We start from the raw sequence: 55,300 nt of genomic DNA on the forward strand, positions 1-55,300 counted from the left end.
TGGACCAGCGAAGCGGCACAGTTACCCACGCCGACGATAGCTACACGAATCGGATTTGAAGACACGGAACTCCTTTGAGAACAAACTTCATGTGCCCTGCGCGTCTGTACCTTGTTGTACGACGGCGTCTGACGGGCACCGCGCCACGCGGCGCGCTTATCAGTCTAACCAAACGCCGCCGGGGCCGGCTTTGTTCCCGCCGGCCCCGGCAGCTTGATTACGTGCCGCTTTGTTGACGTGCGGAATCAGACCCGCTGCGCCCAGAGGTTAATGTCGGATTCGACGGCGAACTCGTCGATCGCGGTCAGCTCCTCGCCGCTGAACTCAAGGTTGGTGATCGCGGCCAGGCTGTCCTCGAGCTGCCTGACGCTGGAGGCACCGATGAGCGCTGAGGTCACCGGGGAACCCTTGGGCTGGTCGCGCAGGATCCAGGCGATGGCCATCTGCGCCAGCGACTGTCCGCGGCCGGCGGCGATGGCGTTCAGCCCCCGGACCCTGTCCAGCTTGTCCTCGGTCAACGAGGATCCGGACAGGAACCTGGCCTTGGCGGCGCGGGAGTCGGCCGGGACGCCGTTGAGGTAGCGGTCGGTCAGCAGGCCCTGGGCCAGCGGGGAGAACGCGATGGAACCGGCGCCCACCTGGTCCAGCGCCTCGTAAAGGTTCGGCGCGCCGTTCTCGGTCCATCGGTTGAGCATCGAGTAGCTGGGCTGGTGGATGAGGAGCGGGGTGCCGAGCTCCTTCAGGATGCGGGCAGCCTCAAGCGTCTGCTCCGGGGTGTAGGAGGAGATGCCCGCGTACAGCGCTTTGCCCGAACGGACGGCGTAATCCAGCGCGCCCATGGTCTCCTCCAGCGGCGTCTCCGGGTCCGGGCGGTGGCTGTAGAAGATGTCCACGTAGTCCAGCCCCATCCGCTGCAGCGACTGGTCCAGGCTGGAGATCAGGTACTTCCGGGAGCCCCACTCGCCGTACGGGCCGGGCCACATGTAGTAACCGGCCTTGGTGGAGATGACCAGCTCGTCACGGTAAGGCTTGAAGTCGTCCTGCAGGTGCCGGCCGAAGTTGGTCTCCGCGGAGCCGTCCGGCGGGCCGTAGTTGTTGGCGAGATCGAAGTGGTTGACGCCGAGGTCGAAGGCGCGGCGCAGGATGGCGCGCTGTTCGTCGAAGCGCTTGTCGTCGCCGAAGTTGTGCCACAGGCCCAGCGAGATGGCCGGCAGTTTCAGGCCGCTGCGTCCGACGCGGCGGTACGGCATGGTGTCATAGCGGGTGTCCGAGGCCACATAAGTCATACGTTCCATCCTGCCAGCCGCACCGAGGCTGCGGGGCTGGCGTCCACCATCCGGTCACCGGCGGTGGACGCCGCCCCAGCAGTTCACTCAGTCACTGACGACGGCGGCGCTCAGCGGGCCGAGCACCGCGCGCTCACCTTCCAGCCGGACAGCGTCGTCGGTGGCCAGCAGCAGGGCCGTCCCCGCACCCTCCAGGCTCAACGGCTGCTCCGAGAAGTTGAGCAGCACCTGTACGCCACCGCGCCGGAACCGCAGCCAGCGGGCGTCGTCGTCGAACTCCACCTGCGTGTCTTCAAAGCCCAGCTTGGTGAGGTCCGGCGTGGAGCGGCGCAGCGCGGTGAGCGAACGGTACAGCTCCAGCAGCCGGGCGTGGTCGCCTTCGCCGGCTTCCGCCCAGTCCAGCTTGGACCGGCGGAACGTCTCGGGATCCTGGGGATCGGGCACGACGGCGGGATCCCACCCCATGCGCTCGAACTCCTTGATCCGCCCTTCCGCGGTGGCCTTGCCGAGCTCCGGCTCCGGGTGGGAGGTGAAGAACTGCCACGGCGTGCTGGCCCCGTATTCCTCGCCCATGAACAGCATGGGCGTGAAGGGTCCCGTCAGGGTCAGCACGGCGGCGAGCGCCAGGCTCCCGTACGGCAGGGTCTGCGAGAGCCTGTCGCCGGTGGCGCGGTTGCCGATCTGGTCGTGGTTCTGCGAGCAAACCACCAGGGCGGCCGGGTGGACGGCGCCGAAATTGATCGGCCTGCCGTGGTGCCGTTCACGGAAGCTGGAGTAGCTGCCGTCGTGGAAGAAACCGTCCCGGAGCACCTTGGCGAGGGCACCCAGGGAGTCGAAGTCGCTGTAGTAGCCCGTGGTCTCACCGGTGACGTTGACGTGGACGGCATGGTGGAAGTCGTCGCTCCACTGCCCTTCCAGCCCGTACCCGTTGGCGTCCCGCGAATACAGCAACCGCGGGTTGTTGAGGTCGGATTCGGCAATAAGCGTCAGCGGCCGTCCCACCTCGGCGGAGATCTGGCTGGCCAGCGCCCCGAAGTCCTCAAGGATGTGGACTGCCCGTTCGTCCTTCAGGGCGTGGACGGCGTCGAGCCGCAGGCCGTCAACGCGGTAGTCGCGCAGCCACATGGCCAGGTTGTCCAGGATGAACCGGCGCACATGGTCGGAGCCGGACCCGTCCAGGTTGACGGAGTCGCCCCACGTGTTGCCCTCGCCCTGCTTGAGGTAGGGCCCGAACCGCGGCAGGTAGTTCCCGCTGGGGCCGAGGTGGTTGTAGACCACGTCCTGAATCACGCCGAGGCCCGCCGCGTGGGCCGCGTCGACGAACCGCTGGTACGCCTCCGGTCCGCCATAGGCCTCGTGGACGGCGAACCACTGCACGCCGTCATAGCCCCAGTTGTGCGTGCCATTGAACGCGTTCACGGGCAGCAGCTCGATGAAGTCCACGCCCAGGCCGGCGAGGTAGTCCAGCTTGCCGGCGGCCGCATCCAGCGTCCCTTCGGGCGTGAACGTCCCGAGGTGGAGCTCGTAGATGACCGCACCTTGCAGTTCCCGGCCCTGCCAGCCGTCCTCCTGCCAGGTGTGCTCCCCTGGGTCGAAAGTACGGGACAGTGCGTGGACGCCGTCTGGCTGGCGCCGGGTCCTGGGGTCCGGCAGCGGGGTTTCGTCGCCGTCCAGGAGGTACCCGTAGTCGACGTCACCGCCAGCGGGTGCGTCGGCGGCGGTCCACCAGCCCTCGTCCTCGGGTCCGGTGCCGGGCCGGCGCTGCATGGCGTAGCGCTCTCCGCCGGCCAGCAGCGTCACGGATCCGGCCTCAGGGGCCCAGACGTCGAAGCGCCCGGGACCCTGCACGGGCTTTGCGGCTTCGCGAGGGTAGGTTGCCTGGCCTGTCTGCGTCACGACTTTCCTCCTGTCTGCGTCACTTCTGTATCGGGCACCAGCAGAGCCACGGGGTAGGTCCGGAAGATGTCAGCGATCTTCACGGTCCCCGGTCCGAAGCCGGCGCCGGTCAGTTCGTCCTGCATGGCGGTCTCAAGTTCGACGGCGGTGTCCCGCCAGCCGCCGTCACGTTCCAGTCCGTAGGGCAGCCGGGTAGCGAGGGTCAATGCACCCGGCGCTCCCGGGGTGCCACGCTGGAACGCGAGCAGGTGCCCGGCGGCCGCCCCGTTCGCCTGCACCGGGCGGTAGCCGGTGAACAGCTCCGGCCGGTCCCGGCGCAGCCGCAGTGCACGCGAGGTCACCAGCAGCTTGGTCCGCTCATCTGTGAATGACGGGGGCAGGTCGCCGGCATCAAGCTGCTCCAGTGCGGCACGCCGGTCATCGAAGCTGAACGGACGCCGGTTGTCCGGGTCCGTCAGCGACCGGTCCCAGAACTCCGTGCCCTGGTACACGTCCGGGACGCCGGGCATGGTGAGCTGCACGAGCTTGGCCGAGAGGGAATTCGAGGCACCATGCGGCGCCAGGAGTTCCACGAGCGACTCAACATCCGCCCGGACCGCAGGATTGTCGAACGCGGCATCGACGGCGGCGGCCAGCTTCTCCTCGAACGCAGGATCCGGATCGGTCCAGTTGGTCGAGTTTCCGGCTTCGCGCGCGGCCTTCAGCGCGTAGGACTGCAGGCGCTCCCGGCTGGCGGGCCAGGCGCCGGCGATGGCCTGCCACAGCAGCGCGGACAGCGGGCCGTCAGGCAGCGGAGCCAGCTCGCGCAGCCGGTTCAGGGCCTTCTCCCATTCGCCGGCAACCTCGGAGATGACCGAGATCCGCGCCCGGGTGTCCTCGCTGCGTTTGGTGTCGTGCGTGCTGAGTGTGGTCATGGACAGCGGCAGCTCGGCCTGCCGGCGGGCCATTCTGGTGTGGAACTCGTCGGGCTCAACGGCGAACTCAGTGGGGTCGGCGCCCACTTCCGTGAGCGTGCCCAGGCGGTTGTAGCGGAAGAACGCGGTGTCCTCCACGCCCTTGGCCATGACCATTCCCGAGGTCTGCTGGAAGCGCCGGGCCAGTTCCAGGTCGGTGTCCAGCAGCAGCGGCTGCAAAGCCTGGATGGTCTGGTCGAGTTCCGGCCGCCGGCGCGCGGCAAGTTCGCACGCCTCCTTCAGGACCTCCGCACCCTCGGGCAGGTAGGTGCGGTAGACCGGAAACGCCGCGATGATTTCGGCGATCGCGTCGGCCGCGGCGTCGGCGGCAAGTCCGGCGTCGCTGGGAACGAGCCGGGCCAGCCGCAGGATCTCGGAGTGGAGGATGCCGTCGGTGATCCGGCGCTTGGTCCCCCGGATCATGTCCTCGTAGTCGGCAGGCTCGCCGCCGCGCAGCGAGGCATCCAGCCGGTCCAGAGCTTCCTGGCCGCTAGGGTCCACGAGAACCCGGTCGACGTCGGCGAGGGCGTCGTAGCCCGTGGTGCCCTCGCATTCGAAGCTGGCAGGCAGCTGCTCCCCCGGCTCGAGGATCTTTTCGACCAGCAGGTACGCGCCGCCGGTGGCTTCCCGGAGCCGCTTCAGGTACCCCTCGGGGTCGGCAAGGCCGTCCGGGTGGTCGATCCGGAGTCCGTCCGCGAGCCCCTCACGGAACCAGCGCACCACCTCCTGGTGCGCCTCGTCGAAGACGGCGGGGATCTCCACACGGACACCGGCGAGCGTGTTCACCGCGAAGAAGCGGCGGTAGTTCAGCTCGTTGTCCGCGCGCCTCCAGCCCATCAGTTCGTAGTGCTGCCGGGCGTGGACGTCACGCGGAGAGTCACCTTCGGTGTAGCTGCCGTCGGCCAGCGGGAAGCGGTGGTCGTAGTACCGGAGCTCCCCGTCCTTGATTTCCAGCTGGTCCAAGTCATCTTCGCTGCCGAGGATCGGGACGCGAATGCGTCCTCCGCCAAGGTCCCAGTCGACGTCGAACGCTTCCGCGTACGGGGACTGGCGCCCCTCCTTGAGCAGCGACCACCACCAGGGGTTTTGCACCGGCGTGGCGACGCCGACGTGGTTGGGCACGATGTCGATCAGCACGCCCATGCCGGCGGCGCGGGCCGCCTTGGAAACGGCCGCCAGCCCCTCCGGGCCGCCCCGTTCGGGGTCGACGGCGGAGGGGTCGGTGACGTCGTACCCGTGGTCGGAGCCCTGTTCGGCGGTCAGGACGGGAGAGAGGTAGACCCAGTCGACGCCGAGCGAGTGCAGGTACGGCACGGTTTCGGCGGCGTCGAACAGTGTGAATCCCTGCCGGATCTGCAGCCGGTACGTGGAGACTGGCGTTCTCATGCGTCCTCCCCTGCGGGCTTGACCGCCTTCAGGTGGCCGTCCCGCCGGCCGGCAGGCTTCCGCGCCGGCTTCTCCCCCGGCTGTTCCTCCGCGGCCTTCGCAGGCTCAGCAGCCGGCTCGGCGGCCGGTGCAACCGCAGGCTCCGCTACAGGCTCGGCAGCCGGCTCGGCGGCCGGTTCGGCCGCAGACTCTGCCGCAGGCTCAGCAGCCTGATCAGCGGGCTGCTTCGTCTTGGCCGGATCCGGGACCGCAGGCGCGGTGAGCGCCGCGGTCTCTGCGGTGGCGGTCTGCGTCAGTGCTGCCAGCGAGGCCGCCACGGAGTGGTCGGGTTCCTCTTCAGGCGCACTGTGGGCGCGGAGTACCACCAGGGACTTGGCGGCCACGGACAGCAGGCTGCCGGCGTTGGCCGGCTCAGAATCCGCGCCTTCACCCGCGGTGTCAATGATGACGTCCCAGGCCGGTGCGTATTCGTCCGGCGGCAGCTTGAACTCAACGTCGCCGTCGTGGGCGTTGAAGTACAGCAGGAAGTTCACGTCCGTGATCCGGCGGCCGCGGTCATCGTGGCCCTGGATGCCGTCGCCGTTGAGGAACATGCCCACCGAACGGCCGAAGCCGCTGTCCCAGTCCTCCGGGGACATGACGTTGCCGTCCGGATCGAGCCATACGATGTCCGGCAACCGCTCGCCTTCGCCGCGCCGGACGGGCCGGCCGTCGAAGAAGCGGCTGCGCCGGAATGTGGGGTGCTTGGCGCGCAGCGAGTTGACCGCCGCGGTGAACTCGATGAGGGGCTGGTCCACGCTGTCCCAGTTGACCCAGGTCAGCTCCGAGTCCTGGCAGTACCCGTTGTTGTTGCCCTGCTGGGTGCGGCCCATCTCGTCGCCGTGCAGGATCATGGGCACGCCCTGTGAGAGCAGCATGGTGGCGATGAAGTTGCGCTGCTGCCGCGCCCTCAGTGCCAGGACCTTGGGATCGTCTGACGGGCCCTCGGCTCCGCAGTTCCAGGAGCGGTTGTGCGACTCGCCGTCCTTGTTGTCCTCGCCGTTGGCGTCGTTGTGCTTCTCGTTGTACGACACCAGGTCCCGCAGCGTGAAGCCGTCGTGCGCGGTGACGAAGTTGATGGACGCCACCGGGCGGCGGCCGGAGTGCTCGTAGAGGTCGGCCGAGCCGGTGATGCGCGAGGCGAACTCGCCGAGCGTGGCAGGTTCGCCGCGCCAGAAGTCGCGCACGGTGTCGCGGTACTTGCCGTTCCACTCCGTCCACTGCGGAGGGAAGTTGCCCACCTGGTAGCCGCCGGGCCCGACGTCCCACGGCTCGGCGATGAGCTTGACCTGGGACACCACCGGGTCCTGCTGGATGAGTTCGAAGAACGTGGAGAGCCGGTCGACGTCGTAAAATTCACGGGCCAAAGCGGCGGCGAGGTCAAAGCGGAACCCGTCCACGTGCATTTCGGTGACCCAGTAACGCAGCGAGTCCATCAGCAGCTGCAGGGAGTGCGGCTGGCGGACGTTCAGGGTGTTGCCGGTGCCCGTGTAGTCCATGTAGTACTGCTTGTCGTCCTCCACCAGGCGGTAGTAGGCCTCGTTGTCGATACCCTTGAAGCTCAGGGTGGGCCCGAGGTGGTTGCCTTCGGCGGTGTGGTTGTAGACGACGTCGAGGATGACCTCAATGCCTGCCCGGTGCAGCGAACGGACCATCGCCTTGAAGTCCTGCACCTGCTGGCCGGTGTCCCCGGTGGAGCTGTAGGTGTTCTGCGGCGCGAAGAAGCCAATGGTGTTGTAGCCCCAGTAGTTGCTCAGGCCCTTCTCCTGCAGCGTCCCGTCATTGACGAACTGATGCACGGGCATGAGCTCGATCGCGGTGACGCCCAGCTTCTGCAGGTGGGAGATCACGGCGGGGTGTGCCACGCCGGCATACGTGCCGCGCTGCTCCTCCGGAATCTCCGGGTGCAGCTCGGTGAGCCCCCGGACGTGCGCCTCGTAGATCACCGACTTGTGGTACGGGATGCGCAGGTTCTGGTCGTTGTCCCAGTCGAAGAACGGGTTGATGACCACGCCCATCATCATGTGCGGCGCGGAATCGGCGTCGTTCTTGGATGCGGGGTCGCCCAAGTTGTACGAGAACAGGGCCGGGTCCCAGTCGATCTGGCCGGCGACTGCCTTGGCGTACGGGTCAAGGAGCAGCTTGTTGGCGTTGAAGCGCTGGCCGTTGTCGGGGTCGTAAGGACCGTGGACGCGGTAGCCGTACTTCTGCCCGGGCTGGATCTGCGGCAAGTAGCAGTGCCACACATAGCCGTCGACTTCGCGGAGGGTGACGCGGGTTTCGGTCCCCTCCTCGTCGAAGAGGCAGAGCTCAACCTTCTCCGCGTGCTCGCTGAACAATGCGAAGTTGGTTCCGGTGCCGTCAAACGTGGCTCCCAGCGGGTAAGCCGATCCGGGCCAGATTTCCATTCGTGCTCCTATACCTCGTCCAACACTGCGTCCGGCAGGTCTTCACGCACGACCTGCACGGAACTTGGTCTTACCGTAACTGGTGGGTATGACTATTACGTGACCCACCGTTAATTACTAAGCGTGCTGACTTTACCCCATATTTCGGGTAGGGCGTCGCAAATCCGCCCCGCCGTCAGCGGGCCGCCGGCTGCAGCCGCCGCTCCGGCCAGGCCGTGCAGGCTCGCCCCCATGGCGGCAATGGCCGCCCAGCGTTCGTCCGGATCGATGCCCATGCCCCGGAAGCGCCCGACGTCGGACCCCACCTGGGCGAGCAGCGCACCGATGATTCCAGCCAGCACGTCACCGCTTCCGGCGGTGGCCAGCCAGGGCGTCCCTTCGGACTGGCTGTAGAAATCCTGGTACGGCGACGCCACGAGCGTGCTGGCGCCCTTCAGGAGAACGGTGGCCTCGGTCAGGCCTGCGGCGCGGCGCACGGCAGAGAGGGTGGAGGCCTCGACGGCCTCGCGGTCCAGTTCGGCGCCGAGGCGCTGCAGCAGGGTGGCCAGTTCCCCGGCGTGCGGCGTCAGCACCACCTGCGGGGCCAGCACGTCAGGCAGCACGGGCAGGGCGCCCGCGTCGGCCACGGTGGGCAGGCCGGAGTCGACGGCGTCACGGACGCGCTGCAGCTCTTCCTCGTCCTTGCCGTCCATCCCGGACCCGACGAGCCACGCCTGGACGTGCGTCTCCGCCACGGTGCCGGTACTGCAGACCACCTCGGGGCAGCTGTGGCGGACGAGGTCCGCGACCTCCGGCGGCCCGATGTAGCGGACCATCCCGACGCCGGCGGCAAGCGCCCCGCGGCAGGCGAGCACGGCGGCGCCGGGGTAGGCCGGGGATCCCGCCACCACGCCGAGGACTCCGCGCGAATACTTGTGGGCGCGCCTCGCGGGGCGAGGGAGCAGGACGGCCAGGTCTGCGGCCTCAAGGCGGCGCAGGGCGGGCCACGGGAGCGAATCCTCGATGCCGATCGGGACCACCACCACCCGGCCGGCGAAGTCCGCCCCGGGGTCCGACAGCAAACCGGCTTTGGCCCCGCCGAAGGTGACGGTGATGTCAGCGGCCAGCACGGGGCCGGCGGCCTCGCCTGTGTCCGCATCCACGCCGCTGGGCACGTCACAGGCCACAACGAGGCCTCGGGTGCCGCCGGAAAGCTGGGACACGAGTTCCGCCGTTGCTCCCCGGAGTCCGCCCTGGGCACCGGTTCCGAGCAGCGCGTCAATAACGACGTCGGCCCTGCCGGCCAGCGCTGCCATCTCGCCGGCGTTCCCGTCAGTCAGCGCCAGCACCCGGCCGCCGGCGCGCCGAAAGGCCGCCAGGCCGTCGGGGTGGGCCGTGGCGGAGGCGAGCACCGCCGTCGTCCGCATTCCCCGTCCGGCGAGGTGCGCGGCGGCGAACAGTCCGTCGCCGCCGTTGTTGCCCTTGCCGGCCAGGACAACAATGCTGGACCCGTACAGGCGGCGTCCGCGGCTGCGCAGCTCCTCGATGGCAGCATTGGCCATGCCGCGGGCTGCCCGCTGCATGAGAACAGCGCCCATACCTGAATCCAGCAGGGGCTTTTCAGCCTCCCTGATCTGGGTTCCGGTATAGGCGCTGATCATCTTGGTAAGTCGGTCCGGGGTCAGCCCTCGGCCAGGACGGTGGCCGTGGCGATGCCGCCGTCGTGGCTCATGGACAGGTGCCACCGCTTGACGCCCTTGGCCTCGGCCACGGCGAGCACCGTTCCCTTGACCTGGACGGTGGGGCCGTTCTGGTCCAGCCCGATCCAACAGTCCTGCCAGTTCATGCCGGCCGGCGCGCCCAGGACCTTGGCCACGGCCTCCTTGGCGGCAAATCGCGCCGCCAAGGACCGGGTGTTCAGTTCCCGTTCGGCTGGCACGAACAGCCGGTCCCGAAGCCCGGGGGTGCGCTCCAGCTGCCGTCCGAAGCGCTCGATGTCCACTACGTCTACGCCGATGCCAACAATCATGGGCTTACTCTACTGTGACGCTCTTGGCCAGGTTGCGCGGCTGGTCCACGTCGTATCCCTTGCCGGCGGCAAGTTCGCACGCGAAGATCTGCAGCGGAACGGTGGTCAGCAGCGGCATCAGCAGGGTCGGGGTTTCCGGGACGTAGAAAACGTGCTCGGCGTAATCCCGGACCGCTTCGTCGCCTTCCTCGGCGATCACCAGGGTGCGGGCACCGCGGGCCCGGATCTCCTGGATGTTGGAGACCACCTTCGCATGGAGCGAGTTGCGCCCGCGCGGGGACGGGACCACCACGAACACCGGCTGGCCCTCGTCGATCAGCGCGATCGGGCCGTGCTTGAGCTCACCGGCGGCGAAGCCCTCGGCGTGGATGTACGCGATTTCCTTCAGCTTCAAAGCACCCTCCAAAGCGACCGGGTAGCCCACGTGGCGGCCCAGGAACAGCACGGACTTCTCGTCCTTCATGCTCCGGGCCAGCTCGCGCAGTTCCTCGGCGGAGTCCAGGATCTGCTGGATCTTCGCCGGGATCTTGCCCAGGTCAGCCAGCACATCCTTGACCTGCCCGGAGAAGATGTTCCCGCGCAGCTGCGCCAGGTACAGGCCTAGCAGGTACGCCGCGGTGATCTGGGCCAGGAACGCCTTGGTGGAGGCCACCGCGATCTCCGGACCGGCGTGCGTGTACAGCACCGCGTCGGATTCCCGCGGAATGGTCGAGCCGTTGGTGTTGCAGATCGACACCGTCTTGGCGCCCTGCTCCCGGGCGTAGCGGACGGCCATCAGCGTGTCCATCGTCTCGCCGGACTGGCTGATGGAGACCACCAGGGTGTTCTCGGTGACGATCGGGTCCCGGTAACGGAACTCGTGCGCGAGCTCCACCTCGGTGGGGATCCGGCACCAGTTCTCGATCGCGTACTTGGCCACCAGGCCCGCGTACGCGGCCGTGCCGCAGGCCAGCACGATGATCTTGTCGACCTTCTTCAACAGCTCCGGATCAATCCGCAGCTCATCCAGGGTCAGCCGGCCGTTCGCATCCGAGCGTCCCAGCAGCGTCTGGGCCACGGCGTCGGGCTGGTCATGGATTTCCTTCTCCATGAACGAGGCGAAGCCGCCCTTCTCAGCAGAGGCCGGGTCCCAGTCAACGTGGTACTCCTTGCCCTCTGCCGGGGCGCCGAAGAAGTCGGTGATCTCCACCGTGTCAGCGGTGATCGTCACGATCTGGTCCTGGCCCAGCTCCACCGCACGCCGGGTGTAATCAATGAACCCGGACACGTCCGAACCCAGGAAGTTCTCACCCTCGCCCAGGCCCACCACCAGCGGGGAGTTCCGCCGCGCAGCCACGACGACCTCAGGCTGGTCGGCGTGCACCGCAAGGAGCGTGAACGCACCCTCGAGCCGCTGGCAGGCCAGCTCCATCGCCCGGGTCAGGCCGCCATCGGAGACGTCCCCGCCCAGCTTGTTCCGGAAAATGTCGCCCAGCAACGCCGCGGCCACCTCGGTGTCCGTCTCCGACGCGAAGACAACACCCTTGGCCAGCAGCTCCTGCTTCAGCTCAGCAAAGTTTTCAATGATGCCGTTGTGGATCACCGCGAGCTTCCCGCCATCAGACAGATGCGGGTGCGCGTTCTGATCCGTCGGGCCACCATGCGTGGCCCACCGCGTGTGCCCGATGCCGGTCAGCGACCCCGGCAACGGCCGCTCCTCCAGCTCAGCCAGCAGGTTGCTCAGCTTCCCGGACTTCTTCCGCGAGGAAATCTCCCCGTCAGCCACGACAGCGACACCGGCCGAGTCATAGCCCCGGTACTCCAGGCGGCGCAGCCCCTCAAGAACAACATCCAACGCACCGTGCCCGGCATCAGCCCGGCCCGACGTACGGCCTACATAACCCACGATTCCACACATGGGTATAAGCCTAACCGGCTTTGGAGTGAACCAACGTCCGATGACACCCCCGGGCGTGCTCCGGCAAAACAACGTTCTGGCCCTGCCCACAGGACGCCCATGGCCCCGGCGAGCCCTTCATCAGGGGCTTTACGGCAAGGTGCATTTCGCTCTCGGCGCCGGGCGGGGCAGAATCTCTAAGGTGACTTTGCAACGCAACGAAGCGAACGGAGAGGGTGTTTCCCCGTTCGTGGAGCTGGACCGGCAGACCTGGTCCCGGCTTTCGGCCCAGATGGAGCAGCCCCTTAATGAAGAGGACGTGCTGCGCCTCCGCGGCCTCGGTGACCCCTTGGACATCAGCGAGGTGCGCGAGGTCTACCTCCCACTGTCACGGCTGTTGCACCTCTATGTGGAGGCGGCCGGGCAGCTGCATGCGGCCACCACCACATTCCTGGGTGAGCGGACCGAACGCACCCCGTTTGTTATCGGCGTCGCCGGGTCCGTTGCCGTGGGCAAGTCCACCATCGCCCGTGTTCTTCGCGAGATGTTGCGGCGCTGGCCGGGCACGCCGAACGTGGAGCTCATCACCACAGACGGCTTCCTTTATCCGTTGGCCGAGCTCAAGCGCCGCCAGCTGCTCGACCGCAAGGGTTTCCCGGAGTCCTATGACCGCCGGGCGCTGCTGCGCTTCGTGAGCGAAATCAAGGGCGGCGCCGAGGAAGTGCGGGCACCCTGGTACTCGCACGTCACCTATGACATCGTCCCCGGCAAGGAAGTGGTGGTCCGGCGTCCGGACGTCCTCATTGTCGAGGGCCTGAACGTGCTGGCACCCGCCCGGCCCCGGCACGACGGCCGCCAGGGGCTCGCGCTGAGCGACTTCTTCGACTTCTCTATCTATGTGGATGCCAAGACGTCATATATCGAGGAATGGTACGTGGACCGCTTTCGCAAACTCCGTACCACCGCCTTCGCGCAGCCGGAGTCCTACTTCCACCGCTACGCCACGCTTTCCGACTCCGAGGCCGAGGAGACGGCCCGCGGCATCTGGAAGCGCATCAACGAACCCAATCTGGAAGAGAACGTGCTGCCCACCCGGGGACGGGCCCAGCTGGTGCTCACCAAGGAAGCGGACCATTCCGTGCGCCGGATGCTGCTGAGAAAGGTCTAGCACGCATGTGCTACAACTGCGCTTCCGAGCCCTCTGCCGAGGCCCGGCCCGGGGATCGGCCCAGCCGCCGCGCGGTGGCGCGGCTGCTGATGGCGGGTGCCGGCCTGTCTGCCCTGGCGGCCTGCACTCCTGCCCCTGCGCCGGAAGCCTCGGGGACCATTTCGGCTTCGGGCACCGCGTCCCCAGCCGCTTCAGGCGAAGCCTCTCCGGTCCCGTCCGGGTCCGGTTCCGCCTCCACCGGCGCCTCGGCAAGGACCAGCGCGGCCGCCTCCCCCACAGGCCCCGCTTCAGCCGCGCCCCCAGCCAGCGCATCGGCCGCCACGCCGTCAGCAACCGCACCAACCACGACGGCGGCGGCAGCCCCGCCGTCGGCCGCCTCCCGCCTGCCCAAGCAGTACTCGCTCACGGCGCCCGCCAGCCCCTGGGTGATCGTCAACAAGCACCGCCCGCTCAAGCCGGCCAACTACGTCCCGGCCGATCTGGTCCAGCCCCGCGTCGCCCTCGCTGTCACCGGCGAGGCGGCACAGCTGAACCGCACGACGGCGGCTGCCGCAGAAAAAATGTTCGCCGCCGCGGCGGCGGACGGCGTGACAATGACCCTGGCGAGCGGCTACCGCTCCTACGCGACGCAAGTCGTCACGTACAACGGCTGGGTTAGCTCCGAGGGGCGGGCGGCGGCGGACACCGCCTCGGCACGGCCGGGCTATTCGGAGCACCAGACAGGCTGGGCGTTCGACATCGGCGATGGCGGCGGCGCCTGCAGCTTCCAGCCGTGCTTTGCTGAGCAGCCGGCCGCCGTCTGGGCCAAGGCCAACGCGCACCGCTTCGGCTTCGTGGTGCGATACCCGTTTATGCAGCACACCATCACCGGGTACTTCTACGAATCGTGGCACCTGCGGTACGTCGGTGTAGATGCGGCCACGGACATGCGGAAACGCGGCATCGCCACCTTGGAGCAGTATTTCGGCCTGGAGGCCGCCCCCGGCTACCGCTGACGCCGCTGCCGCCGGCACCTGTGCTCTACGGGCCGGTCCCTGTCCCGTCAACCTGGTGCGGTAGTTTGGTTGGCATGCTTAGTGGATTTAAGAAGTTCATTCTCAAGGGAAACGTCATCGATCTGGCCGTGGCGGTGGTCATCGGATCGGCGTTCAGCGCCGTGGTGGATGCGCTGGTCAAGAGCGTGCTGATGCCGCTGATCTCGGTGCTGGTCGGCGAGCCGAACTTCGACGATTTCCTTGCGTTCGGCGACGTGCGGTTCGGCGTGTTGCTCACCGCGGTAGTCAACTTCCTGCTGGTTGCCTCCGCGCTCTACTTCGTCATCGTCGCCCCGATGAACCGGCTGATCGAACACCGCAACCGCAAGCTGGGCATCGGGCAGGACGCGAAGAAGGAGGCTGCCGAGGATCCGCAGATTGCCCTGCTCAAGGAGATCCGCGACGCCCTGCAGGCCCAGAACCAGGCCGCGAAGTAGCGCGGCCGCCGCGCCAGGCGCAACGAAAAAAGCAGCCCGTCTCCGTCAGGGAGGCGGGCTGCTTTTTGCATTTTGAGGCGAGGCGGAACCTAGTCGCCGACCAGTTCGAGGGCTAGCTGGGTCTTCACAACCTGGGCGAGGCGCTCGGCGATGACCTGGGCGGTCTGCTGATCGCCGGCCTCCACCATGACGCGCACCACTGGCTCCGTGCCGGAGGGGCGCAGGAGCACCCGGCCAGTGTCGCCCAGCTCGACTTCGGCTGCCGCCACGGCTGCAGCCAAGGTTGCGTCGCCGCTGACCCGGCTCCGGTCCACGTCCTTCACGTTGATGAGGACCTGGGGCAGTTTGGTCATGACCGTCGCGAGTTCCTTGAGCGGGCGGCCGGTCAGGGCCACCTGCGCGGCCAGCTGCAGGCCGGTCAGCACGCCGTCGCCAGTGGTGGCGTAGTCGGCGAGGATCACGTGGCCGGACTGTTCGCCACCCAGGTTGTAGCCGCCGTCGCGCATTTGCTCCAGCACGTACCTATCCCCCACGCCCGTCTCGCGGATGGCGATGCCAGCGTCGCGGAGGGCGATCTTGAGGCCGAGGTTACTCATTACGGTGGCTACGAGGACATCGTCCTTGAGCTTGCCGGACTTCTTCAGTGCGACGGCGAGGATGGCCATGATCTGGTCACCGTCCACCTCGTTGCCTTCGTGGTCCACGGCCAGGCAGCGGTCGGCGTCGCCGTCGTGAGCGATGCCGAGGTCGGCGCCGTGCTCCACCACGGCGGCCTTAAGCGGGCCGAGGTGCGTGGAGCCTACGCCTTCGTTGATGTTCAGGCCGTCCGGTTCGGCGCCAATGACAATCACGTCAGCGCCGGCATCCTTGAAGACCTGGGGGGAACAGCCGCTGGCGGCACCGTGCGCACAGTCCAGGACCACTTTGATGCCGTTGAGGTTGTGCGGGAGGGTTCCCAAGAGGTGGACGATGTACCGGTCCTCGGCGTCGGAGAAACGCTGGATGCGGCCCACCTCTCCGCCCACCGGGCGGAAAGGCTCCTTGCCCATCTGGACCTCGATGGCATCCTCCACCTCATCGGGGAGCTTCTGGCCGCCGCGGGCGAAGAACTTGATCCCGTTGTCGGGAGCCGGGTTGTGCGAGGCGGAGATCATGACGCCGAAGTCAGCCTTCAGGTCCGCAACCAGGTAGGCGGCGGCAGGCGTGGGCAGGACACCGGCGTCGTAGACGTCGATGCCGGAGCTGGAAAGCCCCGCCTCAACGGCCGCGGCGATGAACTCGCCGCTTGCACGGGGATCCCTTGCCACTACGGCGCGCGGCCGTGCACCTTCGCTGGTGCGTTCATGGCCAAGCACGACGGCGGCGGCCTGGGCCAGCTGCAATGCGAGCTCGGCTGTCAGCAGGCCATTCGCCAGGCCACGGACACCGTCTGTTCCAAATAATGTAGACATCGCGTCCAAGTTTAGACGATTCAGGCGCCTGCCCCTGCCTTGAACCCGCCTTGGACGGCGTCATCTGGCAGCGCCGGGGACGTTTTGCCTGCTCGCCGTGGACCATGTCCCGTAACTCTGGTTAACGGCAGAAGCCCGCCCCGCCACATGGCGGAACGGGCTTCTGATCGGGGCGGAACGCCCCGGCAAGCGGATTTAGCGCTTGGAGTACTGCTGAGCCTTGCGTGCCTTCTTGAGACCGGCCTTCTTACGCTCGATGACGCGGGCGTCACGGGTGAGGTAGCCGGCCTTCTTCAGGGTGGCGCGGTTGTTCTCGACGTCGATCTCGTTCAGCGAACGGGCGATGCCGAGGCGCAGTGCACCGGCCTGGCCGGAGGGGCCACCGCCGTGGATGCGGGCAATGACGTCGTAGGCGCCTTCGAGATCCAGGATCTTGAAGGGCTCGTTGACGTCCTGCTGGTGCAGCTTGTTCGGGAAGTAGTTATCCAGCTCGCGGCCGTTGATGGTCCACTTGCCGGAGCCGGGCACAACGCGAACGCGTGCAACGGCTTCCTTGCGGCGGCCAACAGCTGCGCCGGCAACGGTCAGTGCCGGGCGCTCCTTCTTCGGGGCGGCTTCGGTAGCGCCGCTTTCCGAGGTGTAGCTGGTCAGGTTTTCCTCAGCCTCAACGGCTTCGGTGGTCAGTTCATCGTTCTGAGCCACGGTTCTCCTTGTAGATAAAAGTGTTGGTGGCCAGGACTACTGGGCGACCTGGGTGATTTCGAAAGTCTTGGGCTGCTGGGCTGCGTGGGGGTGCTCGGCGCCACGGTAGACCTTCAGCTTGCTCAGCTGCTGGGCAGCGAGGGAGTTCTTCGGGAGCATGCCCTTGATGGCCTTCTCAACGGCGCGGACCGGGTTGGACTCCAGGAGTTCCGCGTAGTTGACGGAGGTCAGGCCGCCCGGGTAACCGGAGTGGCGGTATGCGCGCTTCTGCTCCAGCTTGGCGCCGGTGAGGGCAACCTTTTCAGCGTTGATGATGATGACGAAGTCGCCCATGTCCATGTGGGACGCAAAGGTCGGCTTGTGCTTTCCGCGCAGCAGTGTTGCGGTCTGGCTGGCAAGACGACCCAGGACAACGTCGGTGGCGTCAATGACGTGCCACTGGCGGTTGATATCGCCGGGCTTCGGGGTGTACGTACGCACGGTGTTTGCCTCGTTCTTGTTCTGGCGTTCTTGTTTTAGGCGTCACACGGGGTGCGCCTACTATCTATGCGCGACCGGAACAGAGGTGAGGGCTCTATGGACCAGTTATCCCCTAGTCCCGAAAATGCCCGTCGGGTAATGATCCTGCAACTGGATCCCCAAGCGGGCACGCATCATCGAGAAAGGACACGCACAACGACTACCAAGAATAGCGCCAACCGGAGGCCCGGGTCAAAATGGGGTATCCGGTGGCGGGGGTCGTGGAGTCCTGCGCCAGCGCCGGGCCCTTCCAACCAGGAGTGCACGTGACTTCAGCAGGTATCGCCACGCTTATTGCCCTGGCCGTGGGCCTCATTGGTATTTTACTGAGCCTGCTTGCTGAGTACGTCATCGCCCGCACCCTTCCCCGCCTCGGCGGACTTCCGGGCGCACGGACAAGAATTACGACGGCGGCACTCACCGGGCTGCTCTTCGCCGCCCTTGCGCTGCGGCTGGGACTGGACTGGTCCCTGCCGGCTTTTCTCCTGCTGGCTGTCGTCGGCGTGCAGCTGGCCCGCGTTGATGTGGCCCATCATCTGCTGCCTAATCCCCTCGTGCTCACCCTGCTGGTGGCCGGCCTGGCGCTCCTCTTGCTGGGCAGCTTCGCCACGACAGGTTGGGGGGAACTGCTCCGTGCGGCCGCTGGGGCGGCCATTCTGTTCGTCATTTTCCTGATTCTGGCCCTGATTTCGCCAAATGGCATCGGCATGGGCGATGTCAAGCTTGCGGCCCCGGTGGGCCTGTACTTGGGCTACTTGGGGTGGAGCCACTTGTTCTATGGCGGAGCACTCGGCTTTGTTCTGGGCGGTATTTTATCCGTCGTTTTGATTAGGCTGAAGCGCGCCAATTTAGGCTCCGAAATTGCCTTTGGGCCCTCGATGCTCGCCGCAGCCCTGGGGACTGTATTACTGGCATTCTAAAGACCGGCATTTGCGGTGAAACGTTGAATTTCCTACAACAACCTTGATGATTTCTTGAGTTTCCAAGTAGTCGCGTGCTTGCAGTTTTCCTAGTGTGAGTACCCGCTTGGGGGGAATACTTATTTCCTTGGGGGGAAAGTCGGGTAGAACTACGCATTGTTGCCGGCCTGCTTTCCGGTGGATTCTTTAGCTATCGAAGCACCAGCCCTTTCGCGGTACGGGGGAGGCTGGAATTCGAAAGCATTTATTCCATCGAACTTAAGGAAAAACAATGTCTACTCTCATGGTCTCGGTTCTTGCCTTCGTTTCCGGAATCAAGGACCGGCTGGCATCAGAAAAGGGCGCCACCGCAACCGAATACTCGCTGCTCGTGGCATTCATCGCATTCGCCATCATCGTCGGCGTCACTGCCTTTGGCGGCGCGCTCAACACCTGGTTCGACGGGCTTGGCGACACCGTCGCCCTCTGGAAGAACAAGTAGCCGCCAAGCGAACTCCAGTGTGCCGCGTCCGACCCCCAATCGGGCGCGGCACACTTCAACCAATCCAGCTGTCCCTATTTGCGGAGGGGTCCAGTGATACGCAGCAGTTCACGCTCCACCAACGGAACGCGCGCCTGGAAGCATGATCGGGGCGCAGTCGCCGTCGAATTTGCACTAGTCGCACCAATTCTCTTGGCGCTGGTCGCCGGCATCGTGGAATTTTCCTACGCCTACAACCTGCAGATTTCCCTCACTCAAGCTGCCCGGGAGGCTGCCAGGGAGATGGCCATCGAGGACGACCAGAGCGCAGCAGCCGTTGCCGCAACCGCCGGCGCGCCCGGCCTGAACGGTGCGGATTTTGAGTACGTCTTCTCGCCCGGGTCCTGCACGGCCGGGGAGAACATGACCGTCACCATCACCTACCCCGCGCCAACACTGACGGGCATCTTCGGCAGCAGCGTGACGGTCACCGGGACAGGAGCTATGCGATGCGAAGGCTAAAGACTAGAGCTTCGGAGCCCGAACGGGGCGCAGCCGGCGTCCTGGTTGCGGTGATGATGCTCGTAATCATCGGCGCCGGCGCCCTGGCCGTGGACGTTGGGCAAATCTATTCCGAGCGGGCACAGCTGCAGAACGGCGCGGACGCCAGTGCCTTGGGGGTTGCCCAGGCTTGTCACAAGTCAGGCTGCACCCAGGCCGAGGCCCAGGCATTCGCAGACGCACTGGCGTCCGGAAACGCCAACGACGGCGACGCAAATGTCTCCGAAGTTGACCTTTCCGTGCCAGACGAGGTGACGGTCCGGACCACTACGAAGAACGGCAGCAGCAGCGTGCTTGCCAAGCTTTTCGCCAGCGCCCTGACCGCACCGGCAGTCAGCGTGGGTGCTCATGCCACCGCATCCATTGAGGTTCCAGGATCAGGAGGGGGCTTCCCGCTGGCCCTGTCTGAATGCCAGTACGACCTCACCGACGCAGTGGAAACGGGCGTCCTACAACAGATCCGTTACAAGCCCGGAATGACTGACTGCACGTCCACGTCCGGACACGCCATTCCCGGCGGGTTCGGCTGGCTGGACCAGAACGGCGGTCCGTGCCGGGCAGTCACCGATGTTGAAGATAACGCCGCCTATGATCCGGGCGCGGACTACCCCAGCAAGCCTAGCGAAAACTGTGATTCGGTCCTCCAGGGCTGGATCAACACCATCCAGGCTGGCGACGACGTACTCGGCGTTTTCCCGGTGTTCGACAATGCCGGCAAGGACAAGGGAAAGGGCTGGTTCCATATCCGGGGTTACGCCACATTTCAAATGGTCGGTTGGAAGTTTGGCGGCGGCTCGAACGGCCCGCGGACGTACAACAATTCTCCCACTCCGGCTACTGCCTGTGTGGATCCTTGCCGGGGCATCATCGGCAAATTCAAGAAGTTCGAGTCCATTGATGCATTCGAAGGAAACTCAGGCTCCGGAGACGATCTAGGAACCGTCTTCATTCGCCTCACCAACTAATCACTTTGCTAGGGGGATAAAAATGAAAACTCGCCTTATTGGAGGAATAGCCGCCCTGCTGGTGGCAATTATTGGAACGGTTCTTTTGGTAAATTACGTACAGAATGCGGACAAACGCGCGCTGGCGGACACGGAAACCGACTCAGTATATGTGGTGGAAAAAACCATCACGGCCGGCACCGGAATCGACAAGGCCGCCGGCGCCGTCGTCCGGAAAGAAGTACCAAAACTGGCCGTGGCCGACGGCGCCGTGACCGACCTGAACCAGGTTGGCCACAAGGTCGCCGCCGTGGACCTGGTGCCCGGCGAGCAGCTTCTCACCACCCGTCTGGTGGACGCCGATGCCCTCTTGGGACCGACTCGGGTACAGGTTCCCACGGGCATGCAGGAGATTACCCTCAAGCTGCCAATCGAACGCGTGGTGGGCGGCACGCTTACCGCAGGAGACACCGTGGGTGTATTCCTCTCTGTGGAGGACTCTGCGGCGAAGGCCAGCGGAACGCAGTTGACCTTCCATAAGGTGCTGGTCACGGCGGCGCAGTTCAGCAACGGCAGCACGGCCACGTCCCAGGAAGCTACGGGCGAGAAGGATGCCACAGCCGGTTCCCTTAACTCGAAGAAGTCCTCCTCCTCGGATGACACCTACCTCATCACATTGGCCCGCAACTCCACCGACGCCGAACGCCTCGTCTTTGCGACCGAATTTGGCAAGGTTTATCTTTCCAAGGAACCTGCAAATGCAGTCGAGTCCACCTCCGGCGTTGTGACCGGCGCAAGGCTGTTCCGATGAGCCGCTTTGTCCTCATCACCCCGAACGCCGACTTCGAGCGACGCATCCAGTTGGCAGTGTCCGGCATGCACGGCTCACTGCGGGTCTTTCAAGCGGACTACCTCCCCGAAAGCCCGCAGGACTTCCTGCGGCAGCTCGTCGGCGAACCACCTGAGGTGCTGATCCTCGGGCCGGGCCTGCCCGTTGATGGTTCCCTCAAGCTGGCGTCGGTCATGGATCTCCAATACCCGGAGATCAGCCTGGTGCTGGTGGTGGAGGAGACCACCGAAGTTGTTCTCCAAGCCATGCGTTCCGGGGTCCGTGACTTGCTCGATCCGGCCGCTGACCCGGATGCCATCCGCGTCCTGCTGGAACGGGCAAGCCTTGCGGCGGCAGGCCGGCGTCGTGGTTTGGCCCCAGGAGCGTCCGAGCACGCCGACCACGGCGAGGGCGGGCGGGTCATCGCCGTCATGTCCCCCAAAGGCGGGGTGGGCAAGACCACTGTCGCAACCAATCTCGCCGTCGGCCTGGGCAGGGCTGCACCGATGAGCGTGGTGATCGTGGATCTGGACCTCCAGTTCGGCGATGTTGCCAGCGGACTGATGCTGGACCCGGAACACACCATCACCGACGCCGTCGTGGGCGCGGCCAGCCAGGATTCCATGGTCCTCAAGACCTACTTGACCGTCCACCCTGCCGGCATCTACGCCCTGTGTGCGCCCAGAAATCCGATCGAGATGGACAGGATTTCCGGTGAACACGTCACCCGGCTCCTGAACCAGCTGCGCGAGGAATTCCACTACATCGTGGTGGACACGGCACCCGGGCTGGGCGAGCACGTCCTGGCAACGCTTGAACAGGCCACGGACGCCGTCTGGATCTGCGGCATGGACATTCCCAGCATTCGGGGCCTCAGGACGGGGTTCCAGATCCTGGCCGAGCTTGGCCTGCTCCCGGAGAAGCGGCACGTGGTGCTGAACATGACGGACCGGCGGGCTGGCCTGACGTTGCAGGATATCGAGGCTTCTATCGGCGCCCCCGTTGACGTGGCGCTGCCGCGTTCCAGGACTCTGCCCTTCTCCACCAACAAGGGAGTGCCCATTCTGCAGGACGGCAGCCGGGATTCTGCCGGCAAAGGGCTGCGCCAGTTGGTGGAGCGCTTCAAACCGAACTGGGAAGAAAGACCCCACAAGAAGCTGCACAGAAGGGCGGTAGTCCAGTGAACCTGACAGACCGGTTCCAGAACCTCCGGGGCGAGGCCAAACCCGATCCCGAGAAGCCACCAGCCGCCGACGTCTTCAAGCCCAAGCCGGCTGCCACAACGCTCGGCAGGAAGCATGAGGAGCAGGCGGCGGGTTCGGCGGCGAGTGCCATGGCAGCTTTGGAGATGCCAGCCGTCGCTTCCGTTGCCAGTGAAGCCCTGAATGCGCTGAAGGAACGGGCCACTCAAACGCTCTACGAACGGCTGGGTTCACGGCTCACAGACTCCGCCCTCGAGGACGAGGAGCTGCACCAGTTTGTCCGCGATGAACTGAAGACTGTCGTGGACGAGGAACAGGTTCCGCTGTCTGGTCCCGAGAGGCAGCGGCTCATCCGCGACATAATCGACGACGTTCTGGGCCACGGCCCCATCCAGCGGTTCCTCGACGACCCCTCCATTACGGAGGTCATGGTGAACCGCCATGACCAGGTCTATGTGGAACGGCAGGGCCGCATTTTCCCCACGGACACGAAGTTCAGTTCGGATGAATCGTTGCGCCGGGTGATCGACCGGATCGTGTCCAGGGTGGGCCGCCGCATCGATGAGTCCTCCCCGCTTGTTGATGCGCGACTCGCAGACGGCTCGCGTGTCAATGCCATCATTCCGCCGTTGGCAGTCAGTGGGCCGGCTCTGACCATCCGGAAATTCGGGCGGGAAGCGCTGACGGTCCACGACCTCATCTCCCTGGGCAGCCTCTCCCCCGAGATGGCGGAGCTCCTGAACGCCTGCGTCGTCGCCCGGATGAACATCATCGTTTCGGGCGGCACCGGCACGGGCAAGACCACCCTCCTGAATGTGCTGTCGGGATTCATCCCGCCGGATGACAGGATCGTGACTATCGAGGACGCCGTGGAACTCCAGCTCCAGCAGGAGCACGTCATCCGGCTGGAAAGCCGCCCGCGGAACATCGAGGGCAAAGGTGAGGTGTCCATTAGGGACCTGGTCCGGAACTCGCTGCGTATGCGGCCGGACAGGATTGTGGTGGGTGAGGTCCGCGGCGGCGAATGCCTTGACATGCTGCAGGCCATGAACACCGGCCACGACGGTTCCATCTCCACCGTGCACGCCAACTCGCCGCGGGACGCTATCGCCCGCCTTGAAACGCTTGTGCTGATGGCGGGTATGGACATTCCGCTCCGGGCAGTGCGCGAACAGCTGGCATCCGCGGTCAACCTGATCGTCCATATCACCAGGATGCGTGACGGCTCCCGCCGCGTCACCCACGTCACGGAGGTGCAGGGTATGGAGGGCGACATCGTCACCCTCCAGGACGCTTTCGTGTTCGACTACTCGGCCGGGAGAGACGTCAACGGCCGCTTCCTCGGGAAGCCGGTGCCGACGGGCGTCCGGCCACGGTTTACGGAGCGTTTCGCCGAGCTGGGCATCGAGATCTCGCCGGCGGTGTTCGGAGCATCCCTCCACGGCGTTGCGCCGGCAAGGGGGCGGTGACGGTGCCCGGCGACTCCGGCGTTTTCGTGGTGGCGCTGGTACTGCTGTACCTCGCGGTCTTCCTGGTCTTCGGCGTGGCCCTCAGGCCAAATTCGGGCATTCCGCTGTCCCGCCGCCGGCCCGACGTCCCCGTTGCCGCCTCGTCCCTGACCAAGCTCACCGACCAAGCTGTGGGGGTTCTAAACAAGGGCCTCAGGAAGCGCGGGCCGGGCCTGCTCACCCAGGAGCGGCTGGATGAGTGTGGTCTCAAGAAGGAGCCGGGCGACTACCTGATCATGGCGGGCGTCATAACGCTGACCGCCGCAGTTATCGGGTTCTTCCTTGGCGGCCTGTTCGCCGCTGTCCTCCTGACTCTGCTGACCCCGCTTGGGCTGCACCTGATGCTGAACGCCCTAGCCGGACGCCGCCGTCGGCAGTTTGACCAGCAGGTGCCGGATACGCTGCAGATGTTCTCCGGTGGCCTGAGGGCCGGGCACAGCCTGCTTCGGGCCGTGGACGCGGCCGGGCAGGAAAGCCAGCCCCCGATGTCGGAGGAACTGGGCCGGATCGTCAATGAGACCAGGATTGGACGCGACCTCGGCGAATCGCTGGCGGATGTGGCGAGACGGACCCAGAGCGAGGATTTCCTCTCCATCTCGCAGGCCATCGAGATCCACCGGGAGGTAGGCGGGGACCTGGCGGAGGTACTGGACCATCTGGGCAATACGGTCCGCGACCGCAACCAGGTGCGCGGCCAGATCCGGGCGCTGAGCGCTGAGGGCCGGATGTCGGCGATCGTCCTCATGGCTTTGCCCGTGGTGATGTTCATCGGGCTGACGCTGTTCAACGAGATGTATTCCCGCACGTTTACCGGCACACTGCCCGGCTACTTCATGATCGCCGGCGTAGTTGTTCTGCTCACCGCCGGCGGTTTCTGGCTCAGCCGGATCGTCAAACCCAAGTTCTAGAAAGAAGGTGGTCATTATGCAGCCTGTGGCTTATGCGGCGATTCTGACAGTGATCGCACCCGTGACTGTCATGACGTGGTTTGTGTTCACCGCCGACCGGGCGGGGCTCCGCAACATCCAGGCAAACCTGGGCCGTGTGTCCAAAGTCAAGGGTCCGGCGCTCAGCGTCAATGAGAAACTGATGCTGGCCAGTCAGCGCATCATGCCGAAGGGCTATGCCGCTTGGTTGGACCGGCAACTCGCGGGCGCTGGCCGGCCCAAGGACTGGCCGCTGGCCCGGCTCATCATGGTCAAGCCGCTGCTTGCCTTGGCAGGCGCCATCCCCGGGTACCTGTTCTTTGCCGGCAGCCCGTCAGCCCAGCGGTTCCTGATCCTGTCGGGTGTTACGGCCCTCTGCTACTTCACCCCAGACCTGCTGGTGCGCAACCGGGCGCAGAAGCGGCGGGACGCCATCCGGCTGGAACTGCCGGTCGCCCTGGACCACATGCTCATCTCGGTCCAGGCCGGCCTCGGATTCGAAGCGGCAATGGGACGCGCCGGCACCAACGGCAACGGTCCAATGGCCGAGGAGCTGATCCGCACCCTCCAGGACATCCAGGTGGGCAGGTCCCGGAAGGACGCCTACCTCGCGATGGCAGAGCGCGTGGATGTTCCGGACGTTCGCAGCTTCATCCGGGCTGTGGTCCAGGCTGACGCGTACGGCGTTGCCATCGCCGGCGTCCTCAAGACCCAGGCCGAAGACATGCGGATCAAGCGGAAGCAGCGCGCGGAGGAGCACGCCATGAAGATGCCAGTGAAGATGTTGTTCCCGCTGATCTTCTTCATCTTGCCCACACTTTTCATCGTGGTTCTCGGGCCGACGGTGATGAGCATCATTTCGATGTTTGCGGGGTAGATTCGCCGCTTGTGGCAGGGCCATTCGGTTCGTGGAACCGAAGGGCCCTGTTGTCGTTTAACAGCCCTCGGCACGGCCCATGACATGCGCATGAATTCCGCAGGAAATGTGCAGTAAACGCAGTAACAACCCCGTTTGGCAAGGCTTGGCACAGGAAGCTGCAAGATCGGGGTCGGGCCCCGAATTCCCTTGCTAACTTTTTTACAGAGCTGGTGATGGACCAGCTTCCCAACACTCGCTCAGGAGTAAAAATGCTTGCTTTCTTCTCTAACGCTGCTGCCCGTGTCCGCCGTGACGAAAAGGGCGCAACCGCCGTCGAATACGGCATCATGGTTTCTCTCATCGCTGTGGTGATTATTGTCGCCGTAAACTTTCTCAGCGGCGGCCTGAAGGACACCTTCAACCAGGTCGGTTGCAAGGTCCAGGGGAACAAGACCTACAGCGCGGCCGCTAACAGCAACGCAGGCGGCTGCGTCTAGTAGCCGTTCCGCCATCGCGGGCAGGTTTCCTCCGGCGACTAGTTTCTTTGGCGGGCAGGGTGGTGCATCTGTCGCCACCCTGCCCGGCTACTTGATCAACAAAAAAATGAAGGATCCTGGCATGTCAAGGGCATCCGAAGGTGGAGCTGTTGCGGTTGAATTCGCGCTCTTAGCACCCGTTCTTATCATGCTCCTCCTCGGGATCATGGAATTTGGCCGCGCGTACAACGCCCAAATCTTGCTAACCAGTGCCGCTCGGGAAGGGGTCAGAGTAATGGCCATCACCAACGACAGCGCTCTGGCCTCGGCTGCCGCCATCAGACTAGAACCAGCGGTTGCAGACGGAAGCGTCAATTTTAGTGCCTCGTCTCCGGCCGGCGCCACAAAGTGCTCGGCAGGAGCACAAATTTCTGTGACGGTCTCCTACCCCCTACAAACGATGACTGGAATAGCTGGACCGTTTGTGATGACAGGAAAAGGAACTATGCTGTGCGGCGGTTAGCCCCCTCCGGGGACAGAGAGCGCGGGGGAATCGCTGTAATTGTCGCCATTGTGATGGTCGCACTTCTGGGTTTTGCCGCCATTTCAATCGACATTGCGCGGCTTTACTCCGAACGCGCACAATTACAAAACGGGTCGGACGCGGCGGCTTTGATGATCGCACGGGCTTGCGCTGCAGGGGCACCGGCTGAAGATTGCGCGCCGGTCCCGTCCCAAAATGTTCGGACCCTGGTAAACGGAAATGCTGTCGACGGTCTAACCAACGTAGATTCGATCGCTGTAGATAAGGCTTCCCGAACAGTTCAAGTGACCACGGGAGCCAAAGAAACCGGCGGTTCGTCCAACTCCGTCTCGATGTTTTTTGCCGGGGTCCTGGGAATCGCAAATCAAAAGGTGCTGGCCAGCTCGAGCGTCCAGTGGGGCACACCGGTCAAGGGCGTCATGGCACTGCCCCTGGCAGTTGCCGAATGCAAATTCGACCTCAGTCTCGGTTCCCAAACAGCCTCGGAACAGATTCTTGAATTCGGCTCGGGCTGCGGAAGAGTTCCAGGTGGTTTCGGCTGGATCGCTAGTACCGGAACCCAATGCGGCCTCACTATGAGCCTCGGCACGGAGGGTGACGCTTCCACCTGGTTCTCCAGTGATCCGGGGGCCAGCGCACCGTCCCGATGTTCTGCGGTGGACCTTAGCCAAATGAACGACCAGACGGTTCTCCTGCCGCTGTATGACAAGACTGCAGACACAGGTGCTAACGCGGGCTACTTCGTGAAGGGTTTCGCCGCCTTTCATGTGACCGGTTATAACTTCGCAGACGACGCGTGGCCAAAGGGATCGAAGCTGAAGAACAAAACCATTCGGGGCTACTTCGAAAAATTTGTGTCTATTTCTCAAGCCCTTGAACTCGGAAATGCAACGGATTACGGCGCTAGCGTCGTAAAACTGACGAGCTAGTCTTCGCCGTCACACAAACTCAGCCAGTTCTCATGCAATTAACAGGAGCAGTTTCGTGAACTCTAGGTTATTGGCAGGCGCGGCAGCAGTCATCCTCGCTCTCGTAGGTGCCATGCTGGTGATAACCTACGCTGAGGGCGCAGACCGGCGGGCCGTTCAGGACCTCGAACCCGTAGACGTCCTTGTGGTAAAGGCTGCTGTTCCCGCCGGAACTCCTGTGGAATCCATGGCTGCTTCTCTCATCACTCAGCAAGTGCCATCGTCTGCTGTCACCGGTTCCTCCTTAAAATCGCTAGACGAATCTAAGGGCAAGGTTGCCGCCGTGGACCTGGTTCCGGGCGAACAGCTCGTCGCCGAGCGTCTGGTGGCTCCCGAAGACGTCAAGACTGCAGGGTCTGTGAGCATTCCGGCAGGCCTGCAGGAGGTTTCTTTCCAGCTTGAGCCGGACCGGGTTGTGGGCGGCAGGCTGGCCCCGGGCGATCACGTAGGCGTCTTCGTCAACTTGGATAAAGGCGGACTGGAGAGCAAGCCCGACGCCGAAGCCACCAAGCTGACGGTCCGCAAGGCTTTGGTAACGGCTGTCCAGCGCGCTCCCGAGCCGGCAGCCACTGCCCAGCCCGCACCCACGGCGAGCGCTGACCCCAACGCCGCTGACCCGCAGGACACCACTCTTCCCACGGGCTCCCTCATGCTGACTGTTGCCGTGAGTGATGTGGACGCGGCCAAGATCGTCTTCGCCGCGGAATACGCCAAGATGTGGCTCAGCAAGGAGCCCACCAACGCCAAGGACAGCGGTCCCCGTATCATCCAGCGCACCGAGGTGTACAAGTGAGCCGCTTCGTCCTGATCACCCCGAACGCAGACTTCGACAGCCGCCTGCGGCAGGCCGTAACCGGCGGGCTGCAGGGCGACGTCAAGACATTCCTCACGAACGTCCTGCCGGCCGGCCCCTACGATCTGTTCGCCCAGCTCAACCAGGAACAGCCCGAGGTCCTCATCCTCGGTCCTGATGTGCCCCTCGACGAGGCTCTACGACTTGCTACGGTGCTTGATGTGCAGGTGCCGGACCTGACGGTTCTCCTGGTCAGCGAACCTGATCCGGAGCTGATCTTGCAGGCCATGCGCGCCGGCGTCCGGGACATTTTCAGCCCATCCGCCGACCCCGCCCAGATGCGCGTGCTGCTGGAGCGCGCTTGCCAGTCCTTCGCCAGCCGCCACAGGCTTGACCAGCCGAGGCAGTCTGAAAGCAGCAAGGGAAGAGTGATCGGCGTCTTCTCCCCCAAAGGCGGAGTGGGCAAGACCACCATCGCCACCAATCTTGCGGTAGGCCTGGGCAAGGTTGCACCGATGAGCGTGGTGGTGGTGGACCTCGACCTGCAGTTTGGCGACGTCGCCTCCGGCCTCTACCTCAATCCTGAGCACACCGTCACAGACGCCGTCTCACCCGCTGCTAGCCAGGACACCCTGGTGCTCAAGGCGTTCCTGACGGTTCACCCCTCAAGCATCTACGCCCTGTGCGCACCCGACAATCCTGTCGAGGCCGACCACATCGCGCCCGAACAGGTCACCCGGCTGCTCGAGCAGTTGGCAGACGAATTCCAGTACGTAGTAGTTGACACCGCCCCCGGCTTGCCGGAGATAGGACTGGCTGCCATGGAGGCGTGCACCGACGTGGTTTGGGTGAGCGCCATGGACATTCCCAGCGTTCGGGGCCTCCGTTCAGGGCTGGACATCCTCCGCCAGCTCGATGTTCTACCCGAAGGAAGACACGTGGTCCTGAACATGGCGGATGCCAAATGCGGACTGTCCGTCCAGGACGTCGAATCCACCATTGGTGCTCCCGTCGATGTCAGCGTTCCGCGTTCCCGTGCCGTGACATTCTCTACCAACCGCGGGGTGCCGGTACTGCAGGAAGCCAAAAGGGATCCGGCGGTCAAGGGACTAAATCAGCTGGTGGAGCGGTTCAGCCCCCGTGGCCAGGCCAAGGGCCAGCGGCGAAGCCACCGACGGGTAGTGGTCTAGATGAAGCTGTCCGAACGTATTCAGGTGGCCCAGGCAAAATCCCAGCCTGGCGCTGCCGCGGCTACGGTGGCCGCCGCTGTGCCTTCCTCGTCTGTCGAAGCTCCGGCGGCGGCCCAGCCAGGGGCAGCGGGAAAAGCCTCGGTGGCGCGCTCTCAGGCAGGCCCAGCTGCATCTTCGTCACGTCATGAACCCAACAAGCCACAACCAGTGCGGCAGGAGTTGTCACCGAAGCTCCCGCAGGCATCTGCAGCCAAGAGCGAGGTGTTCAAGCCGAAGCCTCAGCAACCTGTGGACGTCTTCGCAGCTCTCAAACAGCGCGCGGCAACCGACCTGTTCGAAAAAATGGGGGCCAGGTTCAATGATTCCGCCATTACCGAACAGGAGCTTCGGAGCACTGCACGGGAAGAGCTGATCCGCATCATCGACGCCGAACAGGTGCCGCTGACAGCAGAGGAGCGCACCCGTCTCGTGGCAGACGTGGCCGACGACGTGCTGGGCTACGGCCCGCTGCAGCGGCTGCTGGATGACTCCGCCGTCACTGAAATCATGGTGAACCGGATGGACCAGATCTACGTGGAACGCAAGGGCCAGCTGACTTTGACCGAGTCGCGGTTCAGCTCGGAAGAGCACCTGCGGAAGGTCATTGAGCGCATCGTTTCCAAAGTGGGCAGGCGCATTGACGAATCCTCACCGCTGGTTGACGCGCGACTCGAAGACGGCTCCCGTGTGAACGCTGTTATTCCTCCGCTCGCCGTCGGCGGTTCCTCGCTGACCATCCGTAAGTTCAGCAAGGTCCCACTCACCGTCCAGAACCTGATCGACTTCGGGACACTCACGCCCGAGATGGCGGAGCTGCTTAACGCCTGCGTCAAGGCCAAACTAAACATCATCGTCTCCGGCGGTACCGGCACGGGCAAGACCACCCTTCTCAACGTCCTGTCCTCCTTCCTGCCGACCGATGAGCGCATCGTGACCATCGAGGACGCAGTCGAACTGCAGATCCAGCAAGAACATGTGGTTCGGCTGGAAAGCCGCCCGCCCAACACCGAAGGCAAGGGAGAAGTGACCATCCGCGAACTGCTGCGCAACTCGCTCCGCATGCGGCCGGACCGCATCGTGGTGGGCGAAGTCCGTGGCGGGGAGTCCCTGGACATGCTCCAGGCCATGAATACCGGCCACGACGGCTCGCTCTCCACCGTCCACTCCAACTCGCCGCGCGACGCCGTGGCTCGTCTGGAAACCCTGGTCCTCATGGCGGGAATGGACCTGCCGCTGCGCGCCATCCGTGAGCAGATCGCCTCCGCGGTGAACCTCATCGTCCAGATCTCGCGTCTCCGGGACGGCTCCCGGCGCATCACGCACGTGACCGAGGTGCAGGGCATGGAGGGCGACATTGTCACGCTCCAGGACGCCTTCGTCTTCGACTACTCTGCGGGAGTTGACCAGCACGGTAGGTTCCTCGGCAAGCCTGTCCCCACCGGCATCCGCCCCCGCTTCATCGACCGCTTTGAAGACCTCGGTATCCACGTCTCGGCCGGCGTCTTCGGAGCGCCCGCGGCTTCTCCGGAAAGGCACTGAGTCATGATGGTCGCACTGGGCGTTATCCTCGTCGTTGCCGCGGTGGTACTGGGCGGAGTAGCCGTGCTGATTCCGCGCACGCCCACCGTGCCGCTTGACCGGCGTCGTCCCTTCCGTGCGGAGGCGGACTCGCAGCTGACGCGCTTCGCCGGCAATGCAGTAGAGTCCATCGACCGCGTGCTTGCCAAGAGAAATGTCCGGTATTTCAACCGGGAAAGCATGGAGAATGCCGGTCTCCGGCTTAGCCAGGCGGAATTTATCCTGCTGATCATGGTGGGCGCCTTCGTCGGCGCCCTTATTGGACTTGTCGTCGCTGGGCCGCTACTGGCGGTCCTACTGGTCATCGCGGCCCCCTTCGTGGGGCATCTGGTACTGGGCTTCCTGGCCGGCAAGAGGCGGGCCAAGTTCGAAGAGCAGCTCGGCGACACGCTTCAGCTGCTGTCCGGCAGCCTCCGGGCCGGCCACAGCATCCTGCGCGCCATCGATGCCGCAGCCAACGAATCGCAGGCTCCGACGTCCGAGGAAATGCGCAGAGTTGTGTCCGAGACGAGCCTGGGGCGCGATCTGCTGGTCTCGCTCAATGACACTGCAGACCGCATGCAGAACGAGGACTTCGTCTGGATCTCCCAAGCAATCCAGATCAACCGGGAGGTAGGCGGAAACCTCGCAGAGGTGCTGGACCAAGTGAACGAGACCATCCGCGAGCGCAGTGAGATCAAGGGCCACATCAAGGCCCTCGCGGCCGAGGGCAAGTTCTCCGCCTACATCCTCATGGCCATGCCCGTAGGTATTGTCGTCATGCTCTCGATGGTTAACCCCGGCTACATGAACAAGATGTTCACCAACCCCTTGGGCTGGATCATGATCGTCGCTTCAGTCATCCTCATGACCGTCGGCGGTTTGTGGATGCGTAAGATCATCGATCTGAAGTTCTGAGGCAAAGATGGATTTCCGCATACTTCTCGGCCTGCTTCTGGTGTGCCTGCCCCTGTCCTATCTGGTCTGGTCGTTCCTGTCGGTTGACCGGAAGGGCCAAGCCACTGCCCAGGCGATCCTGTCCCGAGGCCTCCAGCCCGCCGAGGTGGAGAAGAAAGCCAACACAGGTCTGCTCGAAAAGATCGGCTACCGGCTCACTCCCGCCGCTTACGTCGGCAAGCTGGACCGCCTGCTCGCCCTCGCTGGACGCCCGGCGAACATGCCGCTTGGACGCCTGCTGGCGGCAAAACCGGCGCTGGGTCTGATTGGCGGCCTCCTTGGGCTGTACATCAGCTCCATCGGAACGACGCCGATCATGAAACTCGTGGGCATCTTCGTCCTGTTCCTGGGCTACTTCATCCCGGACCTGATGCTCTACAGCAAGGGCCAGGAGCGGCAGAAGGCCATGCAACTGGAACTCGCCAACACCCTGGACCAGATGCTGATCTCCGTTGAGGCAGGTCTCGGCTTCGAAGGGGCCATGGCGCGCGCCGGCGAGAACGGCAAGGGCCCCCTCTCGGAGGAACTGGTACGTACGCTCCAGGACATGCAGGTGGGCCGCAGCCGGCGTGAGTCCTATCTCGCACTGGCCGAGCGCACGAACATCCCGGAGCTGCGCAGCTTCGTCCAGGCAGTGGTGCAGGCGGACATGTACGGGATTGCCATCAGCCGCGTCCTGCGGGTGCAGGCCAAGGTGATGCGAGTGAAGCGCCGCCAGCGTGCAGAGGAAAAGGCGATGAAGCTGCCAGTAATGATCTTGTTCCCGCTACTGTTCTTCATCTTCCCGGTGCTCTTCATTGCCATCCTCGGCCCAGCCGTCATCAACACCATCGAGACCTTCGCCGGGCAGTAATGTGGGGACTTCCGCAGATTTAGCTCCACCACAAGGTACCCGCAAGGTTTCCACAGGATCCAAGCTCAATCAGGGTTTTTCCAACCTCAGAAAGTAGCCTTAAGTCATGTCCATTTCAGGTTCCGGAGCAGCCGACAGCAACGCCAGCGGCGTCTGCGTCCCTGCGTCCGGCTCCAGTGGCATGCTTCACGACGAATCGGAGAGTGCCGCCTTGCCCGTATTAGACCTGGACGTCCTTCACGACCTCGAAGATGACATGGGCAGCACCGGAGTGGCACACAACTTTGCTAGGGACTACATCAGGATCTGGGACAAGCGCCGAACCTACCTCGAAGCCTCGGTCGAACACGACGACGCTGACGCAGCCATGGACGCCGTCCTCAGCCTGAAGAACTCGGCCATTATGGTGGGTGCCTCACGGCTGGCTCAGCTGGCGGTAAACCTGGAACGCCTCGTGAAGAGCGGAGACCTGCCCGCTGTCCGCCGGCTGCTGCCCTTTGTGGCGCTTACCGGCGACCAAACCGTGTGCGGCCTCAAGAACGGTTACCTCCCGCCGGAGGCCTAGGCGCCTAGGTGAGCGCCCCTACTCAGCCCGCTTCGGCGCTAGCCGGTACCCCACGCCCCGCACGGTTACGAGCCACCGGGGATCCTGCGGGTCCTCCCGAAGCTTGCGGCGCAGGTTGCCGATATGGACTTCAACGGCCCTTTCGTCAGCTTCGCTGATATAAGTGTCCTCGCCGTAGTACTCGCCCCGCACTACGCGCACCAGATCAGCCCGGGTGCGCACCGCGCCGGTTCCCCTTAGCAGCTCGTGCAGCAGGTCGAACTCGCTCCGGGTCAGCCCCAAGGGCGTGCCGCGCAGGGCGACGGTCCGGGTTTCGGTGTCGAGTGCCAGCCCGTTGTGCTGCAGCACGGCGCCGCGGCGCGAACCGGCGGGAGCGGCGGAGCCAACGGGCCCGGACTCTGCAGCAGACGGAGCATCATCTGCAGAAGAAACACGGGGCCTGCGCAGCATCGCCGTTATCCGGGCCCGCAGTTCCCGCGGCCGGAAGGGCTTGACGATGTAGTCGTCCGCCCCGCCCTGGAGTGCCGTGATGGTGTCAAGCTCCTCATCGCGGCCGGTGAGCATCACAACGTAGGCGTCACTGAACTGCCGGATGCGCCGAAGGACTTCAAAGCCGTCAATGTCCGGAAGCCCGACGTCGAGAGTAATGACGTTCGCCTGGCGCTGCTTGGCCATGTCAACCCCGTCGCGGCCGTTCCCTGCCGAGTGCACCTCAAAACCTGCCTGCTGCAAAACCGCGTCGAGGAGATTCCGAACGTCGACATCATCCTCGATGACCACGGCAACACCAAGATCACCCACCACTACCTCTATCCAGGCAAAACCACCGCACAGCCCAGCGCAATGCGGTAAGCGTTACCAGATTACCTACGCTACAACGTAGAAGGGCCGAAAGAACGAAAATTACCCATATCTTTTAGGCTTACGCCGCTCACCGGCGCCGCCCCCTGCAAATACCGAAGAATAGGTGTGCATAATGGGCATCATGTCTTCGTATAACCACGAGCGGTCTTGGAATTCGGAAGTGCAGGCCACAACCGGGCGCAGCCGCATTGGGTGAGCACGTGCTGGTCCGCGACACGGACCGATTCTTCCGCCGGCTGCGGCCCCGCGTCCAGGTGGCGCTCTGCCAGCTCCCGGTTACGGTCATTCTCGCCGCGCTGGCGATTGCCGCCCCCGCGGTGTGGCCAACGCTGATCGAGAGCCCGGTGTTTATTGCCGCCATCGTCATGATGGTGACGACGTTCCTCGCCTGCTTTCTGGTTCCTTGGGAACGGCTACCGCCCAACGCCTACTTGGTCATTCCGATACTCGACATGGTGGTCATCGGGCTCGCCCGCAACGGCGCGGTTCCCGCCGTTGCCGGACTTGGAGTTTTGGCGATATTCCCGGTGATCTGGCTTTCCAGCTCCGACAACTTCCCGCGCACCACCATATTCCTGAGCTTTTTCGGCACCCTCCTCATCGGCATTCCCACGCTGGTGCAAAAGTTTCCCAAGATTTCACCTTCGGACATTGCCACCGCAATTCTGCTGCCGCTAATGATGCTGGCCGTGTCGCTGGCAATAAGGTTCGCCACCGCCAACGTCCGCCTGCAGCGCCAGCGACTGGAGAAGAAGGATGCTGAACTCCGCGAACTGCTCGTGGAAAGCCGGAACCGCGAACGGCTGCTCAAGACCATCCTGGACACCACCGACGTTGGGATTGTGGCCGTGGATGCGGACGGCCAGAAGGTTCTGGTCAACAACCAGCAGCAAACCTTCCGGCAGGCGGCAGCCCCGGCCGGCACTGAGCAGCCGCTGGAAGCCCAGCAGCTCATGTTCGGGCAGGACCGAGTAACGCCGCTTCCATTGGACAAACGCCCGATCCGCCGTGCTGTGGCCGGTGAGACCTTCGCCGATTACCTGGTGTGGCTGGGCGAGGGACCCTCGCAGCGGGCGGTCGCCACTGCTGCCCGGATTATCAAGAACGACGACGGCGGGTTCAGTGGGGCGGTCGTCGTCTACAGTGACGTCACGGGCCTGGTGGAAGCGCTCTCCGCCAAGGAAGAATTGATCTCCAACGTCTCCCACGAGTTCCGCAGTCCCCTGATGTCTGTGCTCGGGAACGTGGACCTGGTGCTGGACGAAGCGGACGCCTTGAGCCCCGATTCCGTGCGCCGGCTGGAAGTGGTCCAGCGCAATGCCGAACGCCTGCTCTCCCTCGTTTCGGAGCTTCTGGTGTCGGCCTCGGCCGTTCTGGCCGTGCATCCCCGCCGGACCGATCTGGCCGGCCTCATCGAGAACAGCATCGGCTCGGTCCAGGCGCAGGCAGACGCGAGCAATGTTTCGCTCAGCACCGACGTTCCGGCGCCGCTGTGGGCGCACGCTGACCCGCTTCGCATCAGTCAGGCGCTGGACAACCTGGTGTCCAATGCCGTCAAATACTCTCCCGACGGCGGCAAAGTCACCGTCAGTGCCCGGCGTAGCGAATCGTGGGTGCAGCTGAAGGTCCAGGACACAGGCATGGGCATCAGCGAAGAGGAAACTTCGCGTATCTTCACGCGGTTCTTCCGCACCCAGGCGGCGCGCCAGGCTGCCATTCCAGGGGTGGGGCTGGGTCTGTCCATTACCAAAACCATCGTGGAGCGGCACGGCGGGGACATCTCCTGCCAGAGCAAACCCGGCGCAGGCACCACCTTCACCCTCACCCTGCCGGCTGAGGGAACGCCCGAGTCTTGACGCGGGGATCAGGCCCAATCCGGTTTTCCACATGGCCCCGGGGTAGCGTCGTTTTTGTCATAGGCCGATGGCATGCTTTGGGTATGGATAACAGTGCGGCTGCGGAAGCGCTTGAGGCTATCAGTGCCTCTGCCGCAGCGCTGGCTGCCAAGCTCCGCAAGGCCGCTGATCCGGGCACTGGGGGCGCGGACCCTCTGCCGAATTACGCCGATCCACTGCAGGAGCGGGCCGATGCCGTCTTGGACGGGCTGGCCGAGGCGGCCAAACTGGAGGCCCGGGCTGCGGCCCTTAAGGTCCACCTCGCGGCCGAATACGCCGACATTTCCGCGGCCATGGCACCGCCGGCTGAGAGCCTGCGGGACCGTGAGATCCGCCAGATGTCCTTAACGGCCGAAGTAGCCGGCGCCCTGACTGTGAGCGAAGGTGCGGCGACACGGCTGCTTGTTGAATCCGCCGCCCTCAGCCATACCCTGCCGTTGGCGCTGGAGGCACTGCACGCCGGAACAATTTCGTGGCAGCATGCCCGGGTGATGTGCGATGAAACCATCGGGCTGGATCCCGCGTCCACAGCTGGGTTGGAGGCGCACTTCCTGGACCCGGACGCGCCCGGGGCCGCCCGCGGATGCCCGGCCGGAGACTTGGTGCCCTCCAGGTTCCGGGCGAAGGTACGTGCCTGGCGGGAGCGGCATCATCCGGACAGCATCGAAACCCGCCACGCGAAGAGTGCAAAGGACCGGCGGCTGGAGTACACACCGGACCGGGACGGCATGGCCTGGCTCTCGGCGTTTCTGCCGGCGGACCAGGCTGCGGCGATCTGGAACCGCACCACCGCCGCGGGCCGCGCCATGCAAAGTCCCGCCGAATCCCGAACCTTGACGCAGCTGCGCGTCGATGCTGCCGCCACGTGGCTGCTCACAGCAGGTCACCAGCTTGACGGCGCGGTTGACGGCCCGCCCGCTGAGCCGGTTCCCGCAGACCCCGCGCCGGCAGGTTCAACGCCTGCAGGTTCTGTTCCCGTAGGTGGTGCGCCGTCCGGTCTTGTACCGGTCGGCGAGGTGCCGTCCCCCACAGCGCAGGTCCTGGTAACCGTTCCGGTGTTCTCGTTGCTCGGCCTGACGGAGGAACCGGCCATGCTGGACGGGTACGGTCCCATTCCCGCGTCCATGGCCCGCCGGCTCGTCGCCGACGGCGGAACATCATTCCTCCGGGTCCTCACCGATCCTCGGGACGGGGCACCTTTGGAAATCGGCCGCACCAGCTACCGGCTAACGAAGCCGATGCGCCAATGGCTGCGGCTCCGCGACGCCAAGTGCACGTTCCCCAACTGCACCAACCACTCCCTGGACAACGACGCCGACCACATCCTGGCCTGGGCCGACGGCGGCGGCACCGGTGTCGCCAACCTCGGCCAACCCTGCCCCAAGCACCACCGCCTGAAACACACCACTCAATGGAGACCCACCGAGGCAACCCGCGACACACCGCCAGGCTGGATCTCACCATCGGGACGTTCCTACCCCAGCGAACACCAGGACTGGGAACCACCCCACTGGCCCGAACCGCGGCTGGCTCTGCAGGCTGGCCAGGACTGGCCGCTGCCGCCCGACGTGCCTGATGCACCGGACGGGCAAGAACTCGCCGCTTGGCCCGAACCGCCCTCCTGGCCGGAGTCGCAGATGGACCAAGACTCTCCGGAGCTGCCGGACTGGCTCATGCCACCAGGCTTGCCCGAGCCGCCGGACTATTCTGACGCCGTCGGTTTCGAGGGCTACCCCGACCCCGCGGACATCATCGATCCCGACACCTTCGACGGCCTCGACGCCCTCAACGGCGCCGAACCACCACTGCCAACGGATCCTTGGCCCAGCTGGGCATCAGTCACAGCCGCGTAGGAAACGCGTGCCAGTCTGGAGAGGGCCTAGTCCAGCGGCAGGGTCACGGTCACGCGGGTTCCCGCGGCGGGGGCCGACTCAATTGCCATTTTGCCTCCGGCGGAACCGACGGCAAGGGTCATGAGCCTCAGCCCCATGCCCGAGTGCCTGCCGTGGGTCGCGGCCTCAACGTCGAAGCCGCCACCGTCGTCGGTGACGCGGAGCTGGACCGCATGGTTGTCCCCGGAACGGCAGACGCAGCAGAGCCGGACGGTCACGGAGGACGCGTCGGCGTATTTATGGATGTTGCTCAGGAGCTCCTGCGCCGCCCGGTAGAGCAGCGCGGCGGACTTCCTGTCCACTTCCATTCCATGGTGGGGCGCCTCGAGGTGCACGGTGATCCCACGTTCGCGCAGCGGGAGGGCCAAACGGTCAATCGCCCCCGCGACGCCAAGCACGTAGAAATCGACCGGATGCGTATCGGTAAGAACGCCACGGACTGCGACGACGTCGTCGCTTGTTAGTGATTTCATGCCTTAAGGGTGCGCCCGCTGCCTTGTTATTTTCTTGTAACCTTGGCGGCGTGTCCCCCGTTTGAAGGGGCGCATTCTGAGCGTCCTAGAAAGCGGCGGAGCAGCCGCGTTCTGAGCTGCGGCTACGTCCGGACGACGGCCCTACGCCAGGGTGTAGCCGGCCCCGCGGACAGTCTTCAGCCAGCGGGGCTGCCTCGCGTCGTCCCCCAGCTTGCGGCGCAGGTTACCGACGTGGGTTTCGATAATTCTGCCAGCGTCCCGCACACCGGCATCGCTGCCGCCCATGGTGCCCGCTTCCCGCTTCGCAAGACCCAAAAGCCCGACGAGTTCCGCCTTGCTGACAACGCCGCTCCCCCGCTGCAGCAGGATGTACAGGAGGTCGAACTCAGTACGGGTCAGCTGCAGGGCGCGACCGCCGAGCGTCGCGGCCCGCGTTGCGCTGTTGATCGCCAGCCCGTTGTGCTCGAAGGCCTGGGCAGCTGGCAGGCCCTGGGCAACTGGCAGGCCCTGGGCAGCTGGAACGTCCAGCGCTACTCCAAGGCCCCGCGCTACTGGCAGACCGTGGGCCGGAGCGGGTGGAGGCGTGGTCTTCGCCTTGGCCGAGCCCCGCAGCCGGGGCGAAACCAGTGGTGCCTGCCGCGGCGTCACGATCGGCGGGACCGTCAGTTGCCGGGGCCTGCGCAGCATGCCGTCAACACGGGCCCGCAGCTCCCGCGGGCGGATGGGTTTGACCATGTAATCGTCAGCACCGGCGTCGAAGCCCTTTAAGGTCGCTGCAAGGCCGCTTCGCGCGGTGATAATCAGAATGTAGGTGTGGCTGAATTCGCGGATGCGCCGCAGCACCTCATAGCCATCGATGTCCGGAAGCACCAGATCCAGCGTGACGGTGTCCGGCTGCTTGGCACGCACCAGCGCAAGCCCGGCTTCGCCGGTGGCAGCGCAGTGCACCACGAAGCCGGCCTCCCCGAGCGTGGTCCGCAAGAGGGACCTGACTTCCTCGTCCCGGTCGATGACGACAACGACGCGACGATCATTCATCCCTTACCCCCTGTAAGGACCGCATGATTTAAGACTGCGTCTCAGCCTACTAGCCGCGCGGCGAAAACCGGGGCATGGCCCTACTGTCGCACCGCCCGTGTGAGCTCCGCCCGGGCGAGCAGTTCGCTGTCGGAGGGGTAGGCCACTTCCTCGAACACGAGGGGGTGCGGTGCAGCCAGGACCGAACGGGCGTCGCGCTTCCTTGCCAGCAGGCGCTCGTGCAGCCACTCCGGACGTTCCTGTCCCTCCCCCACGTACAACGCCGAGCCCACCAGGGCACGCACCATGTTGTGGCAGAAGGCGTCGGCCTGGACCGTGACGACGATGACGCCGTCCTGCCCGCGCGCAAACTCGAACCGCTGCAGCTCCCGGACGGTGGTGGAACCCTCCCGCGGCTTGCAGAAGGACAGGAAGTTGTGCAGGCCCAGCAGCTGCGCCGCCCCTTCGTTCAGCTGGTCCACGTCCAGGGCCGTCTTGTGCCAGAGCGTGCTGTACCGGCCAAGCGGATCCCACTTCTCCGGGCCGTCCGCGATGCGGTAGCTGTAGCGGCGCCACAGGGCGGAGAACCGGGCGTCGAACCCTTCAGGGGCGACGGCGGCCTTGTGGACCATGATGGCGCCGGTCTGGTCCCCCAGCCCGCGGCCGAGCGTGCCCCGCAGGCGGCGCAGGAGGGCGACGGCGGGATCTACGTCCGCACCACGGTTCAGTCCCAGCCACTCGGCTTCCGTGAGATCCAGGTGGACCACCTGGCCACGGGCGTGCACGCCCGCGTCGGTGCGGCCTGCCACCGTGACTCGTATGGGGCGGCGGAGCAGCAGCTCCAGCGCGCCCTCCAAAACTCCCTGGACGGTACGCCGTCCCGGCTGCACTGCCCACCCGCTGAACGGACCGCCGTCGTACGCCAGATCGAGCCGGATACGCAAAAACCCGCCGCCCCCCAAAACGGGGGCAGCGGGTTTTTGGTGGGTCATAGACTCAAGTCTATGCGAAGGATTTGGCGAATTACTTCGCGTCCTTCTCTTCGGCCGGAGCCTCTTCAGCAGCAGCCTCTTCAGCCGGAGCTTCCTCAGCAGCAGCTTCTTCAGCCGGAGCTTCTTCAGCAGCGGGAGCCTCAGCAGCTTCGGTCTCAACGACCTCTGCCTCGGGTGCTTCCTCTGCAGCCGGAGCAGCAGCGGCGGCAGCCTGGGTGGCCTCGGCTACAACAGCCTGCTTGGCGGAAACCGGATCGAGAACCAGCTCGATGACAGCCATGGGAGCGTTGTCGCCCTTACGGTTGCCGATCTTGGTGATGCGGGTGTAGCCGCCGTTGCGGTTCTCCACAGCCTGCGCGATGTCGGTGAACAGCTCGTGGACGACGCCCTTGTTGCTGATCAGGCCGAGAACGCGGCGGCGGGAAGCGAGGTCGCCACGCTTGGCGAAGGTGACCAGGCGCTCTGCGTACGGCTTCAGGCGCTTGGCCTTGGTGACCGTGGTGGTGATCCGCTTGTGCTCGAACAGTGCTGCTGCCAGGTTCGCGAGCATGAGACGCTCGTGAGCCGGGCCGCCTCCGAGGCGCGGACCCTTAGTGGGGGTAGGCATAATTGTTTCTCCTCATATGGAAGCCGGGAGGCTGCGCACTACGCGGTGCGGGCCAGCCTCTCGGCCAAGATCTGCTTGTTAGAGCTCGTCGTCGCTGAACGCGGCGTCGTCCTCTTCGATGGCTGCGGCGCGGGCTGCCAGGTCGAAACCGGGAGGGGAGTCCTTCAGGGACAGACCCAGTTCAACCAGCTTTGCCTTGACCTCATCGATGGACTTCGCACCGAAGTTGCGGATGTCCATCAGGTCAGCCTCGGAGCGGGCAACGAGTTCACCCACGGTGTGGATGCCCTCACGCTTGAGGCAGTTGTAGGAACGGACGGTGAGGTCCAGATCCTCGATCGGCAGAGCCATGTCTGCTGCCAGGGCAGCATCCGTCGGCGACGGGCCAATCTCGATACCCTCAGCTGCGGTGTTCAGCTCGCGGGCCAGACCGAACAGTTCCACCAGGGTGGTGCCTGCGGAAGCAACGGCATCGCGCGGGGCGATGGCCTGCTTGGTCTCGACATCGACAATCAGCTTGTCGAAGTCGGTGCGCTGCTCAACACGGGTGGCTTCCACGCGGAAAGTAACCTTCAGCACCGGCGAGTAGATGGAGTCAACCGGAATACGGCCGATCTCTGCGTCGCCGGACTTGTTCTGAGCTGCCGAAACGTAGCCGCGGCCGCGCTCGATGGTCAGTTCGAGTTCGAACTTGCCCTTCGAGTTCAGCGTGGCAATGTGCAGATCCGGGTTGTGGAACTCGACGCCGGCCGGCGGAGCGATGTCCGCGGCGGTGACGACTCCGGGGCCCTGCTTGCGCAGGTAAGCAACAACCGGCTCGTCGTGCTCGGAGGACACGGACAGGTTCTTGATGTTGAGGATGATCTCGGTGACATCTTCCTTGACACCCGGAACCGTCGTGAACTCGTGCAGCACGCCATCGATCCGGATGCTGGTTACAGCGGCACCGGGGATGGAGGAGAGCAGGGTACGGCGGAGGGAGTTTCCGAGGGTGTAACCGAAGCCCGGCTCCAGCGGTTCAATGATGAACCGGGAGCGGTTTTCGGAGACGACCTCTTCGGAGAGGGTGGGGCGCTGTGCAATGAGCACTTAGGTTTCCTTTCGGCGAGCATCCGCTATATGACGCAACACAGGTGGTGGAAAATCGGTCTGAGGACTTAACGCGGCGGGCTTGCCCGGACCCGAAACGGGTCCGGGCAAGCTCCGGCTGCGGAAAATACTTAGACGCGGCGGCGCTTCGGCGGACGGCAGCCGTTGTGCGCGGCGGGGGTGACGTCCTGGATGGAGCCAACCTCGAGGCCGGCAGCCTGCAGCGAACGGATGGCGGTTTCGCGTCCGGAACCCGGTCCCTTGACGAACACGTCAACCTTCTTCAGGCCGTGCTCCTGTGCACGCTTGGCGGCGGCTTCGGCAGCCATCTGCGCAGCGAACGGGGTGGACTTACGCGAGCCCTTGAATCCAACCTCACCGGCGGAAGCCCAGCTGATCACAGCACCGGTCGGGTCCGTGATGGACACAATGGTGTTGTTGAACGTGCTCTTGATGTGCGCCTGGCCAAGCGCGATATTCTTCTTGTCCTTCTTACGCGGCTTGCGAACCGCGCCACGAGTCTTCGGGGGCATTTCTTCTCCTACAGAAAGTTATTTGGGGGAAGGCCTTGCTGATCCCACATTTGCCGTCAGGCAAGTGCGGTTTAGCGGGCCTTCTTCTTGCCGGCGACGGTACGCTTCGGGCCCTTGCGGGTACGAGCGTTGGTCTTCGTACGCTGACCGCGTACGGGCAGGCCCTTGCGGTGACGCAGGCCTTCGTAGCTGCCGATTTCAACCTTGCGGCGGATATCTGCTGCTACTTCGCGGCGAAGGTCACCCTCAACCTTGTAGTTGCCTTCAATGTAGTCACGCAGCTCTACCAGCTGCGCATCCGTCAGGTCCTTGACCCGAACGTCAGCGCTGATGCCGGTGGCAGCCAGGGTTTCGTGTGCACGGGTCTTGCCCACGCCGTAGATGTAAGTAAGCGCAATTTCCAGCCGCTTTTCGCGGGGAATGTCTACGCCAGCGAGACGAGCCATAGTGGCGGTACTCCTTGAATAAACCGGAGGTCGTAGGCAGTACACCCGCACTTTCAGTGCGGCCCCAGCCTCCGACCGGGGGTTAGCTGTCCGGGCTCATGCGTCCCAGTTCAGCTTGTGCTGCCTTTATTTACTTGCGTGGGTTAGCAACCCAGGGATTCCCTGACGGGAATTAGCCCTGGCGCTGCTTGTGGCGCGGGTTCTCGCAGATCACCATGACCCGGCCGTTACGGCGGATCACTTTGCACTTTTCGCAGATCTGCTTGACGCTCGGCTTGACCTTCATGGCGTTCCTTTGCGTGATAGCAGTTGGGCCGTTGGAGCGGTCTTAGGCAATTGCCTTGGCCGCCCAACGTTTACTTGTAGCGGTAGACGATACGACCACGTGTCAGGTCATAAGGGCTCAGCTCCACCACTACGCGGTCCTCAGGAAGAATCCTGATGTAGTGCTGGCGCATCTTCCCAGAGATGTGTGCAAGGACCACGTGCTTGTTGGTGAGCTCAACGCGAAACATCGCGTTGGGCAGCGCCTCAGTCACTACGCCCTCGATCTCAATGACCCCGTCCTTCTTGGCCATATCCTCCGCTAACTGTTGTTTGCCACAGCCTTCGGGCTTGCACCATGAAAGACTGCGGACGTTTTTGATTTGATTGACCGTCGCCCTCCGGCCGCAAATGGGCGTGGCAGGGCAGACAACCAACATGCAACTCTACGGCATTCGGCCCGGAAAGTTAAATCCAGCCATGTTAGCGCACATTGCCCGGGTATGCACCAAATTCGCCCGCTGGAGTTGTTACGGCCTGGGCGCTGCTGATCCCGTCCAAAATGGCCAAACGTACGACGTCGGCTGCCGCACTCTGCAGCGTAATGAGACTTATCTGCCGGGCCGCTTCCGTACTCCTGTCCAGCTCCTGGCCCCCGGTGGCGAGGCAGAACACGGTGTCCCCGTCGGCCAGGGTGTGGCTCGGATTCAGCGCCCGCGCCAGCCCCGCGTGGGCAGCCGAGGCGGTCCGCTTGCACTCGGCCACGTCAAGCCCGGCATTCGTGGCGACCACGACGAGGGTGGTGTTAAGCGCTGGGCCGGGTTCCGTCCCGACGGCCGAAACCCTCTGCGTGCTCGCTCGTTCCTCCCCACCGGCCCCCTCGCCTCGCAAGCTCGGCGAGGGAACCCCGCCGTCGTGGCCCCAGCTTAGACGCACGCTGCCGGGTTCCACCCGCTGCTCCGGTGTGCCCGGCTCACCGGAAGCCTCTGCTGCCAGCGGAAGGCCGAGCGCATTGACCACTGCCAGGGCACCGACCACCACGCCGTTCTCCAGGGTGATGGACGCTGTGCCCACGCCGCCTTTGTATTTCCCGCGTCCGATGACGGCTCCGGTGCCGGCACCCACGTTGCCGCGTTCGACGTCGTGCCCTTCGGTTTGCGCTCCTGCAGCCGCTGCCGCCGTGTACCCCATGGTCTCGTCCGGGCGGGCGTTGAAGTCGCCGCCGCGGCCGAGGTCGAAGATGGCGGCTGCCGGCACGATGGGCACTACCCCACCCGTCACGGCGAAGCCGCGGCCCTGCTCCTCGCACCAGCGCTGGACGCCGTGCGCTGTAACCAGCCCGTAGGCGCTGCCGCCTGTGAGCACCACGGCGTCCACGGTGCGCACCAGGGTGGTGGGGTCCAGAGCATCGGTCTCATGGGTGCCTGGTCCTCCCCCGCGAACGTCCACCGAACCCACTGTCCCCGCAGAAGGCAGCACCACGGTCACCCCGCTCAGCCACCCGCCGTCGGACTTCTGCTGGTGCCCCACACGCACGCCTAGCACGTCGGTGATCTGTCCCTGCGCTGCGGCTCCGCCACTCGGTCCCATGGCTCCCATTCTGCCCCGGGAGCTGACACGGCGACGCAGAAAGATACCCATGACGCGCAAAATCCCTGGCGACACCGGAATTCCGGTAGCGTCAGGGATTTTGCGTGTCGCCAGGCTAGGTGCGAGTCGCCCAACTAAAAGCGTGTCCTCAGGGGATCGGGACCGGCACCACGCCAAGGGGCGCGAGCCTGGCCGCGCCGCCGTCGGGCGAGGACAGCACCCAGATGCCCTTCTCGTGGACGGCCACGGAGTGCTCCCACTGGCACGAACGCTTGCCGTCGGTGGTGACCACGGTCCAGTCGTCCTCCAGCACTGCCGTCTCGATGCCGCCGCGAACCAGCATGGGTTCGATGGCAAGGCACAGGCCGGGGCGGATCTTCGGACCGCGGTGGCTGGTGCGGTAGTTCAGGACGTCGGGGGCCATGTGCATCTCGGAGCCGATGCCGTGGCCCACGTAGTCCTCGAGGATGCCCAGGGGCTTGCCCGGGACGGAGGAGACATAGTCGTCCACTGCCGCACCGATGTCGCCCACGAACTTGCCCTTGGCCAGGGCTGCGATGCCGTGCCACATGGCCGTCTCGGTGACGTCGGAGAGGCGCTGGTCCTCCGGGTCCGGCGTTCCCACGATCACAGTCCGCGCCGAGTCGGAGTGCCAGCCGTTGACGATGGCGCCGCCGTCGATGGAGATGATGTCCCCGTCCTGGAGGACCTTGTCGCCCGGGATGCCGTGGACCACTTCCTCATTGACGGAAGTGCAGATGGTGGCGGGGAACCCGTGGTAGCCCAGGAAGTTGGACTTGGCACCAGCCTCGAGCAGCACGGCAGCGAAGACCTCGTCGAGCTGCTTCGTGGTGACCCCGGGGGCAGCCGCGGCCACGGCAGCATCGAGGGCGCGGCTCAGGACGAGCCCGGCCTCGTGCATGGTGCGCATCTGGGCGTTGGTCTTGTATTCAATCCGTGGCTGGCCGAATGCCATCAGCGGTTTTTCCTCTCAATGTGCCTCGTCCTTGCGGCCGCAGGATGCGGGACCGGAAAGCGCGGGGCTAAATGCCGGAGGCCCCCCCCAATAATCCGGGAGGAGCCTCGCAGCGTTGGAACTAATTTCAGGCGGCCTGAGCTTCCTTGATGGCCTGCATGACGCGGTCGGTGACCTCGTCGATCTGGCCGATGCCGTCAACCTGGGTCAGGATGCCGCGTTCGGCGTACTTGGCCACAACGGCTTCGGTCTGCTCGTGGTACAGATCCAGGCGGTGGCGGATGACGGCTTCGTTGTCGTCACTGCGTCCGGTTTCCTTCGCACGGCCCAGCAGGCGGGCAACGAGTTCCTCGTCATCGGCCGTGAGCTGCAGGACAACGTCCAACTTCTGGTCGCCGTCGGCCAGGATCTGGTCCAGGTAATCAACCTGGGCGGTGGTGCGCGGGTAGCCGTCCAGCAGGAAGCCGTCCTCGACGTCGGCTTCGCTGAGACGGTCGCGGACCATCTTGTTGGTCACGCTGTCCGGGACGAAGTCGCCCGCGTCCATGTACTTCTTGGCCTCAACGCCGAGCGGCGTCTCACCCTTGACGTTGGCGCGGAAGATGTCGCCGGTGGAGATCGCAACGACGCCGAGGCGGTCTGAGATGCGTTCCGCCTGCGTGCCCTTGCCCGAACCCGGTGGTCCGATAATCAACATTCTGGTCATCGCAATAGCCCTTCGTAGTGACGCTGCTGTAGCTGCGCGTCAATTTGCTTGACGGTTTCCAGGCCAACGCCCACCATGATCAGGATCGAGGTGCCACCGAACGGGAAGTTCTGGTTTGCGTTGATCAGCACGAGCGCCACCAGCGGGATCAGTGCCACGAAGCCAAGGTAAATGGCACCGGGCAGCGTGATGCGCGACAGGACGTACTGCAGGTAATCCGCGGTCGGCTTGCCGGCACGGATACCCGGGATGAAGCCGCCGTATTTCTTCATGTTGTCGCTGACCTCTTCAGGGTTGAAGGTGATCGCGACATAGAAGTAGGTAAAGAAAACGATCATGGCGAAATAGAGTGCCATGTAGATGGGGTGGTCCCCGCGGGTCAGGTTGTTGTTGATCCACTCAACCCACGGCTGGATGGACTCCCCCGGTTTCGGCTGGTTGAACTGTGAGATCAACGCCGGCAGGTAGAGCATCGAGGAAGCGAAGATGACGGGAATGACGCCGGCCATGTTCACCTTGATGGGAATGTAGGTGCTGGTGCCGCCCACTGTGCGGCGGCCGATCATGCGCTTGGCGTACTGCACCGGGATGCGGCGCTGGGACTGCTCCACGAAGACCACCAGGGCAACGGTCAGCAGGCCGATGGCCAGGACGATGAAGAACGTGCCCGGACCCTGTGCGGACCAGATGGCGCCCAGGGAGGTGGGGAAACCGGCAGCGATCGCCGTGAAGATGAGCAGCGACATGCCGTTGCCGACGCCCTTCTCGGTCACGAGCTCACCCATCCACATGATGAGGCCGGTGCCGGCCGTTAGCGTGATGACGATGAGGATCGTGGTGATGACGCTCTGGTCCGGGATGATCGGCAAGTTGCAGCCGGGCAGCAGCTGGCCTGACCGCGCCAGCGACACCAGCGTCGTGGCGTTCAGCAGGCCAAGGGCAATCGTCAGGTACCGCGTGTACTGCGTCAGCTTGGACTGCCCCGAGGCACCCTCTTCGTACAGCTGCTGGAACCGCGGGATGACCACGCGCAGCAGCTGCACAATGATGCTCGCCGTGATGTACGGCATGATTCCCAGAGCGAAGATGGAGACCTGCAGCAACGCACCGCCGCTGAAAAGATTGACGAGCTGGTAGATCCCGCCCTGGGTCTGCCCGTTCGACAAGCATTGCTGGACATTCTGGTAGCTCACACCGGGCGAGGGGATAAAGGCTCCCAAGCGGAAGATTGTGATGATTCCCAGCGTGAACAACAACTTGCGTCGCAGATCAGGCGTCCGAAACGCCCGGCCGAATGCGCTTAGCAAGCGTCCTCCTCAGTTGTTAATAAGTCTCGTGATGCAGGTGTATAAACCCAACAACCGAGTCTAACCGGTGTTTGCGGCATGCGAACAATCCGGAAGACCCAATAGGTATGAAAAAACTCCCGGCACAGGGGCCTCGGCCCCCGTACCGGGAGTTTGCGCAGCGGGCTATTGCCCACCGGCTCCGGGACGGAATCCCTTAGAGCGCGGTGGTGCTGCCGCCGGCTGCTGCAATCTTTTCTGCGGCGCTGGCCGAGAATGCGTGGACGGTGACGTCAACCTTGACGGTGATGTCGCCGGTGCCCAGCACCTTGACGGGCTGGTTCTTGCGAACGGCACCCTTTTCGACCAGGTTCTCCACGGTGACTGCGCCACCTTCCGGGAACAGCTCGTTGAGCTTGTCCAGGTTTACAACCTGGAACTCAACCCGGAACGGGTTCTTGAAGCCGCGCAGCTTCGGCAGGCGCATGTGCAGCGGCAGCTGGCCGCCGGCAAAGCCAGCCTTTACCTGGTAGCGGGCCTTCGTACCCTTGGTACCGCGACCTGCGGTCTTACCCTTGGAGCCCTCACCACGACCAACACGGGTCTTGGCGGTCTTGGCACCCGGGGCGGGACGCAGGTGGTGAACCTTCAGAGCGCTCTGCTTCTCAGCAGCTGCGGTCTCAGCGGTGTTCTTCTCAGCCATTACTTCGCCTCCTCAACATTCACGAGGTGCGGAACCGTGTTGAGCATTCCGACGGTCACAGCGTCAGCGGTGCGGACAACGGTGTGTCCGATGCGCTTGAGGCCGAGCGACCGAAGGGTGTCGCGCTGGTTCTGCTTGGCGCCAATGACGCCCTTGATCTGGGTGATCTCCAACTTGGCGTCGGAGGGAGTCAGGTTCTTAGCCATAACCTAGACACCTGCCTTCTGGTTCATCAGAGCCTTCACCAGTGCCGGCGGAGCGATCTCGTCGAGGGGCAGGCCACGGCGTGCTGCCACGGCTGCCGGCTCTTCGAGGCGCTTCAGGGCATCAACGGTCGCGTGAACGATGTTGATGGCGTTGGAGGAACCGAGCGACTTGGAGAGGATGTCGTGGACGCCCACGCACTCCAGTACTGCACGGACCGGACCACCGGCGATAACACCGGTACCGGCGGAAGCCGGACGCAGCATTACGACACCAGCGGCGGCTTCACCCTGAACGCGGTGAGGAATGGTGTTGCCAACGCGGGGAACGCGGAAGAAGGACTTCTTGGCCTCTTCAACGCCCTTGGCGATAGCAGCGGGAACTTCCTTGGCCTTGCCGTAGCCGACGCCGACCATACCGTTGCCGTCACCAACGACGACGAGTGCGGTGAAGCTGAAGCGACGACCACCCTTGACGACCTTGGAGACGCGGTTGATGGTGACAACGCGCTCTACGAACTGGTTCTTCTCGGCTTCACGTCCGCCATCGCGGCCGCCACGGCCACCGCGGTCGCCGCGGCCCTGGCCACGGTCGCCACGCTCGCCGCGACGGGCGCCACCACGGCGGTCGTCAGCAGCGGCGGGGGCAGTGGTCTCAGCAGCTGCGGCTTCGGGAGCCTTCTCTTCTGCAGACACAGTGTCCTTTTCCTTGTTTGCTTCGGTCACAGTGACAGCCCACCTTCGCGTGCACCGTCAGCGACGGCGGCGATCCGGCCGTGGTACTTGTTACCACCACGGTCGAAGACAACAGCTTCGACGCCGGCAGCCTTGGCACGCTCGGCTACGAGCTCGCCAACGCGCTTGGCCTTGGCGGTCTTGTCACCGTCGAATGCACGAAGGTCAGCTTCCAGAGTGGACGCACTTGCTACGGTCTGGCCAATGGTGTCGTCGACAACCTGGACAAATACGTGGCGTGCGGAGCGGTTGACGACCAGGCGAGGACGTACAGCCGTTCCGGAAATGCGCTTGCGGATACGAAGCTGGCGGCGGCTGCGCGAAGCAGACTTGCTCTTGTTCGTACGCTTCTTGTTAATGGCGATGGCCATGGTTACTTACCAGCCTTTCCGACCTTGCGGCGGATGACTTCGCCCGCGTAGCGGATGCCCTTGCCCTTGTACGGGTCAGGCTTGCGCAGCTTGCGAATGTTGGCAGCAACCTCGCCGACCTGCTGCTTGTTGATGCCTGAGACAGAGAGCTTGGTCGGTCCCTCTACTGCAAAGGTGATGCCGGCCGGAGCGGTAACGCTGACCGGGTGGCTGTAGCCGAGAGCGAACTCAAGGTCAGATCCCTTGGCCTGAACGCGGTAACCGGTACCGACGATTTCAAGCTTCTTCTCGTAACCTGCGGTGACACCCTGGATCATGTTGGAGATCAGGGTGCGGGTCAGGCCGTGGAGCGAACGGGAGGCGCGCTCGTCGTTCGGGCGGGTGACGGTCAGGGTGCTGTCTTCCAGCGCAACCTCGATCGGGCTGGCCACAGTGTGGGTCAGCTCGCCCTTGGAACCCTTAACGCTGACGACAGAGCCGTCAACCTTGACCTCAACGCCGGCAGGAACGGTGATGGGGAGACGTCCAATACGTGACATTATTCTCTTCCTTTCCCGTTACCAGACGTAAGCGAGGACTTCGCCGCCCACGCCCTTCTTGCCGGCCTGCTTGTCAGTCAGGAGGCCGGAAGAGGTGGACAGAATTGCGATACCCAGGCCACCCAGCACGTGCGGCAGGTTGGTGGACTTCGCGTAAACGCGGAGACCCGGCTTGGAGATGCGACGGACACCCGCGATTGAACGCTCGCGGTTGGGGCCGAACTTGAGATCAAGGGTCAGCTTCTTGCCGACTTCTGCGTCCTCTTCCTTCCAGCCGGCGATGAAACCTTCGGCCTTCAGGATGTCAGCAACGCGAGCCTTGAGCTTGCTGTAAGGCATAGACACGGAATCGTGGTATGCCGAGTTTGCGTTACGCAGGCGCGTAAGCATATCTGCGACAGGATCTGTCATAGTCATTTGGGCACTTGCCCTTCCTCGTAACGGTTTCCGCCGTCCTGTTCCCAGGGAAGCAGAGCGGCCGGACCTTTTACGTAGTTAATTAAGCTTCGGTTTTGAACGGGAAACCAAGCGCCTTGAGCAGCGCGCGGCCTTCGTCGTCGGTCTTGGCGGTGGTCACAACCGTGATGTCCATACCGCGGGTGCGGTCGATGGAGTCCTGGTCGATCTCGTGGAACATAACCTGCTCGGTCAGACCGAAGGTGTAGTTGCCGTTGCCATCAAACTGCTTGCCGCTGAGGCCGCGGAAGTCGCGGATACGGGGCAGGGCCAGCGTGACCAGACGGTCCACGAATTCCCACATGCGGTCGCCACGCAGGGTTGCGTGTGCACCAATGGGCATGCCTTCGCGCAGCTTGAACTGGGCGATCGACTTGCGGGCCTTGGTGACCTGCGGCTTCTGGCCGGTGATCAGGGTGAGGTCGCGGACAGCGCCGTCGATCAGCTTGGAGTCCTTGGCGGCATCTCCAACACCCATGTTCACTACAACCTTGACCAGACGGGGAACCTGGTTCACGTTCTCGTACTTGAATTCCTCAAGAAGCGCGCTCTTGATGGAATCGGCGTACTTGGTCTTCAGACGAGGAACGATCTTCGTTGCCGGAGTCTCGAGAGTCTCAGTCATTAGATGTCCTTCCCGGAGCTCTTGGCCACGCGGATGCGGACGGTCTTCTTGACGCCGTCCTTCTCTACGGTGTCGAGGCGGAAACCAACGCGGGTCGGCTTCTTGGTGGACGGGTCAACCAGGGCCACGTTGGAAACGTGGATGGAAGCCTCGACAACCTCGATGCCGCCGGTCTTGGTGCCGCGCTGCGACTGTCCAACCTTGGTGTGCTTGGTTACGCGGTTGATACCCTCAACCAGCACGCGGTTGGTTTCCGGGAACACGCGCAGGACCTTGCCCTGCTTGCCACGGTCGCCGCCGCGCTCAGCCTTGGCGCCAGTGATGACCTGAACCAGGTCACCCTTCTTGATCTTAGCCATGGACTAGAGCACCTCCGGAGCCAGAGAAACGATCTTCATGAACTTCTTGTCACGGAGTTCACGACCAACCGGTCCGAAGATACGGGTACCGCGGGGGTCACCGTCGTTCTTCAGGATGACGGCTGCGTTCTCGTCAAACTTGATGTAGGAACCATCCGCACGGCGGCGTTCCTTCTTGGTACGGACGATGACAGCCTTGACGACGTCGCCCTTCTTTACGTTGCCGCCCGGAATTGCATCCTTGACGGTTGCGACGATTACGTCGCCAATGCCTGCGTAGCGACGGCCAGATCCACCGAGAACGCGAATGGTAAGGATTTCCTTAGCACCCGTGTTGTCGGCGACCTTGAGTCGCGACTCCTGCTGAATCACTATTTACTCCTTGCGTCGCGCCGGTTCTCAGACCGAAAATCTTCCTACGGAATGAGCCTTGCGGAACGGTTGATCGGGGTGTCTCTTGACCTGACTGGATTTTGCCAGACCAGGCCTAAACGCCCGTGCCACAAACAGTTGCTTCCCAGCCCTTCGAGGCGCAGGGGAACACTATGCCGTGGCACGATTGTTTACGAGGTTTGCTGTCGGCGCGCAAAAGGCGCCATACAAACTCAATATCCTAGCACAGTTCAGGGCAGACTCCATATCACCAGTCGGGGCTCCCCCGCAACGTACGACGGCGACATGTAAGGCCGGCATTCGTCCCGCCGTCGGCCGCTTCCCCGCTTAAACGCGGAAACCCCCGTTCCCAAAGGGAACGGGGGTTTCCGTTACAGACGCCAGGGGCGATGCTGCAGGTGTTACTTAGCCTTCTCGAGGATCTCCACGAGCCGCCAGTTCTTGGTGGCGGACAGCGGGCGGGTCTCGGCGATGACAACCAGGTCGCCGATGCCGGCGGTGTTCTGCTCGTCGTGTGCCTTGACCTTGGAGGTGCGGCGGATGACCTTGCCGTACAGGGCGTGCTTCACGCGGTCTTCAACCTGAACAACGATGGTCTTGTCCATCTTGTCAGAGACCACGTAGCCGCGACGCGTCTTACGGTAACCGCGCTGCTCAGCCGTAGCTGCCGTAGCAGTTTCCGTCACGTTCTCGTCCTTTTCACTCACTTGGCGTCCTCCTCGGTCTCAGCCTCGGCAGGCTTTTCAGCCTTCTTAGCTGCAGACTTCTTGGACTTCTTTTCTTCCTTGGCTTCCACAACCGGTGCGGCAACCTCGGCACGAATGCCCAGCTCGCGCTCACGGAGAACGGTGTAGATGCGTGCGATGTCCTTCTTTACCGCGCGCAGACGACCGTGGTTCTCCAGCTGTCCGGTGGCGGACTGGAAACGCAGGTTGAACAGCTCTTCCTTGGACTTGCGGAGTTCTTCAACGAGACGCTCGTTGTCGAAACCGTCCAGCTGTGCGGGTGCAAGATCCTTTGACCCAACTGCCATTTCTATTCACCACCTTCGCGACGCACAATGCGTGCCTTCAACGGGAGCTTGTGGATCGCCAGGCGCAGGGCCTCGCGAGCTACCTCATCACTGACACCGGAGAGTTCAAAGAGAACCCGGCCCGGCTTGACGTTGGCGACCCACCATTCCGGCGAACCCTTACCGGAACCCATGCGGGTTTCGGCAGGCTTCTTGGTCAGCGGACGGTCCGGGTAGATGTTGATCCAGACCTTACCGCCACGCTTGATGTGGCGGGTCATCGCGATACGGGCAGATTCGATCTGACGGTTCGTGACGTATGCCGGGCTCAGGGCCTGGATGCCGTACTCACCGAAGGAGACCTTGGTACCGCCCGTGGCAGCGCCGGAACGACCCGGGTGGTGCTGCTTACGGTGCTTGACTCGACGTGGGATAAGCATTTAAGCCTGTCCTCCTTCTGCTGCCTGTGCCGGAGCTGCTGCCTCGGCTGCCGGAGCTGCGGCAGCCGGTGCTGCGTCGGCTGCCGGACGGTCGTTACGACGACGGCGGTCACCACGGTCGGCGCCACCCGGGCGGCCCGGACGGTCGCCGGAACGGCCACGGGACGGAGCAGCAGCTGCCTGCTGAGCCAGTTCCTTGGAGGTGACGTCGCCCTTGTAGATCCAGACCTTCACGCCGATGCGGCCGAAGGTGGTCTTGGCTTCGTAGAAGCCGTAGTCGATGTTCGCGCGGAGGGTGTGCAGGGGCACACGGCCTTCGCGGTAGAACTCCGAGCGGGACATTTCTGCGCCACCCAGACGGCCCGAGCAAGCGATACGGATACCCTTGGCACCGGCACGCTGTGCGGACTGCATGGCCTTCTTCATCGCGCGGCGGAATGCCACGCGGGAAGTCAGCTGCTCTGCAACACCCTGGGCAACAAGCTGGGCTTCCATCTCGGGGTTCTTGACCTCGAGGATGTTCAGCTGGACCTGCTTGCCGGTGAGCTTTTCGAGCTCGCCGCGGATGCGGTCTGCCTCGGCGCCGCGGCGGCCGATGACGATGCCCGGACGTGCCGTGTGGATGTCCACGCGGACACGGTCGCGGGTGCGCTCGATCTCGACCTTGGCGATGCCGGCGCGCTCCATGCCCGTGGACATGAGCTGGCGGATACGGATGTCCTCGCGAACGAAGTCCTTGTACCGCTGGCCGGACTTGGTGCTGTCAGCGAACCAGTGCGATACGTGATCGGTGGTGATGCCGAGTCGGAACCCGTGCGGGTTTACTTTCTGTCCCACTTAGCGAGCCTCCTCTTTCTCCGGGGTAGCGACTACCACGGTGATGTGGCTGGTGCGCTTCTTGATCTGAAATGCACGACCCTGGGCACGCGGCTGGAACCGCTTCATGGTCGGGCCTTCATCAACAAACGCTTCGCTGATGATGAGGTCACCTTCGTCGAACGCAACACCGTCGCGGTCCGCGAGGACCCGGGCGTTGGAGATCGCCGACTGAACTACCTTGAATACCGGCTCCGAAGCTGCCTGGGGGGCAAACTTCAGAATTGCCAGAGCCTCGTTCGCTTGCTTACCACGAACAAGGTTGACGACGCGCCGGGCCTTCATAGGCGTTACGCGGATGTGGCGCGCAATTGCCTTGGCTTCCATTGCTTTCCTTCTCTCGTCTTTGACGTAAGTGCAGGCGCCTAGCGGCGCTTGCCCTTACGGTCGTCCTTGACATGGCCGCGGAATGTCCGCGTGGGAGCGAATTCGCCGAGCTTGTGCCCGACCATCGACTCGGTGACAAACACCGGGATGTGCTTGCGTCCGTCGTGCACGGCGATCGTGTGCCCGAGCATGTCGGGGATGATCATCGAGCGGCGGGACCAGGTCTTGATGACGTTCTTGGTGCCCTTTTCGTTTTCCCTTGCGACCTTCACAAAGAGGTGCTGGTCAACGAAAGGACCTTTTTTCAGGCTGCGTGG

At 64.3% G+C, this 55,300-nt stretch carries 63 protein-coding genes (1 of these 63 cut by a window edge); 23 read left to right on the top strand and 40 right to left on the bottom strand.

The genetic code is table 11. The annotated features are described in order from the left end of the window. Positions 1 to 245: 245 nt before the first annotated feature. The 7 genes from mgrA to glmS all read right to left on the bottom strand — a co-directional run bounded on the left by mgrA (position 246) and on the right by glmS (position 11,873). Positions 246 to 1,286 carry an L-glyceraldehyde 3-phosphate reductase gene (gene mgrA / locus ACTHQX_RS06830; RefSeq protein ID WP_440156671.1) on the bottom strand — a complete coding sequence of 347 codons (1,041 nt, stop codon included), beginning with the start codon at positions 1,284 to 1,286 and terminating at the stop codon, positions 246 to 248. A gap of 87 nt (positions 1,287 to 1,373) precedes the next feature. Continuing rightward, a complete protein-coding gene (gene treZ / locus ACTHQX_RS06835) occupies positions 1,374 to 3,182 on the bottom strand; it encodes a malto-oligosyltrehalose trehalohydrolase (RefSeq protein WP_440156668.1) in 1,809 nt (602 codons plus the stop codon). After that, positions 3,179 to 5,521 carry a malto-oligosyltrehalose synthase gene (treY, locus tag ACTHQX_RS06840; RefSeq protein WP_440156665.1) on the bottom strand — a complete coding sequence of 781 codons (2,343 nt, stop codon included), beginning with the start codon at positions 5,519 to 5,521 and terminating at the stop codon, positions 3,179 to 3,181. The genes treZ and treY overlap by 4 nt, the downstream gene beginning before the upstream one ends. After that, complete coding sequence (gene glgX / locus ACTHQX_RS06845) at positions 5,518 to 7,968, bottom strand: glycogen debranching protein GlgX (protein WP_440156662.1); 2,451 nt, start codon at positions 7,966 to 7,968, stop codon at positions 5,518 to 5,520. Before glgX ends, treY begins: the two co-directional genes overlap by 4 nt. A 110-nt stretch (positions 7,969 to 8,078) precedes the next feature. Further along, positions 8,079 to 9,608, bottom strand: coding sequence for an NAD(P)H-hydrate epimerase (locus ACTHQX_RS06850; protein WP_440156660.1), 1,530 nt, complete (start codon positions 9,606 to 9,608; stop codon positions 8,079 to 8,081). Between the two features lie 20 nt (positions 9,609 to 9,628). Next, positions 9,629 to 9,976 (bottom strand): holo-ACP synthase, encoded by a 348-nt coding sequence (locus ACTHQX_RS06855; RefSeq protein ID WP_066277757.1) that lies wholly within the window; start codon positions 9,974 to 9,976, stop codon positions 9,629 to 9,631. Positions 9,977 to 9,980: 4 nt separating this feature from the next. Then, entirely contained in the window at positions 9,981 to 11,873 is a 1,893-nt protein-coding gene (gene glmS / locus ACTHQX_RS06860; protein ID WP_440156658.1) for a glutamine--fructose-6-phosphate transaminase (isomerizing), read from the bottom strand. A 181-nt stretch (positions 11,874 to 12,054) separates the two neighbouring features. Here glmS and coaA point away from each other — a divergent pair, with 181 nt between their 5' ends. Then, the gene (coaA, locus tag ACTHQX_RS06865) at positions 12,055 to 13,020 is read left to right on the top strand and encodes a type I pantothenate kinase (RefSeq protein WP_236804446.1); all 966 of its coding nucleotides are present in this window, start codon (positions 12,055 to 12,057) and stop codon (positions 13,018 to 13,020) included. Between the two features lie 10 nt (positions 13,021 to 13,030). Here the strand turns inward: coaA and ACTHQX_RS06870 are convergent, their stop codons facing one another. Continuing rightward, the gene (locus ACTHQX_RS06870) at positions 13,031 to 13,456 is read right to left on the bottom strand and encodes a hypothetical protein (RefSeq protein ID WP_440156655.1); all 426 of its coding nucleotides are present in this window, start codon (positions 13,454 to 13,456) and stop codon (positions 13,031 to 13,033) included. On the opposite strand from ACTHQX_RS06870, the gene ACTHQX_RS06875 reads away from it, so the two are divergent. Next, entirely contained in the window at positions 13,446 to 14,015 is a 570-nt protein-coding gene (locus ACTHQX_RS06875) for a M15 family metallopeptidase (RefSeq protein ID WP_440156653.1), read from the top strand. The genes ACTHQX_RS06870 and ACTHQX_RS06875 overlap by 11 nt on opposite strands. Positions 14,016 to 14,089: 74 nt before the next feature. Further along, positions 14,090 to 14,491: a large conductance mechanosensitive channel protein MscL gene (gene mscL / locus ACTHQX_RS06880; protein ID WP_236804450.1), complete on the top strand. Its 402-nt coding sequence runs from the start codon at positions 14,090 to 14,092 to the stop codon at positions 14,489 to 14,491. An 89-nt stretch (positions 14,492 to 14,580) separates the two neighbouring features. Here the strand turns inward: mscL and glmM are convergent, their stop codons facing one another. The 3 genes from glmM to rplM all read right to left on the bottom strand — a co-directional run bounded on the left by glmM (position 14,581) and on the right by rplM (position 17,124). Next, complete coding sequence (gene glmM, locus ACTHQX_RS06885) at positions 14,581 to 15,942, bottom strand: phosphoglucosamine mutase (RefSeq protein ID WP_440156650.1); 1,362 nt, start codon at positions 15,940 to 15,942, stop codon at positions 14,581 to 14,583. Positions 15,943 to 16,137: 195 nt separating this feature from the next. Beyond that, entirely contained in the window at positions 16,138 to 16,644 is a 507-nt protein-coding gene (gene rpsI, locus ACTHQX_RS06890; RefSeq protein WP_102973654.1) for a 30S ribosomal protein S9, read from the bottom strand. A 36-nt stretch (positions 16,645 to 16,680) separates the two neighbouring features. Beyond that, positions 16,681 to 17,124, bottom strand: a complete 444-nt coding sequence (gene rplM, locus ACTHQX_RS06895; RefSeq protein WP_003805351.1) for a 50S ribosomal protein L13 — start codon at positions 17,122 to 17,124, stop codon at positions 16,681 to 16,683. Positions 17,125 to 17,429: 305 nt separating this feature from the next. Here rplM and ACTHQX_RS06900 point away from each other — a divergent pair, with 305 nt between their 5' ends. The 18 genes from ACTHQX_RS06900 to ACTHQX_RS06985 all read left to right on the top strand — a co-directional run bounded on the left by ACTHQX_RS06900 (position 17,430) and on the right by ACTHQX_RS06985 (position 33,314). Beyond that, positions 17,430 to 18,083: a prepilin peptidase gene (locus ACTHQX_RS06900; RefSeq protein WP_440156648.1), complete on the top strand. Its 654-nt coding sequence runs from the start codon at positions 17,430 to 17,432 to the stop codon at positions 18,081 to 18,083. Positions 18,084 to 18,354: 271 nt separating this feature from the next. Next, positions 18,355 to 18,564 (top strand): Flp family type IVb pilin, encoded by a 210-nt coding sequence (locus ACTHQX_RS06905; RefSeq protein WP_440156645.1) that lies wholly within the window; start codon positions 18,355 to 18,357, stop codon positions 18,562 to 18,564. 93 nt (positions 18,565 to 18,657) lie between these two features. Then, positions 18,658 to 19,065: a TadE/TadG family type IV pilus assembly protein gene (locus ACTHQX_RS06910; RefSeq protein ID WP_440156643.1), complete on the top strand. Its 408-nt coding sequence runs from the start codon at positions 18,658 to 18,660 to the stop codon at positions 19,063 to 19,065. Continuing rightward, positions 19,053 to 20,069: a pilus assembly protein TadG-related protein gene (locus ACTHQX_RS06915; protein ID WP_440156641.1), complete on the top strand. Its 1,017-nt coding sequence runs from the start codon at positions 19,053 to 19,055 to the stop codon at positions 20,067 to 20,069. The genes ACTHQX_RS06910 and ACTHQX_RS06915 overlap by 13 nt, the downstream gene beginning before the upstream one ends. Before the next feature lie 22 nt (positions 20,070 to 20,091). Then, positions 20,092 to 20,859, top strand: coding sequence for a Flp pilus assembly protein CpaB (gene cpaB / locus ACTHQX_RS06920; RefSeq protein ID WP_440156638.1), 768 nt, complete (start codon positions 20,092 to 20,094; stop codon positions 20,857 to 20,859). Then, positions 20,856 to 22,061, top strand: coding sequence for an AAA family ATPase (locus ACTHQX_RS06925; RefSeq protein ID WP_440156635.1), 1,206 nt, complete (start codon positions 20,856 to 20,858; stop codon positions 22,059 to 22,061). The genes cpaB (ACTHQX_RS06920) and ACTHQX_RS06925 overlap by 4 nt, the downstream gene beginning before the upstream one ends. After that, positions 22,058 to 23,548, top strand: coding sequence for a CpaF family protein (locus ACTHQX_RS06930; protein WP_440156632.1), 1,491 nt, complete (start codon positions 22,058 to 22,060; stop codon positions 23,546 to 23,548). Before ACTHQX_RS06925 ends, ACTHQX_RS06930 begins: the two co-directional genes overlap by 4 nt. Next, positions 23,545 to 24,495 (top strand): type II secretion system F family protein, encoded by a 951-nt coding sequence (locus ACTHQX_RS06935; RefSeq protein WP_440156629.1) that lies wholly within the window; start codon positions 23,545 to 23,547, stop codon positions 24,493 to 24,495. The genes ACTHQX_RS06930 and ACTHQX_RS06935 overlap by 4 nt, the downstream gene beginning before the upstream one ends. Before the next feature lie 16 nt (positions 24,496 to 24,511). Further along, the gene (locus tag ACTHQX_RS06940; RefSeq protein WP_440156626.1) at positions 24,512 to 25,390 is read left to right on the top strand and encodes a type II secretion system F family protein; all 879 of its coding nucleotides are present in this window, start codon (positions 24,512 to 24,514) and stop codon (positions 25,388 to 25,390) included. A gap of 215 nt (positions 25,391 to 25,605) precedes the next feature. Then, on the top strand, positions 25,606 to 25,869 hold the full coding sequence (locus tag ACTHQX_RS06945; protein ID WP_440156623.1) for a Flp family type IVb pilin: 264 nt from the start codon (positions 25,606 to 25,608) through the stop codon (positions 25,867 to 25,869). Between the two features lie 121 nt (positions 25,870 to 25,990). Next, on the top strand, positions 25,991 to 26,371 hold the full coding sequence (locus ACTHQX_RS06950; protein WP_440156620.1) for a TadE/TadG family type IV pilus assembly protein: 381 nt from the start codon (positions 25,991 to 25,993) through the stop codon (positions 26,369 to 26,371). Then, on the top strand, positions 26,359 to 27,321 hold the full coding sequence (locus tag ACTHQX_RS06955) for a pilus assembly protein TadG-related protein (RefSeq protein ID WP_440156617.1): 963 nt from the start codon (positions 26,359 to 26,361) through the stop codon (positions 27,319 to 27,321). Before ACTHQX_RS06950 ends, ACTHQX_RS06955 begins: the two co-directional genes overlap by 13 nt. Before the next feature lie 55 nt (positions 27,322 to 27,376). Next, a complete protein-coding gene (gene cpaB, locus ACTHQX_RS06960; RefSeq protein ID WP_440174558.1) occupies positions 27,377 to 28,153 on the top strand; it encodes a Flp pilus assembly protein CpaB in 777 nt (258 codons plus the stop codon). After that, positions 28,150 to 29,343 carry an AAA family ATPase gene (locus ACTHQX_RS06965; protein WP_440156612.1) on the top strand — a complete coding sequence of 398 codons (1,194 nt, stop codon included), beginning with the start codon at positions 28,150 to 28,152 and terminating at the stop codon, positions 29,341 to 29,343. Before cpaB (ACTHQX_RS06960) ends, ACTHQX_RS06965 begins: the two co-directional genes overlap by 4 nt. Next, positions 29,344 to 30,921: a CpaF family protein gene (locus ACTHQX_RS06970; protein WP_440156610.1), complete on the top strand. Its 1,578-nt coding sequence runs from the start codon at positions 29,344 to 29,346 to the stop codon at positions 30,919 to 30,921. It begins immediately after the preceding gene. Positions 30,922 to 30,924: 3 nt separating this feature from the next. Beyond that, positions 30,925 to 31,857 (top strand): type II secretion system F family protein, encoded by a 933-nt coding sequence (locus ACTHQX_RS06975; RefSeq protein ID WP_440156607.1) that lies wholly within the window; start codon positions 30,925 to 30,927, stop codon positions 31,855 to 31,857. A 7-nt stretch (positions 31,858 to 31,864) separates the two neighbouring features. Then, positions 31,865 to 32,749, top strand: a complete 885-nt coding sequence (locus ACTHQX_RS06980; protein WP_440156604.1) for a type II secretion system F family protein — start codon at positions 31,865 to 31,867, stop codon at positions 32,747 to 32,749. Positions 32,750 to 32,855: 106 nt separating this feature from the next. After that, entirely contained in the window at positions 32,856 to 33,314 is a 459-nt protein-coding gene (locus ACTHQX_RS06985; RefSeq protein ID WP_440156602.1) for an Hpt domain-containing protein, read from the top strand. Between the two features lie 18 nt (positions 33,315 to 33,332). Here ACTHQX_RS06985 and ACTHQX_RS06990 read toward each other — a convergent pair whose 3' ends face one another. After that, positions 33,333 to 34,115 carry a response regulator transcription factor gene (locus ACTHQX_RS06990; protein ID WP_440156599.1) on the bottom strand — a complete coding sequence of 261 codons (783 nt, stop codon included), beginning with the start codon at positions 34,113 to 34,115 and terminating at the stop codon, positions 33,333 to 33,335. A gap of 251 nt (positions 34,116 to 34,366) precedes the next feature. Between ACTHQX_RS06990 and ACTHQX_RS06995 the strand changes: the two genes are divergently transcribed. Continuing rightward, positions 34,367 to 36,034, top strand: a complete 1,668-nt coding sequence (locus tag ACTHQX_RS06995; RefSeq protein WP_440156597.1) for a sensor histidine kinase — start codon at positions 34,367 to 34,369, stop codon at positions 36,032 to 36,034. Positions 36,035 to 36,117: 83 nt separating this feature from the next. Further along, positions 36,118 to 37,926, top strand: a complete 1,809-nt coding sequence (locus tag ACTHQX_RS07000; protein WP_440156595.1) for a DUF222 domain-containing protein — start codon at positions 36,118 to 36,120, stop codon at positions 37,924 to 37,926. 26 nt (positions 37,927 to 37,952) lie between these two features. Here the strand turns inward: ACTHQX_RS07000 and ACTHQX_RS07005 are convergent, their stop codons facing one another. From ACTHQX_RS07005 to rpsS, 28 genes are all read right to left on the bottom strand, one after another. Continuing rightward, a complete protein-coding gene (locus ACTHQX_RS07005) occupies positions 37,953 to 38,438 on the bottom strand; it encodes a sensor histidine kinase (protein WP_236804498.1) in 486 nt (161 codons plus the stop codon). 141 nt (positions 38,439 to 38,579) lie between these two features. Next, positions 38,580 to 39,476, bottom strand: coding sequence for a response regulator transcription factor (locus tag ACTHQX_RS07010; RefSeq protein WP_440156592.1), 897 nt, complete (start codon positions 39,474 to 39,476; stop codon positions 38,580 to 38,582). Positions 39,477 to 39,556: 80 nt separating this feature from the next. Beyond that, a complete protein-coding gene (truA, locus tag ACTHQX_RS07015; RefSeq protein ID WP_440156589.1) occupies positions 39,557 to 40,447 on the bottom strand; it encodes a tRNA pseudouridine(38-40) synthase TruA in 891 nt (296 codons plus the stop codon). Positions 40,448 to 40,478: 31 nt separating this feature from the next. Then, entirely contained in the window at positions 40,479 to 41,054 is a 576-nt protein-coding gene (gene rplQ / locus ACTHQX_RS07020; protein ID WP_440156586.1) for a 50S ribosomal protein L17, read from the bottom strand. A gap of 78 nt (positions 41,055 to 41,132) precedes the next feature. Further along, a complete protein-coding gene (locus ACTHQX_RS07025) occupies positions 41,133 to 42,143 on the bottom strand; it encodes a DNA-directed RNA polymerase subunit alpha (RefSeq protein ID WP_003803733.1) in 1,011 nt (336 codons plus the stop codon). 131 nt (positions 42,144 to 42,274) lie between these two features. After that, complete coding sequence (gene rpsK, locus ACTHQX_RS07030; RefSeq protein WP_003803734.1) at positions 42,275 to 42,676, bottom strand: 30S ribosomal protein S11; 402 nt, start codon at positions 42,674 to 42,676, stop codon at positions 42,275 to 42,277. Between the two features lie 71 nt (positions 42,677 to 42,747). After that, positions 42,748 to 43,122, bottom strand: a complete 375-nt coding sequence (gene rpsM / locus ACTHQX_RS07035) for a 30S ribosomal protein S13 (protein WP_003803743.1) — start codon at positions 43,120 to 43,122, stop codon at positions 42,748 to 42,750. A 172-nt stretch (positions 43,123 to 43,294) separates the two neighbouring features. Next, entirely contained in the window at positions 43,295 to 43,408 is a 114-nt protein-coding gene (gene rpmJ, locus ACTHQX_RS07040) for a 50S ribosomal protein L36 (RefSeq protein ID WP_009358722.1), read from the bottom strand. A 70-nt stretch (positions 43,409 to 43,478) separates the two neighbouring features. Next, positions 43,479 to 43,700: a translation initiation factor IF-1 gene (infA, locus tag ACTHQX_RS07045; RefSeq protein ID WP_011775571.1), complete on the bottom strand. Its 222-nt coding sequence runs from the start codon at positions 43,698 to 43,700 to the stop codon at positions 43,479 to 43,481. Between the two features lie 169 nt (positions 43,701 to 43,869). After that, positions 43,870 to 44,976, bottom strand: a complete 1,107-nt coding sequence (locus ACTHQX_RS07050) for a P1 family peptidase (RefSeq protein ID WP_440156584.1) — start codon at positions 44,974 to 44,976, stop codon at positions 43,870 to 43,872. 148 nt (positions 44,977 to 45,124) lie between these two features. Continuing rightward, on the bottom strand, positions 45,125 to 45,952 hold the full coding sequence (gene map / locus ACTHQX_RS07055; protein WP_111905200.1) for a type I methionyl aminopeptidase: 828 nt from the start codon (positions 45,950 to 45,952) through the stop codon (positions 45,125 to 45,127). A 127-nt stretch (positions 45,953 to 46,079) separates the two neighbouring features. Beyond that, positions 46,080 to 46,649, bottom strand: coding sequence for an adenylate kinase (locus tag ACTHQX_RS07060; RefSeq protein WP_190608442.1), 570 nt, complete (start codon positions 46,647 to 46,649; stop codon positions 46,080 to 46,082). Positions 46,650 to 46,654: 5 nt separating this feature from the next. Further along, the gene (gene secY, locus ACTHQX_RS07065) at positions 46,655 to 47,965 is read right to left on the bottom strand and encodes a preprotein translocase subunit SecY (RefSeq protein WP_111905198.1); all 1,311 of its coding nucleotides are present in this window, start codon (positions 47,963 to 47,965) and stop codon (positions 46,655 to 46,657) included. A 196-nt stretch (positions 47,966 to 48,161) separates the two neighbouring features. After that, positions 48,162 to 48,647: a 50S ribosomal protein L15 gene (rplO, locus tag ACTHQX_RS07070; protein ID WP_440156580.1), complete on the bottom strand. Its 486-nt coding sequence runs from the start codon at positions 48,645 to 48,647 to the stop codon at positions 48,162 to 48,164. Further along, positions 48,647 to 48,853: a 50S ribosomal protein L30 gene (gene rpmD, locus ACTHQX_RS07075; RefSeq protein ID WP_003803757.1), complete on the bottom strand. Its 207-nt coding sequence runs from the start codon at positions 48,851 to 48,853 to the stop codon at positions 48,647 to 48,649. The genes rplO and rpmD overlap by 1 nt, the downstream gene beginning before the upstream one ends. A 3-nt stretch (positions 48,854 to 48,856) precedes the next feature. Beyond that, on the bottom strand, positions 48,857 to 49,576 hold the full coding sequence (gene rpsE / locus ACTHQX_RS07080; RefSeq protein WP_440156578.1) for a 30S ribosomal protein S5: 720 nt from the start codon (positions 49,574 to 49,576) through the stop codon (positions 48,857 to 48,859). Further along, the gene (gene rplR, locus ACTHQX_RS07085; protein ID WP_003803763.1) at positions 49,573 to 49,956 is read right to left on the bottom strand and encodes a 50S ribosomal protein L18; all 384 of its coding nucleotides are present in this window, start codon (positions 49,954 to 49,956) and stop codon (positions 49,573 to 49,575) included. Before rplR ends, rpsE begins: the two co-directional genes overlap by 4 nt. Before the next feature lie 2 nt (positions 49,957 to 49,958). Then, complete coding sequence (rplF, locus tag ACTHQX_RS07090; protein WP_102973686.1) at positions 49,959 to 50,495, bottom strand: 50S ribosomal protein L6; 537 nt, start codon at positions 50,493 to 50,495, stop codon at positions 49,959 to 49,961. An 18-nt stretch (positions 50,496 to 50,513) separates the two neighbouring features. Beyond that, on the bottom strand, positions 50,514 to 50,912 hold the full coding sequence (gene rpsH / locus ACTHQX_RS07095; protein ID WP_015937843.1) for a 30S ribosomal protein S8: 399 nt from the start codon (positions 50,910 to 50,912) through the stop codon (positions 50,514 to 50,516). An 82-nt stretch (positions 50,913 to 50,994) separates the two neighbouring features. Further along, the gene (rplE, locus tag ACTHQX_RS07100; protein WP_003803769.1) at positions 50,995 to 51,576 is read right to left on the bottom strand and encodes a 50S ribosomal protein L5; all 582 of its coding nucleotides are present in this window, start codon (positions 51,574 to 51,576) and stop codon (positions 50,995 to 50,997) included. Next, positions 51,576 to 51,935: a 50S ribosomal protein L24 gene (gene rplX / locus ACTHQX_RS07105; RefSeq protein WP_102973687.1), complete on the bottom strand. Its 360-nt coding sequence runs from the start codon at positions 51,933 to 51,935 to the stop codon at positions 51,576 to 51,578. Before rplX ends, rplE begins: the two co-directional genes overlap by 1 nt. A gap of 3 nt (positions 51,936 to 51,938) precedes the next feature. Further along, positions 51,939 to 52,307, bottom strand: coding sequence for a 50S ribosomal protein L14 (gene rplN, locus ACTHQX_RS07110; protein WP_003803789.1), 369 nt, complete (start codon positions 52,305 to 52,307; stop codon positions 51,939 to 51,941). A 422-nt stretch (positions 52,308 to 52,729) separates the two neighbouring features. After that, on the bottom strand, positions 52,730 to 53,035 hold the full coding sequence (rpsQ, locus tag ACTHQX_RS07115) for a 30S ribosomal protein S17 (protein WP_076801234.1): 306 nt from the start codon (positions 53,033 to 53,035) through the stop codon (positions 52,730 to 52,732). After that, positions 53,032 to 53,361, bottom strand: coding sequence for a 50S ribosomal protein L29 (gene rpmC / locus ACTHQX_RS07120; protein WP_003803792.1), 330 nt, complete (start codon positions 53,359 to 53,361; stop codon positions 53,032 to 53,034). The genes rpsQ and rpmC overlap by 4 nt, the downstream gene beginning before the upstream one ends. A 2-nt stretch (positions 53,362 to 53,363) precedes the next feature. Then, positions 53,364 to 53,780, bottom strand: a complete 417-nt coding sequence (rplP, locus tag ACTHQX_RS07125) for a 50S ribosomal protein L16 (protein ID WP_102973688.1) — start codon at positions 53,778 to 53,780, stop codon at positions 53,364 to 53,366. Then, positions 53,781 to 54,617, bottom strand: a complete 837-nt coding sequence (gene rpsC / locus ACTHQX_RS07130) for a 30S ribosomal protein S3 (protein ID WP_003803796.1) — start codon at positions 54,615 to 54,617, stop codon at positions 53,781 to 53,783. After that, positions 54,618 to 54,983, bottom strand: a complete 366-nt coding sequence (rplV, locus tag ACTHQX_RS07135) for a 50S ribosomal protein L22 (RefSeq protein ID WP_003803798.1) — start codon at positions 54,981 to 54,983, stop codon at positions 54,618 to 54,620. 38 nt (positions 54,984 to 55,021) lie between these two features. Continuing rightward, positions 55,022 to 55,300, bottom strand: partial view of a 30S ribosomal protein S19 gene (gene rpsS / locus ACTHQX_RS07140; protein ID WP_003803803.1) — the 3' portion only. The gene runs 3 nt beyond the window's last position; only the last 279 of its 282 coding nucleotides appear in the window; the start codon falls outside the window, past its right edge — the gene reads right to left on this strand; its stop codon occupies positions 55,022 to 55,024.

Origin of the sequence: Arthrobacter sp. SAFR-023 (assembly GCF_051965295.1) — a bacterium.
Classification (GTDB): domain Bacteria; phylum Actinomycetota; class Actinomycetes; order Actinomycetales; family Micrococcaceae; genus Arthrobacter.

Bases quoted from the DNA above. Each gene is read 5' to 3' on its own strand.
- mgrA (WP_440156671.1), bottom strand. From the start codon at position 1,286: ATGACTTATGTGGCCTCGGACACCCGCTATGACACCATGCCGTACCGC.
- treY (WP_440156665.1), bottom strand. From the start codon at position 5,521: ATGAGAACGCCAGTCTCCACGTACCGGCTGCAGATCCGGCAGGGATTC.
- glgX (WP_440156662.1), bottom strand. From the start codon at position 7,968: ATGGAAATCTGGCCCGGATCGGCTTACCCGCTGGGAGCCACGTTTGAC.
- ACTHQX_RS06850 (WP_440156660.1), bottom strand. From the start codon at position 9,608: ATGATCAGCGCCTATACCGGAACCCAGATCAGGGAGGCTGAAAAGCCC.
- ACTHQX_RS06855 (WP_066277757.1), bottom strand. From the start codon at position 9,976: ATGATTGTTGGCATCGGCGTAGACGTAGTGGACATCGAGCGCTTCGGA.
- glmS (WP_440156658.1), bottom strand. From the start codon at position 11,873: ATGTGTGGAATCGTGGGTTATGTAGGCCGTACGTCGGGCCGGGCTGAT.
- mscL (WP_236804450.1), top strand. From the start codon at position 14,090: ATGCTTAGTGGATTTAAGAAGTTCATTCTCAAGGGAAACGTCATCGAT.
- glmM (WP_440156650.1), bottom strand. From the start codon at position 15,942: ATGTCTACATTATTTGGAACAGACGGTGTCCGTGGCCTGGCGAATGGC.
- ACTHQX_RS06905 (WP_440156645.1), top strand. From the start codon at position 18,355: ATGTCTACTCTCATGGTCTCGGTTCTTGCCTTCGTTTCCGGAATCAAG.
- ACTHQX_RS06915 (WP_440156641.1), top strand. From the start codon at position 19,053: ATGCGAAGGCTAAAGACTAGAGCTTCGGAGCCCGAACGGGGCGCAGCC.
- cpaB (WP_440156638.1), top strand. From the start codon at position 20,092: ATGAAAACTCGCCTTATTGGAGGAATAGCCGCCCTGCTGGTGGCAATT.
- ACTHQX_RS06925 (WP_440156635.1), top strand. From the start codon at position 20,856: ATGAGCCGCTTTGTCCTCATCACCCCGAACGCCGACTTCGAGCGACGC.
- ACTHQX_RS06940 (WP_440156626.1), top strand. From the start codon at position 24,512: ATGCAGCCTGTGGCTTATGCGGCGATTCTGACAGTGATCGCACCCGTG.
- ACTHQX_RS06945 (WP_440156623.1), top strand. From the start codon at position 25,606: ATGGACCAGCTTCCCAACACTCGCTCAGGAGTAAAAATGCTTGCTTTC.
- ACTHQX_RS06950 (WP_440156620.1), top strand. From the start codon at position 25,991: ATGTCAAGGGCATCCGAAGGTGGAGCTGTTGCGGTTGAATTCGCGCTC.
- ACTHQX_RS06970 (WP_440156610.1), top strand. From the start codon at position 29,344: ATGAAGCTGTCCGAACGTATTCAGGTGGCCCAGGCAAAATCCCAGCCT.
- ACTHQX_RS06975 (WP_440156607.1), top strand. From the start codon at position 30,925: ATGATGGTCGCACTGGGCGTTATCCTCGTCGTTGCCGCGGTGGTACTG.
- ACTHQX_RS06980 (WP_440156604.1), top strand. From the start codon at position 31,865: ATGGATTTCCGCATACTTCTCGGCCTGCTTCTGGTGTGCCTGCCCCTG.
- ACTHQX_RS06985 (WP_440156602.1), top strand. From the start codon at position 32,856: ATGTCCATTTCAGGTTCCGGAGCAGCCGACAGCAACGCCAGCGGCGTC.
- ACTHQX_RS07000 (WP_440156595.1), top strand. From the start codon at position 36,118: ATGGATAACAGTGCGGCTGCGGAAGCGCTTGAGGCTATCAGTGCCTCT.
- ACTHQX_RS07005 (WP_236804498.1), bottom strand. From the start codon at position 38,438: ATGAAATCACTAACAAGCGACGACGTCGTCGCAGTCCGTGGCGTTCTT.
- ACTHQX_RS07010 (WP_440156592.1), bottom strand. From the start codon at position 39,476: ATGAATGATCGTCGCGTCGTTGTCGTCATCGACCGGGACGAGGAAGTC.
- truA (WP_440156589.1), bottom strand. From the start codon at position 40,447: ATGACCCACCAAAAACCCGCTGCCCCCGTTTTGGGGGGCGGCGGGTTT.
- rplQ (WP_440156586.1), bottom strand. From the start codon at position 41,054: ATGCCTACCCCCACTAAGGGTCCGCGCCTCGGAGGCGGCCCGGCTCAC.
- rpsK (WP_003803734.1), bottom strand. From the start codon at position 42,676: ATGCCCCCGAAGACTCGTGGCGCGGTTCGCAAGCCGCGTAAGAAGGAC.
- rpsM (WP_003803743.1), bottom strand. From the start codon at position 43,122: ATGGCTCGTCTCGCTGGCGTAGACATTCCCCGCGAAAAGCGGCTGGAA.
- rpmJ (WP_009358722.1), bottom strand. From the start codon at position 43,408: ATGAAGGTCAAGCCGAGCGTCAAGCAGATCTGCGAAAAGTGCAAAGTG.
- infA (WP_011775571.1), bottom strand. From the start codon at position 43,700: ATGGCCAAGAAGGACGGGGTCATTGAGATCGAGGGCGTAGTGACTGAG.
- ACTHQX_RS07050 (WP_440156584.1), bottom strand. From the start codon at position 44,976: ATGGGACCGAGTGGCGGAGCCGCAGCGCAGGGACAGATCACCGACGTG.
- map (WP_111905200.1), bottom strand. From the start codon at position 45,952: ATGGCATTCGGCCAGCCACGGATTGAATACAAGACCAACGCCCAGATG.
- ACTHQX_RS07060 (WP_190608442.1), bottom strand. From the start codon at position 46,649: ATGTTGATTATCGGACCACCGGGTTCGGGCAAGGGCACGCAGGCGGAA.
- rplO (WP_440156580.1), bottom strand. From the start codon at position 48,647: ATGGCTGAGAAGAACACCGCTGAGACCGCAGCTGCTGAGAAGCAGAGC.
- rpmD (WP_003803757.1), bottom strand. From the start codon at position 48,853: ATGGCTAAGAACCTGACTCCCTCCGACGCCAAGTTGGAGATCACCCAG.
- rplR (WP_003803763.1), bottom strand. From the start codon at position 49,956: ATGGCCATCGCCATTAACAAGAAGCGTACGAACAAGAGCAAGTCTGCT.
- rplF (WP_102973686.1), bottom strand. From the start codon at position 50,495: ATGTCACGTATTGGACGTCTCCCCATCACCGTTCCTGCCGGCGTTGAG.
- rpsH (WP_015937843.1), bottom strand. From the start codon at position 50,912: ATGACTATGACAGATCCTGTCGCAGATATGCTTACGCGCCTGCGTAAC.
- rplE (WP_003803769.1), bottom strand. From the start codon at position 51,576: ATGACTGAGACTCTCGAGACTCCGGCAACGAAGATCGTTCCTCGTCTG.
- rplX (WP_102973687.1), bottom strand. From the start codon at position 51,935: ATGGCTAAGATCAAGAAGGGTGACCTGGTTCAGGTCATCACTGGCGCC.
- rpmC (WP_003803792.1), bottom strand. From the start codon at position 53,361: ATGGCAGTTGGGTCAAAGGATCTTGCACCCGCACAGCTGGACGGTTTC.
- rplP (WP_102973688.1), bottom strand. From the start codon at position 53,780: ATGCTTATCCCACGTCGAGTCAAGCACCGTAAGCAGCACCACCCGGGT.
- rplV (WP_003803798.1), bottom strand. From the start codon at position 54,983: ATGGAAGCCAAGGCAATTGCGCGCCACATCCGCGTAACGCCTATGAAG.